Origin of the sequence: Ruegeria sp. AU67, from assembly GCF_900312795.1 — a bacterium.
GTDB lineage: Bacteria > Pseudomonadota > Alphaproteobacteria > Rhodobacterales > Rhodobacteraceae > Ruegeria > Ruegeria atlantica.
Genome location: NZ_OMPH01000029.1, coordinates 1 through 57,671, shown reverse-complemented (window position 1 = coordinate 57,671; position 57,671 = coordinate 1). Strand labels below are relative to the sequence as shown.

Genomic DNA, 57,671 nt, shown 5'->3' with positions numbered 1-57,671 from the left:
CTGAATTGCCGATCATCGAAGGATTGGTCGAGGGCGACGACGATGTCTGCCAGATCGCGCTGGTTGAACGGCACCAGGCGACGGGCGGCGTGACGAACGCTTTCGTTTCCGGATTCGGATATCAGGGCAAAATGGCCATGGCCTCGACCGTGGCACATGACAGTCATCACATGATCGTAGTCGGCACGGATCGCGAACAGATGGCACTGGCCGCAAATCGGCTGGCCGAGGTGGGTGGTGGCATAACCATCTTCCGCGATAGCGAAGAACTGGCGCTGGTCGAATTGCCCATTGCGGGCCTGATGTCTGACAGCGCTGCATCACAGGTTGCTGCCAAGGCCGACGACATGGTTGCCGCGATGGTGGCCTGCGGCTGCACCCTCAACAACGCATATATGCAGCACTCATTGCTGGCGCTGGTCGTGATTCCGGAATTGCGGATATCGGATCTGGGCCTGGTGGATGTGCGCACCTTTGAAAAGATTGATCTTCTGGAACCACTTGCATGACAATAATAAAAACACCCGACGCACCTAAACCGGAACAATTCACCGACCCCAAAGCAGCGGTCGCTCGGTTGGAAGCGCTGTATGAACAAGCAACCCGCTTTCTGTGCGACAGTTTCTCGGCAGCCATTGAGCATGGCGCACCAACGGCCCGGTTCAGAGCCTATTACCCGGAAATTCGCATCAGAACGTCGTCCTATGCGCATGTCGACAGCCGCCTGAGTTTTGGCCACGTCTCAGAACCCGGCATTCATGCCACGACCGTTACGCGACCAGATTTGTTTCGGTCTTATTTGACCCAGCAGATCGCGTTGCTGATCAAGAACCACGACCAGCCGGTTACGATTGGGCCGTCCGACACACCAATCCCGGTGCATTTCGCGGTTGCCAACAATCCCGATCTGCACGTCCCGCAACAAGGCGCGGCCGGGTTCACGTTGCGCGATGTCTTTGACGTTCCCGACCTGACCACGACCAACGATGATATCGTCAACGGGGTTTACGACAACGAGGATGAAGCCGGTCCGCTGGCCTTGTTTACTGCCCAACGCGTCGACTATTCGCTGGCCCGACTTGCGCATTATACCGCGACGGATCCCAGCCATTTCCAGAACCATGTCCTGTTCACGAACTACCAGTTCTACGTCTCTGAGTTCGAGAATTACGCGCGCGCGCAATTGGCCGACCCGGACAGCGGTTACACCAGCTTCGTCTCGACCGGGAATGTCGAGATCAAGGGCTCCGAGGAAGAGTTGGTCCAACCACTGAAGCTGCCGCAAATGCCAACCTATCACCTGAAACGCGAGGACGGGTCCGGAATCACGCTGGTCAATATCGGCGTTGGGCCTTCGAACGCTAAAACGGCCACTGACCATATCGCCGTTCTGCGGCCCCACGCCTGGCTGATGGTCGGCCACTGTGCCGGGCTGCGCAACACGCAGGCGCTGGGGGATTTCGTTCTGGCCCACGCCTACCTGCGTGAAGACAAGGTGCTGGACGATGACCTGCCGGTCTGGGTTCCGATCCCGCCGCTGGCCGAGGTTCAGGTCGCGTTGGAAAGCGCCGTGGCCGAGGTCACCGAGTTGGAAGGATACGAGCTTAAGCGGATCATGCGCACAGGCACCGTCGCCTCGGTCGACAACCGCAACTGGGAACTGCGCGACCAATCCGGCCCTGTGCAAAGGCTCAGCCAATCCCGCGCCATTGCACTGGATATGGAAAGCGCAACCATCGCCGCAAATGGCTATCGGTTCCGGGTTCCCTACGGCACATTGTTGTGTGTTTCTGACAAACCGCTGCACGGCGAATTAAAGCTTCCGGGCATGGCATCTGCCTTTTATACCACCCAGGTCAGTCGCCATCTTGCAATCGGAATTCGGGCGATGGAACACCTGCGCGGCATGCCGTTAGAGCGTCTGCACAGCCGGAAATTGCGTTCATTCGACGAAACAGCCTTTCTCTGACGCAAAAAAGCAACGATTTCCCCATATTTTTAGGGTTTTCAACGCTACTATTCGTTGTGTTCGACCACAATATCCCGTTACAGTTACGCGGTGAGGCCCTATGTATCGGGCACGTTAAGGAGACCAAGAAATGGCAAAGCCTATGACAAAGACTCAGCTGGTGGCTGCTCTCGCTGAGGAAATGGGAACCGACAAGAAAGCTGCAAACGCAGCGTTGGAGGCCATGACCGGCCTGATCACCCGCGAAGTTTCAGCCGGCGGCGCAGTGACCCTGCCTGGCGTTGGCAAAATCTACTGCCGCGAGCGCCCCGAGCGCATGGTGCGCAACCCCGCCACCGGAGAGCAGTTCAAGAAAGAAGCCGACAAGGTGGTCAAAATGACCATTGCGAAAGCTCTGAAGGACAGCGTGAACGGCTGATCTCAGCTTTCACTGCAAACGATAGAGGGTCGCCTTCGGGGGGCCCTTTTTTCACTTCTTGGATTCTTTGTTTTGCGTATTTCCGCTTTGAGCCCTTCTACGACATAGGTTTACCGGGGCAAGTGAATCGCTGTGCTTGAATCTTTAGCATGGGTTTTCTACTTTGAGCGGATGCGGAATGTAATCCTCCGGACCATCTCGATAGTCGTCGGCATACTCGCTGTGGTAGCCGCCACGTCCCGATCAACCGCTGAAATCTACGACGCGTCTACATTCGAGCCATCGCCGTTCATTTGCCCTTCGGATCACTCGACCAATCTAACTGTTTTTCTTGAATTGCAGCCTGGCGCAGAGAGAGTTCGTCTTAGCATTCCACGCGGTTATTTCGATCCTCGACTCAAGTTACGGGACAACACGACGCGGGAAGGCCAGGTTCTGCGGATTCACGGCGAGAGCTTCACGCTCTGGCCACCTGAGCTTTTGCCAAAACGTCAGGAGGGGCCCTATGTCGGCATGTTGTTGACCGACTATAGGCCGATGGACACTATCGCTGAGCATTTCGCTACTCAAGTTCGAGGCTACACCGTCGCTGATGTACCCGATTTTTATGCGGTCGAATCTATACTTGGACTGGAAACGTTAGTGTCTGATGCACCACCCTTCCGAGATCCAGAAACCAGCGCCTACAGCGATACTGAGCTGTATATTTCTCGCAACTCCAGCGGTCAAATCACCGACGTGATAACCTGCAAAAAGCCCGGTTCAGTCCCGTATCCGGGCTGTCGGCATTACATCGAGTCGCCGCTGGTCGACTTCGACATCGACTATTCCCTGAAGCTTCTACCCCATTGGCAGCACATGTCTCGCAATGCGCGAGCGTTTGTGTCCTGCATAACCTCAAATTCCTCGTAGAAGCCTTCCTTTAAAGGTCCGTTTTTCCGCATAGCCGATAACTGCGATGAGTAGCACAAAAAAAGGGCGCCAAATGCAGCGCCCTTTTAAAGTTCTGCTACTAATTGATCAGTGAACCGTCTCAACCTTGTGGAAGTCCAGATCACGACCTTCTGGCATTGAATCGATGCTCAGCACCTCTTTGCGCTTGGTGATCAGAATATAGACCACGCAGGCCAAGTACAGACCGACGACCACGGCTCCGATCCACTGGATCTGCAGCCACTGGCTCTGGAACAGCAGGGTGAGGACAAACAACAAAGCGACGTTGCCTGCGACGTAGATCGCCTTGCCGAACCGCTCGACAGTCAGGTTCAGGTTGTCGGTATAGAGGCGGATCAGGGAGTCCAGCGAGTTGATCACAAAGGTCACGCCCACAATCACCATCGCGATGTTGGTGATGCCCGCAGTGCTGATGCCGTTCAGGTGATAGTAATAGAGAACGGTGAACCAGATCGCCAACGGGATCGACGGGAAGATCAGCAGCGCGGCCAGCAATTGCCAGGTTTTCAGCCCACCAACAAAGCGCGAGGTGAACTGGCCAATCATGATCGACCACGCAAACCACCAGAACAGGTAGAAGGCGTGATAATCAGTCAGCGGCAACACGAACTTGTGCAGATTGGCGAAATAGGCACCGATATTGCTGCCGGTTTCAACAACTCCGGTCATGCCCATGCCCGCGGCAATCCACATTCCAAGGATCAGCGTCAGGAACAGGATAGTCGAACCTACAGACAGGATACGGACGTATTTCAGGTCGGTTGACGAATAAGCCGCCGCCAGAATGACCACAAATACGATGACATAGAAAGTGGTGACCACGGATTCGCCGTCTCCGACCTCGGGCAGATAGCCGGGCAGGTAGATCAGGAACAGGCTGGCGGTGAAGGCGCAGGTGCCAATGATGACTACGTTGTTGATCAGCTTGACCAGCGGGATCTCAAAGAACTTCACGCGGGGTTCGATGACGCAGAAATAGAACGCTGTCAGGAAGTAGAAGGCCCAGATCAGGAAACCCCAGAAGCCGAACTCGATGGCCAGCGGGTTCGCAAAGGCATAGGCCGGTTCCTCGGCATAGCCGCCAAACTCGGTCAGCGGGAACATGATCAGGCCGACATCCAGACCGGACGTGAACAGGATCGCAATGAAGGTGAACAGATGCACAGGCGTGACGCCCACACAACGCAGGTTCCACCATTTCACGACGAAGAAAGCGACCAGGCCCAATGCCAGCAGGACGCCGAAAGACAGAATATACTCCAAAAGCACCAACATTCCTCCCTTGGTTAGTCAAAGTGCGGATCGTATAGCTTTAATTGACTGGTCAATCAACAAAACTGCCAATGCTGAATGCAACAGGCGAAACCTGTGTTTATTTTGACGCGCGGCGCTTGCGCGTTTCAGGAATTTCGGAAACAGTCGCGGCATTTGGGAAAGGGTCACCATGGATTTGCGCGCCATAGCCATGGGGCTGGCATTTGCCTTCATCTGGTCGTCAGCCTTTACCTCGGCGCGGATCATCGTCGCCGATGCCTCGCCCCTGTTCTCACTGGCGCTGCGATTTCTGATTTCGGGGTTGCTGGGGGTCGCGATTGCGCGGGCCATGGGCCAAAGCTGGCGCCTGACTCGCGCGCAGTGGTACGCAACCATCCTGTTCGGAATATGCCAAAATGCCCTGTATTTGGGTCTGAATTTCTACGCAATGCAAACCGTACAGGCATCTGTTGCGGCGATTATTGCATCAACAATGCCCCTGATCGTCGCGCTGGCCAGCTGGACCCTTTTCCACGAAAAACTTCGACCGCTGGGCGTGTTCGGGTTGTTGGCCGGTTTCGCGGGCGTCGCGTTGATCATGAGCAGCCGGATAAGCGCGGGCGCAGACCTGTTTGGCGTCATGTTGTGCGGGCTTGGGGCACTGGCGCTCAGCTTTGCGACCTTGGCTGTGCGCGGGGCAACGTCCGGCGGCAATTTCATGATGGTGGTCGGGCTGCAGATGCTTGTGGGCGCGGCAATTCTGTTCCTCGCGGCCCCCGTATTCGAGACAATTTACATCCATCCCAACGGTCCCTGGTTGCTGGCGTTTGCCTACACAACGCTGTTCCCCGGCCTGCTGGCGACGCTAATTTGGTTCATGCTGTTGAACCGTATCGGCGCAATCCGGGCCGCGACTTTTCACTTTCTGAACCCGGTGTTTGGTGTGGCCGTCGCCGCAGTTTTCCTGGGCGAAAAACTTGGGCCCATGGATGCAGTAGGTGTCGGTATCACGACGCTGGGTATTCTGGCGGTGCAGTTGTCCCGGCAAACCGATCAGCGGAGCAAGGCCTCAACCTGACGCAACAATTTCGGTGAATCCGGTTTCACGTTCGACCCATAGGTCGCAATCACTTCACCTGCTGGATCAATCAGGATCTTGTTGAAATTCCACTTGGGTACGAATCCCGTCTGCTGAGCAACCGCACGGTAGAACGGATGGGCCGCGGCGCCTTTAACCGACGTGATGTCGGTCATGGGCAAGGTCAAGCCATAGTTCATCTCGCAGAACTGTTTGACCTCTGCCGCCGTGCCCAATTCCTGATTGAACGAATCCGAAGGGACGGCCAAAACCACGAGACCTCGATCAGCATAGGTGTCATGAATCTTTTGCAAGCCAGCATATTGCCCTGTGAATCCGCAATGGGATGCCGTGTTCACAACCAATACCGGCTTGCCACGCCAATCCTCAAGGGACAAAGTGCCACCGTCGATCGAGACAAATTCACCGGTCAAAGGTGCTGCTTGAACCACGCGGGCCAACAGCAATAGGGCGAATAACAGATGCAGTCTGAACATGGCGTCACCTCCTTTATTATGAATTACGCACGCGTCTGGCATTCGGATCACCTGCACGAGAACGCGAACCGGCTGAAATATGATTTTGATTTCCGCGCCACTGTGCCCAAATAGAAACCCAGATCGCATCAACACCGGAGAAGCCATGACCCGCTACACCAAAGACCCCGAGGCCATTGCCGCTCTCTCACCCGAAGAATACCACGTCACCCAACGAAGCGGTACAGAACGCCCCGGCACCGGAAAATTGCTGAATAACAAGGAACCGGGTATCTACGTCGATATCGTCTCGGGCGAACCGCTGTTTGCCTCGGCCCACAAATACGAATCCGGGTGCGGTTGGCCCAGCTTTACCAAACCCATCGTGCACGAGCATGTCGAAGAAATCGAAGATCGCACGCTTGGCATGATCCGGACCGAGGTCCGCTCGAAACATGGGGACAGTCACCTGGGCCATGTGTTTCCCGACGGCCCGCGCGAACACGGCGGGCTGCGTTACTGCATCAACTCTGCCTCATTGCGGTTCATTCATCGCGATGAGATGGAGGCCGAAGGGTATGGCGAATACCTGACCCATGTGGAGGACATCCAATGACCACTGAACGCGCTGTTCTTGCCGGAGGTTGCTTTTGGGGCATGCAGGACCTGATCCGCAAGCTACCCGGTGTGTCTGGCACCCGCGTCGGCTATACCGGCGGCGACGTGCCCAACGCCACCTACCGTAACCACGGCACTCATGCCGAAGGGATCGAAATCATTTTCGACCCCTCGCGGATCACATATCGCGACCTGCTCGAGTTCTTCTTTCAGATCCACGACCCGACAACAGTGAATCGTCAGGGCAATGACCGCGGGATGAGCTATCGCTCGGCCATTTACTATGTGAATGCCACGCAAAAACAGATGGCGGAAGACACGATTGCCGATGTGAATGCCAGCGGCATTTGGCCGGGCAAAGTCGTCACCGAGGTCGAACCCTTAGGCGATTTCTGGGAAGCCGAACCTGAACATCAGGATTACCTTGAACGTATCCCCAACGGCTATACCTGCCACTTCCCACGCCCCGATTGGGTTCTGCCCAAACGCGACGCAGCTGAGTAACCGGTTGGCCCCCTTCCTATCGGGGGCCTAACCAGACGCCATCCTTGGGCGCCCGCTGGCTTCGACCGTGATCATCGCTTCGACAAACACGTCCTGCGCTTCGATGCGCGCAGTGCGGATGTCGCGATCGACAACCACCCGGATATCTGCTGCTCCGGCCTGTCGCACTGCGCCCTCGGCCTGATCCCTCAGAACCGTTTCCAGCAACGCCAAGGCCTTGTCGGATTCCGTGAAATCCTGCGGCCCTTCTTCCAGATGAACCCGGTAGCGCCCTTCGGACGGAGACGTCACCGTTCCCGATCTGCGCAGTGTAAGCCGGCCAACAACCGCCCCGATCGCGTTGGCCACGCCTGCGTGTTCCGGCAGGATCATCGCGCAATGCAAACGATCCCCGACAGCCGGGTAGTAACTTGGAGCCGAAGCGCCAAGACCTACCACATCCACGTTCAGCGATGCGTCCAGCGCCAGCAAACCGCGATGCCGCGCCAGCCCTTTCTGCATCAGGACATGCCGAGCCAGGTCAAAAGGTGGTAGATCAAATCCTTCGGATTTTTCCGCAAAAGCGGTCTCTAACAAGGTCAAAGATGTCTGTTCGGTCAGTTGATCCACGATCATCTGCGCCAACTGTTCCGGGGTGGCGGCCAACCTGTCGCCAGTCCCCACCCGCTTGCGCGCAACCAGCTCCAACGCCTTGTGGGCTGCGTCCGCATCCCAGGCATCCAATCGGCCCAAAACATGGCTGGCATCCGATGGCGTCACACCCGAAACCTGAACGACACCGCGATCCACCAGACGCGACAAAGCTCCGTTCTCCATACGGGTGCGCAGCAGGTCACTTAGGGGCATGACGTTCTCGCCCAGCCTCTCCAACAGCGACTCTTCGCGCGCACCCAACCCGTCGGCGTTGATGCCGGGAACACGGCGGGCGAACCGTGTGTCATGCTCACCCACAGTCGTCGCCCTTAGTTGGGTATCCAGAACGGCGTGAACGACCTCAGGTGCCTCGGCGGCAATCAGGGAAACCGGCAGCACCCGTCGCGGCCCCAAAAACACACCGCCACTCAGCCCTTCGGTGACCACATGCACCTGGCTGTCTCCACCCAATCCGTGGGTGCGCATGGCAACCGCCTCAACCATCGTGCGAAACCCGCCGACCTGCGCGCCCGCTGGGTCAATCGCGGGTTTGCCATCCCGAATCAGCGCAACATCCGTCGTGGTGCCGCCAATGTCGGACACCAGCGCGTTTTGAACCCCAGTCAGCCAGCTTGCACCGACGATCGAGGCCGCAGGACCACTAAGGATGGTTTCAATCGGCCGCTCCCGCGCCTGTTCTGCGCTCATCAGCGCGCCGTCACCACGCACAACCATCATCGGGGCCGTGATCCCCAGATCAATCAACCGATCCTGCGCCCGCCCGATCAGACGGTCGATCATGCCGATCAAACGCGCGTTCAAAACCGCCGTGACCGCGCGCTTCGGACCGTTCAGTTTGGCCGACAACTGATGAGAGCACGTTACCGGAGCCCCGGTTTTCTCGGCAATGACACGCGCGGCATGCAATTCATGCGCCGGGTTCCGCGTTGCGAACTGCGCGGCAACCGCAAACCCAGAAACATCTTTGTGCGACGCTAAAAATGCTTCCAACGCATCGACATCCAATGGAGCAGCCTCACCCCCGGCGTGGCTATGCCCACCGCCAATCACCAGCGCTGGATCACCCTTCAGCGCATCCCGCAGCCCATGTTTCTCAAGGTCTGCTTCCTTAAACCCGATGTAAATCAGCGCGACTCGACCACCTTGCCCTTCGACCAAGGCGTTCGTCGCCAATGTTGTCGACAAGGACGCCATCGAGATCTGGTCCGGCGAAACCTGCGCCTGATCCAACACGGCCGAGATCGCCCTGCCGACGCCAATTGCAAGATCGGCGCGTGTGGTCAGGGATTTGGCCGAGGCGATCACCTCTTTCTCGTCCCGGATCAGCACCGCATCCGTATAGGTTCCACCCGTATCCACCCCCAAAGCCAACGCCATCGGGATCTCCTTCCTGTTCGCTGTTCACGGGTGTAGCGGTTTGGACCGACACGTCCAGCCTGTTTGCGTCACTTACGACAATCGTTTCACCGCCCAGCGCGCGGCATCCGCCACAGTCGGATCGGGGTCATCGACCAGCGACTGGGCCACAGTCATCAGATCAGTCTGGTGCGAGTTTCCAATTGCATACAAAACATTGCGCACAAACCGATCCCGCCCGATCCGCTTGATCGGCGAGCCCGAGAACTTGGCCCGAAACGCCGCATCATCCAACACAGCAAGCTCGGACAGCGGTGGTGCTTTCAGATCATCACGCGCGGCGTATCGCACATCGCTCGCGGCAACCGCAAATTTGTTCCACGGACACGCGGCCAAACAATCGTCGCATCCATAAATCCGGTTTCCCAGCTTTTGGCGCAGCTCTTCGTCGACCGGCCCTTTATGTTCGATCGTCAGATATGAAATGCATCGCCGCGCATCCAACTGATACGGGGCGGGAAACGCCTCCGTCGGACAGGCGCTCAAACAAGCTCGACAATTACCGCAATGGTCAGTTTCAGACATGTCTGCAGGCAGGTCCAACGTCGTAAAAACAGAGCCTATAAAGGCCCAATTTCCCCAGTCGCGGCTTACGAGATTGGTGTGTTTTCCCTGCCAGCCCAGCCCTGCCGCATGGCCCAAAGCCTTCTCCGGCACAGGCGCGGTATCAACAAAGACTTTTACCTCTCCACCAGCTTCCGCAATCAGCCAGCGCGCCAACCGCTTCAGCCGCTTCTTGACCAGATCGTGGTAATCCTTGCTCTGCGCATAAACAGAAATCGCCGCCTTGTCCGGATGCTGCAGCACTTCGGTCGGATCATGGTCAGGCGAATAGCTCTCGGCCAGCATGATGACCGACCGCGCCTCGGGCCACAATGCGGCCGGATCGCCGCGCCAATGGGTCCGCTCGGCCATCCACCCCATCTGCCCGTGATACCCGGCATCCAAAAATGCCTGCAAGCGCGACGGCACTTCAGGCACGTCCCAAGGTCGGCAAACACGGCAAGAAACAAATCCCTCGCTCAACGCCTGCGCCACCAGCTTTTCTTTTAGACCTGATCCACTCTTCATCTGGCTGCAAATTTCCTCGGGGGTGAATTGGCACACCGGGCCAAGAGGGGGCAGACAGCCCCCTGAACCCTCACCCTATCAGAAATCCAGATCGGCGTAATGCGGCGGTGGCCGGAACCCTGGCACCTGATCCGCCAAAATCGATCGGAACGCGGGTCGCGACTTGATCTTGGCGTACCAGTCTTTGACCGCCTGAGAACGGTTCCAATCTACATCCGAAATATAATCCAGTGATGACAGATGCGCGGCAGCGGCAAAATCGGCCAGTGTCATCTGATCACCTGCCAGCCAGCGACGGTGATCCAGCAGCCATGCCATATAATCCAGATGATACTTGATCGCCTTCGCGCCTGCCTTGACGTTTTTGCTGTCGGGATAACCCTCGCCCGTCACCTTCTTGTTCACCCGCTCATATAGCAGTCGAGATGTGACCTCGTGATGGAACTTGTCATCGAACCAGCCAACCAAACGCCGCACCTCGTACCGCGCTTCGGGTTTTTTGGGCATCAGCGGAGGTTCAGGGCGGGTTTCTTCGATATACTCACAAATGGCGGCGCTTTCCGCCATGACCTGCCCATCAAGACGCAATACCGGGACTTTTCCGGCAGGGTTGCGGCGCAGGAAATCCGGGTCTTGTTCCCAGTATCGTTCCTCGACCAGCTCAACCTCGATTTTCTTTTCCGCAAGCGACAGGCGCACCTTGCGGCAATACGGGGACAGGGGAACATGAAACAGACGCGCCATAATCTTCCAATCGAACCAGTGAATACCCCCCAGCTTTAGCCTTGAGGGGCATAGGGTTTCAATCCTCGAAACAATCCGCGCGACCATCTGCGCGGATGGTGGCCGCCCCATCCCGGATGGATGCCGCACGTCTGCGAGTTCGAACCGACGGATCTGTGACGGATCTGTTGCGCGGGGACGGCAGGATCGCCGCCAGCCGTGCCGCCTGTACTGGGGACATCTTGGCCGCACTTGTTCCGTAATATCGCTGTGCCGCGGCCTCGACCCCGAATACCCCCTGTCCGGTCTCGGCAACGTTCAGATAGACCTCCAGAATCCGCTGTTTGCTCCAGAAGATTTCGACGACGGGCGTAATCGACGTTTCAAGCGCCTTGCGCACCCAACTGCGCCCCTGCCACAGGAACACGTTCTTCACGACCTGCTGGGTAATGGTCGAGGCCCCCCGGCTGCCGCCATCTTCCAGCGCATCGCGGATTGCTTCAACGTCAAAGCCCCAATGCAGGCAGAAATTCGCGTCCTCGGCGGCGACCGCAGATCTGCCCATAACCGGGGCAATTTCCTCTATCGGCACCCAATCACGCTCAACCTTTCCCAATCGTCGCCATTCTGACCAGATCGTATGAGTCACCGGCGGATTGACCACCGAGTACAGCAGGACCAACCCAACGATGAAGGCCACGACACCCAAAGCGGCGCGTGTGACCCAACGACGAATCCGCGGGATCAGTGGCCTTTTTGACTTTGACGCCTTGCTTTTCTTTTTGCTCGACTTGCGCGCTGCTGTTCTTGCCATTTTGTTGCTATACGACGCTGTGGCCGGGTTTGGAACGGTTTATCTTGCCTGATCTGAGCGTTGCGCGGGTATGCAATCTTAAGCAAGGCCGGTCCGTAAATTGAAAACCCCGCGTGTCCTTGGTGACACGCGGGGTTCTGATTTAGTCTCACTATTTCCGCTTACTCGGCGGGAACAGCAGTTGCCTCGGTTGTCAGAGGATGGCTGAGCTTGTTCAGCATCTCTTTCGGGCAAACCTGAAGGAAGTTGGTCTTTTCGACCTCCCAATGCTGCAGAATGTCGGCGGCCTTGCGGCTGTTGGTTTCAGCCTGATGTGTTTCGATCAGCGATTTCAACTGATCTTCCCAATGGTCGACGGTCACCGGACAGGTCACCAGCGTTTCCATGTTCATCAGCTGCTCGGCCTTTCCTTCGGGGTCGTACAGATAAGCCATACCGCCCGTCATGCCTGCGCCAAAGTTGGCACCGATGCCACCCAGGATCACCGCGATACCACCGGTCATGTATTCACAGCCGTTCGAGCCACAGCCCTCGATCACCACAGTGGCGCCCGAGTTCCGAACCGCGAACCGCTCACCCGCGCGGCCAGCCGCAAACAGGTGTCCATCGGTTGCGCCGTAAAGAACGGTGTTGCCGATAATGGTGTTCTCGTCCGCTTTCAGGGGGCTGACCTGCGGCGGACGCACGACGATTGTGCCCCCGGACAGGCCTTTACCGACATAGTCGTTGGCATCACCCGACACCTCGAGCTTTAGACCCGGGGCCGCGAAGGCCCCCAGCGACTGACCGGCCGAGCCTTGCAGTTTCACGTGCAAATGGTCCGGCTGGAACGTGTTCCGCATCCCGAAATTCTGCACGATATGGCTGGACACTCGCGTGCCCACGGTCCGATGCGTGTTCTGAACCGCATAAGACAGCTGCATTTTCTCGCCGTCTTTCAGGAAACGGGCGGCATCGCGCACGATTTCAGCATCCAGCGTATCAGGCACCGCGTTCCGGTCTCTGTCGCGGTTGTAGACGATGTTATGGGCACCATCGACGGTGATCAGCAGCGGATTGAGGTCCAGATCATCCAGATGTGCCGAACCACGGCTGACCTGCGCCAGCAGATCTGCCCGTCCGATGATGTCGTCAATCGACCGCGCACCGAGGCTGGCCAGCAGCTCGCGCACTTCCTGTGCGTAGAAGGTGATCAGGTTGACGACCTTATCGGCATTACCGGTGAACTTTGCCCGCAGGGATTCGTCCTGCGTACACACACCGACCGGGCAGGTGTTCGACTGGCACTGACGCACCATGATACAGCCCATCGCGATCAGAGCAGCGGTGCCGATACCGTATTCCTCGGCTCCCATCATCGCGGCCATGACGATGTCACGACCGGTGCGCAAGCCACCATCGGTCCGCAGGGTCACGCGATCGCGCAGGTTGTTCATCGCCAGAACCTGATGCGCCTCGGTCAGGCCCATCTCCCACGGGAGACCGGCGTATTTGATGCTGGTCGCCGGAGATGCCCCGGTGCCGCCATTGTGCCCCGAGATCAGGATCACGTCCGCTTTGGCCTTGGCCACACCGGCGGCAATCGTGCCAACGCCCGAGGACGCCACCAGTTTTACCGTCACTTTGCAGCGCGGGTTGATCTGTTTCAGGTCATAGATCAGCTGCGCCAGATCCTCGATCGAGTAGATATCGTGGTGCGGTGGTGGCGAGATCAGGGTCACGCCCTTGGTCGAATGACGAAGACGCGCAATCAGGTCGGTGACCTTCATGCCCGGCAGCTGACCGCCTTCACCGGGTTTTGCACCCTGGGCGACCTTGATCTCAAGCTCTTCACACTGGTTTAGGTATTCGGCAGTCACACCGAACCGGCCCGAGGCCACCTGTTTGATCTTGGCCGACGGGTTGTCGCCATTGGGCTCCGGCACGAAATGCGCCGGGTCTTCGCCACCCTCGCCGGAGTCGGATTTCGCACCGATCCGGTTCATCGCAACGTTCAGCGTCTTATGCGCCTCGGGCGACAGCGCACCCAGCGACATGCCTGGCGTGACAAAGCGTTTACGGATCGAAGTGATCGATTCCACTTCTTCAATCGGGATTGGTTTGCCCAGCGGTTTGAAATCCATCAGGTCACGCAGATGGATCGGCGGGTTCGACTGCATTTTGGCCGAGTACTGCTTCCACAGCTCATAGGACGCCCGGTTACAGGCCATCTGCATCATATGCATCGAGGTCGCTTCCCACGCGTGGGTCTCACCCGATTTCCGCGCCTTGTAGAACCCACCGATGGGCAGCACGTCCAGACCATTGACCCATGCCTTGGCGTGGATTTCCTCGGCCTTGGTCTGAATACCGGTAACCCCGATGCCGGAAATCCGGCTGGTCATTCCAGGGAAGTATTCGGCCACCATCGCTCGGCTCAGGCCAACGGCCTCAAAGTTCAGGCCGCCGCGATAGGACGAGATTACCGAGATTCCCATCTTGGCCATGATCTTCAACAGGCCCTGATCGATCGCTTCGCGGAAGCGGGCGACATTTTCGGTCAGGCTCCCGTCCAAAAGGCCGCGATCAATACGGTCGGCCAGCGAATCCTCGGCCAGATAGGCGTTCACCACTGTCGCACCACAACCGATCAGAACGGCAAAGTAATGCGGGTCGACACATTCCGCCGAGCGTACGTTCAACGAACAGAACGTCCGCAGGCCCTGACGGGTCAGGTGCGAGTGCACCGCACTTGTGGCAAGGATCATGGGCATCGCCACACGACCTTCGCCCGAGTTCATGTCGGACAGAACCAGATGCCCAGCGCCAGATCGGACGGCCTCTTCTGCTTCGGCTCTAACACGGGCTAATGCGTCGCTTAGTGCGCCTTGGCCGGGCTCAAAGCTACAATCGATCTCGGCCAGCGGTGCATCAAAGCTTTCAACCAGCTTGTCCCATTGCGCGTTGCCGACAAAGGGGCTTTCCAGAACCACAATCTCGGTCTGACTACTGTCTTCATCCAGCACGTTCTTGAGGTTCGCAAACCGCGTTTTCAACGACATCACGCGGTATTCACGCAAAGAGTCGATCGGCGGGTTGGTCACCTGGCTAAAATTCTGCCTGAAGAAATGGCTGAGCGGGCGGTATTGCTTGGACAGAACCGCCGAGGGCGTATCGTCACCCATCGAGGCCAGCGCCTCTTTTCCATCTTCCGCCATCGGGGCGAGGATCTGCTCCAGCTCTTCAACCGAATAACCAGCCGCGATCTGACGCTTGCGCAGTTCCTCTCCCGAGAAAATCGGGGTTTCGGTCACACCTGCCAGAGTGGCATCCAGATCGTGAATCTTGCCGACCCATTCGCCAAATGGCAGCGCACGGGCCAGTTTGTTCTTGATCTGCGTGTCGCGGAACAACTTGCCCTTCTTCATGTCGACGGCCAGCATTTGACCCGGGCCAAGGGCGCCTTTTTCGGTCACGGTGGCCTCGTCAATCGGCACCATCCCGGCCTCGGACCCTGCAATGACCAGACCATCGCCAGTTACGACGTAACGCATCGGGCGCAGCCCGTTCCGGTCCAGACCCGCACAGACCCAACGACCATCCGTCATCGCCAGTGCGGCAGGGCCGTCCCACGGCTCCATCACCGAGTTGCAGTAGGAATACATGTCGCGCCACGCCTGCGGTAGCTCGACCGCCTGTTTGGACCAGCTTTCCGGCACCAGCATGGTTTTCGCCATTGGTGCCGAACGACCCGCGCGCACAAGAACTTCAAAAACAGAGTCCAGAGCCGCCGAATCCGACGAACCACCTGCGATGATCGGCTTAATGTCCTCGGCATAGTCACCAAAGGTGCCGCTGGCCATGCGGATCTCATGGCTTTTCATCCAGTTGATGTTGCCCTTCAGCGTGTTGATCTCGCCGTTATGGGCCAGCATGCGGAAGGGCTGCGCCAGCCACCACTGCGGGAATGTATTGGTCGAATACCGCTGGTGGTAGATGGCAAAGGCACTTTCAAAGCGCTCGTCCATCAAATCGGGGTAGAACACCGCGACCTGCTCGGCCAGCATCATGCCCTTATAGATGATCGACCGGCAGCTGAGCGAGGCCAGATACAGATCTGAAATCCCGGCGGCCAGTGCCGCCTTTTCGATGCGGCGACGGATCACATAAAGCTCACGCTCGAACGTGTCTTCATCCACACCTTTTGAGTTCGAGATCAGGATCTGCTCGATCTCAGGGCGGGTGGCGTTGGCTTTTTCACCCAAGCAGGTCACATCGACCGGCACATGACGCCAACCATAAATGTAATAGCCCATGCGCAGGACTTCGGTTTCCACGATGGTCCGGCACTGCTCCTGCGCACCGAAATCGGTGCGCGGCAAAAAGACCTGACCAACCGCAATCAGTTGATCCAGTCGCGGCTCATGCCCGGTGCGGCGGATCTGGTCATAAAAAAACGGAACCGGGATCTGCACGTGGATACCCGCGCCATCACCCGTTTTGCCGTCTGCGTCCACCGCGCCGCGGTGCCAGATTGCCTTGAGCGCGTCGATCCCGGCATCCACCACCTTACGCGACGCTTTGCCGTCAATCGAAACCACAAGACCTACGCCGCATGAAGAATGCTCTTCATCCTCGGAATAGAGACCATTTTCGGCCATCCATTTGCGCTTGGCTTCTTCCGCCCGCACCCAATCGGCATCATATTTGGTCATTGGCTGTCTCCTTCTTCCGGCAGGGCATACATGGCTTCGACCTCGGCTTTGGTCATCTGCCGGCGCTCTCCTGCGAACGCGTAGCCCTCGGGCTTTTTATCTATGTAAAGTTCAAGTTTCAGCGGGTTGCCGGTGTCGTCGAAAAGACCGGCAGCCATTTGGGTTTGTCCGTGCATCTCGCCCGGCAAAGTGATCCGGTACCACAACGCCGAACCACAGTCCGAGCAAAACGCCCGCTCGGCCCATTCCGACGAGGTGTAGGTCTTGACCGGTCCCAAGGCGGCATAGCCGGGCTCGGCCGCGAAGGTTACCAGCATCGAACTGGTCCAGCGACGGCATTGATCACAATGGCAGGCTCCCAGCGAATCCCGCGCCGGGGTTGCGGTCACCGTGACCGCGCCGCACATGCATTGACCTTGCAATTCGGGCATCAGACCCTCCTGTCGCTGGGCTAGGGTTATTCGGCTGCGATGGCAGCCTTGGCGTTGAAGCGATCAATAATCGCATCGGCGCAGTCGCGACCATCACGAATGGCCCAGACCACCAAAGAGGCACCGCGCACGATGTCACCAATGGCATAGACGCCGTCCATCTCGGTCGCGCCAGTCTCGAACGCTGCCTTGACGGTGCCCCAACGGGTGACGGGCAGGTCGGGCTGGCCGAACAGGGTGGGCAGATCCTCGGGCTCAAAGCCCAGCGCCTTAATCACCAGATCGGCATCTTCGACATAATCCGCGCCTTCGATCACCTCTGGTGCCTGACGGCCGGTCGCATCGGGCTGACCCAGACGCATCTTCTGCACCATCACGCCTGCAACGGTGTCGTCGCCGGTAAAGCCCTTGGGCGCGCTTAGCCATTCGAACACCACGCCTTCTTCCTCGGCGTTTTGGGTTTCGCGCTGCGAACCCGGCATGTTCGCCCGGTCACGGCGATAGAGGCATTTGACCGACGTGGCACCTTGCCGGATCGAGGTCCGCACACAATCCATCGCGGTATCACCGCCACCAATAACGACCACCTTCTTGCCTTCGGCATTCAAGCGGCCATTGTCGAAATCTTCGACGTCATCACCAAAACTTTTGCGATTCGAGGCAGTCAGGAAATCGATGGCTTTTTCGATTCCAGCCAGACCGCTGCCGGGCATAGACAGATCGCGCGATTTGTACACACCTGTCGCAATAATCACCGCATCATGCTTGGAGCGGATTTCTTCGAACTTGGCGGCGTCCACATCGCAGTTCAGCACAAACTCGACTCCGCCATCGGCCAGCAGGTCATTGCGGCGCTGCACGATGTCTTTTTCCAGCTTGAACCCCGGAATGCCGTACATCAGCAGACCACCTGCGCGATCATAACGATCATAGACGGTGACCTGAATGCCCGCCCGGCGCAGCATGTCCGCGGCGGCCAGGCCGCCGGGGCCGCCACCGATGATGCCAACGCTTTCGCTGCGCTCGGCACCCGGAGCGGTGGGTTTCACCCAGCCTTTGTCCCAGGCGGTGTCGGTAATGTACTTCTCAATCGTGCCAATAGTGACCGTGCCGTGGCCCGATTGCTCGATCACGCAGTTGCCTTCGCACAGACGGTCCTGCGGGCAGATTCGGCCACAGATCTCGGGGAATGTGTTGGTGGCTTGGCTGGTTTGATAGGCCTCTTCCAGACGCCCTGTCGCGGTCAGGTGCAGCCAGTCAGGGATATTGTTGTGCAGCGGGCAATGCGACTGGCAGTATGGAACACCACACTGACTGCATCGGCTGGCTTGTTCCTTGGCTTTTTCTGCTGCAAATTCGGCGTAGATTTCATCAAAATCTTCTCTGCGGTCATCGGCAGCACGCTTTTCGGGCATGACACGGTCGATCTGCACAAATTTCAGCATCGGTTGTTTGGCCACGGGTCAAACTCCATGAATTGGCTTGGTCACGTCTCTTTAAAAGATGCGAGATCGGATGAAAAGTCAGCAATTCTGACCTAATTTCGAAAACTGGAGAGAAATTTAGTGGTCGTTTGAATTTAAATGCGGTTTTTAGTTCCGATTCGGACCTATATGCATGCTTTCCTTTTCCACAGCGCACTTATACCCATTGAGCAAACAAGGACGTGACCACAACACGGCAGGGCAGATGGTTCTTTTTCAATTGATTCTCGCGGCGATTATTCAGGGTATCACTGAGTTTTTGCCGATCTCTTCATCTGGTCATTTGATACTGCTACCCAGCCTGACCGGGTTGGACGATCAAGGTCTGGCCATCGACGTGGCCGTGCATGTGGGCACTTTGGGCGCCGTGATCCTGTATTTCTGGTCCGATGTGAAACAGGCCGTCTCCGGTCTTCCCCGGGCGTTGACCGGCCGGGTCGACACACCACAGGCGCAGCTGGCCATGGGTCTGATCATCTCCACGATTCCCTCCGTGATTGCCGGGGTTATCCTGTTCAAAAGCGGCCTGATCGAGGCGTTCCGGTCAATGGCGGTCATCGGCTGGACCATGCTGGTTTTTGGCCTCGCTCTGTATTGGGCCGATCAAAAAGGACCGCAGACCAAAGAAGCAAGCGAATGGGGTCTGCGCGATGCGTTGATCATGGGGCTGTGGCAGGTTCTTGCCTTGATACCCGGAACATCCCGATCAGGCATTACCATCACCGGCGCGCGACAACTGGGCTATACTCGCGAGGATGGCGCGCGGATTGCGATGTTGATGTCGATCCCGACCATTCTGGCCTCCGGCGTATTACTGTCGGTAGACGTGATCCGCGAAGCAGATACGCAATTGGCCCGCGACGGGGCAATCGCGGCATTCTTTGCTTTTATCTCAGCTCTGATGGCCCTGATGCTGATGATGCGCCTGCTGCGCAGTGTCAGCTTTACACCTTATGTCATCTACCGCGTGATCCTGGGCGCCATCCTGGTTGTAATCGCCTATAGCTGATCAGGTCCGCAGATTGTTGGCCGAGTTCTGGATGTCGTCGTACTGACCCGAAGGGCGGAACTTCCACAGGTAATCCGGCAGCACGGATTCCAGCGTCGCTGGCTCAATCCCAAGATCCTCGAACCCTTTAGCCCCGTCGGACGCAACATTGTCGCGGCGGAGGTTCTTCAGCTGATCGCGGGTCAAGATATGGTTCGGGAACAGTTGGAAGCTGACGAACTTCAAGATGTCCAACACGCCCGTCATGATCCGGGCCAAAAAGAAGGGCATTTCGATGATCACTCGGCGTCGGTAAATTACATCAAGCATCTGCTGCATCAACGCACGGAAAGTTTTCACCTCTGGCCCGCCCAGCTCATACACACCGGCTTCAGCTTGGCCCAAGACGCCCTGAACAGCGGCCTTGGCCACATCATCCACATAGACCGGCTGGAATTTGGTTTCGGCTCCGACCAGCGGCAGGAACGGTCCCATCCGGGTCATCCCGGCAAAACGATTAAAGAACTGATCTTCGGTTCCGAAAATCACAGACGGCCGCAGAATAATTGCATCTGCGATATGGGTCATCACACCGGCCTCACCATGCGCCTTGGTTCGCGAATATTCGCTGTCGGACTCGGCGTCCGCTCCGATGGCTGAGATATGAACCATTCGAGAGATGCCCTGTTCGGCCGCCAAACGCGCGATCCGCTCGGCCCCCTCGGCCTGCACGGCGTCAAAGGCGTTCTTCCCCAGCTCGTTCAGCACGCCTACGCAATTCACCACCGCGTCTGCCCCGTGCATTGCAGCAGCGACCGAAGCATCATCACGGATGTTGCACAAAATGGGTTCGACCTGGCCGACCACCCCGTAGGGTCTGACGAATATGGCCTCATTCGGACGCCGAACAGCGACCCGGACACGCCACCCTTCATTTGCCATGCGTCGCGTAATATACCGACCGACAAATCCCGATCCGCCATAAATCGTGACCATTTTCGACATGAGAGGGCTCCTGCTTGTGGGTCCTCTTTCGATGTAGACCTCTGAGCCTTTTCAAACAAGGCGCAATAACGCCGCGCGTCGACGAAAAAACCAACCATTACAAGCTGAATTTGTAAGTGAGGAAAAAACTTTCAAAAATCTTCCCGAATCCGGTTGACCCTTCCAGCCAGTGGGCTTAAACGCCCCTCCACGACACCTGCCCAGGTGGCGGAATTGGTAGACGCGCTAGCTTCAGGTGCTAGTGTCCGTATGGACGTGGAGGTTCGAGTCCTCTCCTGGGCACCATATTTATCCAAGAAATCATTATATTACAGAGTGATAGAGGTTTAGCGCCTCAGTCAGCCCCCCAATTCGCCCCCCAAAGTGTTCGCGGTCATTCGGGCTTGTCGAGTAATCGTTGCATCATGTTCGCCAGCTTGCGGGCGGCTATCGTCTCTCTAGAGCGGGCACCGTGAAGATACATGCCGTGAGCCTCGCCTTGCGGCGCACCACCGCCAGCACCGTGAAATCTGCACACAGTCCATCCTCGCACCGCTGGGCCTCTGCATCGGTTGCCGGTCCTCTTGGATGTAGCGGTACACCTGGGGGCGGCATGGGCCTTGCTCATGGGGTTAGTGTCAAGTTTTGCCATTGCCCGCCCCCTCAGGCGCCGAAGATTTGAGATGGCTGAGTTTAGATCGCCTGTCATGAAAACCAAAAAAACAATAAAGCAGACATTCGCTGCGCTGCTCACGAACGACTGCTTTGCGGACAAACCCGCCACTCAGGTTTTGGTCGCCGACCGGTGTTGTCGGCCCATACCAGCCATTCGCTCGTTGATCGGTATGCTGCGCTGCGGCCCGTCATTTAGGACACTCGCTGCGATGGCAAAAACAGCAAGCGGGCGAATTCACACACTGCGGACGAAACTGTCGTTCATTCGGCAACAACGGCGACCGCTGCGTCGGGTTCATTCTTCCGCGTTCATCACTCGATACCTTCCCGGCGTGGTACCGGTCCAACGCTTGAACGCACGCGAGAAGCCAGACGGATCAGGAAAACCGACGTGCGGGCCAATTTTCGAGGCCGGCAAGTTAGAACTCTTTAACAGCGCTACTGCCCGATTTCGGCGGTGCGCGTCCAACTCTGTGAGAAACGTGGTTTTGTGCATTGCGAAGCGGCGTTTGAGTGCGTTGGGTGTGCTTGACGCGATCTTCGCGAACTTCGCCAGTGTCAGCGATGGGTCATTAAGATGCAGCTCGATCACCAAGCTCACGGAAGTCCTAAAATCCGTTTGCCTGATATGCCCTTCAATTGGCTCTTGATTGGTTTGGCCTTGGTTCGCCATCAACAACCACCTTGCCGGAAATTTGAAACTTACCCCTTTTGAGCTAACTTGCTTCACACGGGCGATAGAGCGCATTTCCCTAGGGATGGTGGACGGATCGCAAATACTCATATCAAGGCTGCTTGCGTCCCATTGCGAGCCACAACAGAACTGCATCAATTGCACTAAGAATCCTGCAAAATAGCCGTCTGCCTGCGCCGGTCTGAACGACGGTCTAAACGTGCGCTCTGAGCAAAGCTCGGCATGCTTTCCACGTATAGATAGCTGATAGTCGGCTAGCGAGGTTAAACTTTCCGCCTCAATTACCATGGACGATAGCAGATTACCCAGCGTGGCATCATTGGTTCTTAGGTTTCTCAAATTCGGCAGGTTTTCGAACGCAACTTTAGACCCCACGTGAAATCCCATGAATGGGTCTTCAATCACTTCGGCGAGACTCTGGATGAAGTCATACCATTTCTGGCCGGACATGAGGGCTTCGCCGAGCTGTATTTCCTTCAGGCTCAAACCGGTTGGTTCCAACAACGCGTCAATATCAGCACCGTTTTGCAATGCTATGGCAGCAAAAGGCTGCGCCATTGCGCTGGTGACGACCGGAACAATGACAGTCTTCTCAGCCGTCTTTTCCAATTTTACCCCGCTCAACTGTTCAATTTGGATTAATTATTTGCAGCCGAGGCCCAAAATGGCAATGCAATTCCTAGTGTTTTCCACAAAGATGAAGACCAAGGGCATCGCGCGGGTACCGAGAAGTATCGGCGTGGCGCTCAGAAAACAATAAGGGAGACGAAGGCATGAAATTCCTGCAGAGCTTTTTGCTTTTCGGTTTTATTACGGGGGCGGCAATCGCTCAGGACGAGACTTTCCCTATTCTCTTCACCAACGTTCATGTCTTCGATGGTGTTAACGAACAACGGATCGAGAACGCCAACGTGTTGGTGGTGGGTAATCTGATTGCGGAAGTGTCTGCTGAGCCTCTAGCAGTCGCAAATGCGCGGGTCATAGATGGTGGTGGTCGGACGCTCATGCCGGGTCTCATCGATGCACACGTTCATATGACGATCACTGAACCGCTTGCCGATCTAAGAGACAATTTCGATTGGATGTACTGGGGGGCGGTCTCCACGATCGAAGCCGAAAAGATGTTACTTCGTGGCTTCACCACAGTGCGTGATGCCGGTGGCCCTGCAATTGGGTTGCACAAAGCCATCGAACGCGGAAAAGCGATGGGTCCGCGGATTTATGCTTCTGGACCAGTGATTTCTCAGACCTCCGGACATGGAGAGCACCGCCTCTACACTGAACCGCATCCGAACTTCATGGGCGCGCAATCTTCCTTCTTTAATAAGCACGTTGAGTTTTTGGCGGACGGGGTGCCTGAAACGCTGCGTGCAACACGTGAAGCCCTGCGCCTTGGCGCTGTTCAAATCAAAGTTATGGCAGGTGGTGGTGTTTCCTCCAGCGTCGATCCCTTGCACACGGTTCAAGGTTTGCCCGAAGAGTTGGAAGCGTCCGTGCGCGCTGCGGCTGATTGGGGAACCTATGTGATGGTGCACGCCTACACAGACGCATCCATCGTTCGCTCCATAGAGGCTGGCGTCATTAGCATCGAACATGGGCAGCTAATGACTGAAGTTGGCGCTCAGGCTATCAAAGATGCGGATGCATGGATCGTGCCGTTTTATTCACTCTTGGGCTTGGACGAACAGGCGGTCGTAACGGCTTTGGGGCCGAGTGCTGGAGCAAAGTTCCTGAGCGTTCAGGCCGGTGCGCGCAACCAGATGCAGTTGATCAAAGACTTCGGGATCGAGAATGTTGCGTTCTCAACCGACATTATTGGTGACCCTATCGCGCTGACGAAGCAAAACGACGAGTTCAAGTATCGCCTTGAAGTCTGGAGCAGCTACGAAATTCTGCAGCAGGCCACGTCGAAAACAGCCGAGCTTCTGGCACTATCTGGCCCGCTCAATCCCTATCAGGACGGACCTTTGGGGGTCATTGCCGAAGGCGCTTACGCAGATGTATTGCTGGTGGAGGGCAATCCCGTTGAAGACGTTGAGTTGCTCGTCGATTACGAAAACAACATCGATCTCATCATGAAGGATGGCGTGATATACAAGAATGCGCTCGATTAACTGTATCTCAAAAAACGCGAAGGAGCGCAGGTTATGCGCAGAATTACCAGTGCTTTAACCGTTGCGGTTTCACTCATGGCGACGCTAGCCCACGCCGAAGCCCCGTCCCTAGACTGGTCCAACTTGATCGATCCAAGCGTTCAGTCCTTCGAGGACCCCTTTCGTGATCTAACCTACAAGCAAATTGATGCGCTCCGACGCATTGTCCAGCTTGGCGCGGAACTCGAAGGCTCGACCGCAGACGAAGTCAGTCAATCCAAACTGATCTTGGATATTGAACAGGTTAAATCCGATCTGTCCGAAATGGGTGTCGACGCGGACGGGTTGATTTCACAGCGTTGGGCGGTTGCAGAACGGCGCGAATTGGCCTCAACCGCGGGCAATCCCGAACTGGACGGTCAACAGGTCGCGATTGGCGGATTTGTTATCCCGGCACCACGCGCTGAGGATGGTTCGGCGATGGCTTATCTGGTGCCGGAACCGGGCATGTGCAGCCATGTTCCACCGCCGCCGCCCAATCAAATGGTGCAGCTTCGGATACATGGTGAGTGGGAGCCCATGAACATTTACACGCCAATTGTTGTTTCGGGGCGTTTGGAAATCGACCCCTCAGAGAGACAAATGGTGGTTGTCGATGGCTCCGTTAACATGAAGGCTTCCTTCACAATGGATGTCACCGACGTTCGGACGCCCGGTTTTGGCGGCTCACCACCCCCGTCATCTAACGCATGGGCGGCAGGCCTTGCCGAAAAGTTGAAAAAGTCATCCGGCGACTAGGCCAAGCTTTGATCCAAACCAAAAATGCACCTCGGACGTTGACAGTTAGGAGAACCAGCCATGTATCGTTTCATTATTTCCGCCGCCTTTTTTTTTGCGACGCCCGTGTTGTCGCAAGAGGTAACGGTAATGTCGGGAGGTAACATCCTGACCATGGATGAGAATTTCACCATTGCCGAGGCACTAGCGTTTAGCGGTAATGAGATTATTGCCGTCGGAAGCGATGAAGAAGTGATGGAAGCCGCGGGCGCCGGAACTCAGGTCGTCGACCTCGCTGGCAAAACCGTCATGCCGGGATTTATCGATGCGCATACACATCCGATCGGAGGTGGGGGCTCTTCTGTTTTTGAAAACGTAGGCATTGACCGGTTTTCGACAATCGAAGAGGCGCTGGCATACATGAAAACTGCCGCCGAGGGGAAGACAGCAGACGACTGGGTTTTGTTCGTTAACCTTGATCTGTCGACACAAGCATTCTCAGAGCCGGCTCTGACACGCGAGCATCTCGACGAGGTTGCACCTGATGCGCCAGCAGTTGTCTGGCAGGCGGGCGGTCACAAGATGACGGTCAATTCCAAGATGCTGGAAGTGATGGGGGTAGCGGACGATACTCCAGATCCGGACGGTGCAGAATATGGCAGATTTGAAGATGGTCGGCCCGACGGAAACCTGTCGGGTGGCGCATTGTTGATGAAGGCCGTAGCAGAAATCGAACCCTACCAGAATTACGATCGGGTTAGTGGAACGATTGCCATAGCCAAGGATTGGGCGTCCAAAGGTGTGACCGCCGTTGGTGTCGCGGGCGTGTCCAGTGTCGCAGACTGGGAAACTTTCGTATCTCTCGCAGCAGATGACGGCTTCCCAATCCGCACCAGAAACTATCTCAGGTGGGAGAATCTCGAGGCCTGGGACGATGCTGAAGTGTCCCCGGGAACTGGCGATAACATGGCGCGCGTAATCGGATGGAAAATATCTGCTGATGGTTCAAACCAAGCTTTCACTGGCCTTCAACGCGAACCTTATCTTAACTCAGACAATCTCGGGCTTGCGTATATGATCCAGAACGACATTAACTTTGCGGTGGCTGACGGCACGGTTCGTGGCGGACAAATGGCAATGCACGGTAACGGCAACGCGTCTATCGACAACATTATCGCCGCTGTAGAGAAGGCGCGATCTGAAGGCATCGAAGTAGTGCGGCCAAGGATTGAACACTGCTCAATTACAGAGGACGACCAAATCGCAAAGCTGAAGGAGCTAGACATTACCTGTTCTTTCCTAATCGCTCACGTACTCTACTGGGGCGAGGCTTTCCGAGACACTGTGTTTGGTGAAGAGAAAGCTCTTAAACTGGATCGAACGGGCAGCTTCGAACGCGCCGGTGTTGCATACTCGTTGCACACCGATTACTCCGTCTCAGTCCTGTCTCCGCTGCAAATGGTTGAGGCGGCTGTAACGCGCACACTGTTCACCGACCCGGATTACGTTTTGGGCGCGAATGAACGTGCCTCTATTGAAATGGCCTTGCGAGCGATTACGAGTGTTCCGGCATTCCAACTTCTGTCTGATGAAGAAATTGGTAGCCTGGAAGTTGGCAAACTCGCCGACATCGTGATTTTGTCTGATGATCCAAGGTCGGTGCGTGCCGACGCGATAAGTGAAATATCCATTTTGGAAACGTGGATGGACGGGGAGCGCACGTACTAAGACTGCGATTTCGGCCGCCGTTTGTCTGTCCACTTTGGGCTCGAAGCGGACCTTCGTTGCAACTTGCTTGAACGTCCGAGTTGCGGACTTTCTTGCCGTTCGCTGTCGCTGCCCCAATTTCTGCTTGCCGATCAGGTTGGTTTGCTGACGGAGAAACTAAATCGGCCAGTCGAGAAGAAATGCTCCCCCTTGGCATTAAGTGCCGCTTGCTCCTCTGCCCATGCCTGCAGTTCATCATCTGGAACAGTTTTTTGTCCCTTCACGTAAGCCACAATGAAGGGCACCACCATTTCCCCATAGCAACCATCGTACCTGTCCGTATTTATGATAGAGAAATAGCTCACCTCATTAACGACCAGACCCGCGTTTCGAAGACGCGCACCAAGCGTTCGCGGAAGTTTGCTGTCGGCGCAATGCGGTGCAAAAGCCTTGAGCACCATGTCCATTCGATCCGGATGTTCGCTATGCCAACAGACCCCCTCCCAATCCGTCGCAAGGATCAGAGCACGTCCGCCGGGTTTGAGAACACGAGAAACCTCGCTGCAAAACTTCGCCACATCAGGCACATATTCAGCAACTTGGGTGCTAACGACCACATCGAAGAAACTGTCTTCAAACGGGAGTTCGGTCGCGTCGGCGCAACGATAGCTCAGCCAGTAATGCTCACTTCGTTTCGTTGCGCGTTCTACCATCTGTTCCGAAATGTCGATGCCTATGACTTCACCATCGGGCCCTGTTTGATCCGCTATTTGCGCTGCGAGAAAGCCGGGGCCGCTTCCAATGTCCAAGACCCGCTCGCCCTTTTGAACTGAAATCCTTCGAAGGGTGTCCTCTCTTTGTGAAACGACGTCCGGCCCAAGGTAAACCGCCTCTAATCGCTCCGCTGCGGCCTCGTCGTATTCCATACCCATAGAGTGATCCCCTCAGTTTCTGGCAGTCACGCTAGCATTGCGTCTGCTGGTCGGGAAGTGGGGCGGCATTGCTGAGCGTGACCGATACGAAGGCAATTCAGACATTGGGGCTCTCTGCAGCATTGGGGCATAAGGGCTCGAAGCGGTCATTCGCTGCAACTTGCTTGAACGTCAGCTTTTCTCAATTCTACCCACGATCGCCTGACCGCCTTCATTCACGGTGACATGCTCAACCGTCACCTTTGACTGTCCTCTGTTGCGGTGTTTGCGCAAGGTTTCAGACTGTGCCGTGAAGGTGCGGGCCAAACGGTTGAATGATCGTTCGTAAACCTCGTGCTGTTGAAGAGTTCGGGCGTCATTCATCTTCGTGGAGATGGCCATAAGGCTCGTATGTGTGGCGGCCATCTGCACCGACAAAAGCCGTTCTGTGGCGTCCTGGGGGGCGAAGTCGCTGATGATTGCGATGATGATTTCACAACCCTGTTGAAGCCGTTTGAAGTCGCTAGTACCGCTCACCCCGGCGGCCTGTAACAACAGACCGTGCGCTAGGTCTGTGTTATCCGTTCCAAACAGGTCGAGAAGGGTTGTCAGGTCTGGAACATCAACCCTGATTTGATCGTCCTTGCGCTCGAAGCCAATCTTTTTATTCTCCGCCTTCGCGGGAACCTTCTTCTTGCTCATGCCTGAGCCCTTTCCATCTTCGCCATCAGAGCGGCCTTCACTTCCCCGGTCGATACGCCGTGAAATGTGGCGGCCTCGATCAGTGCCACCGCCTCGGCCTGTAGGCGGTTCTGACCGCCATCATACTCACGGATAGCCGCCCGTTCCTCAAAGTGATCAATGGCATCTGCCAGCCGATCGGCACCAGCCGGTGTTTTTTCAGTTTCACCGGTAACCGTTCCTAATCTTCCTAATCTTGCTAATCCTGACCCCTCGTCGCCGCTCCGATTAGGAGGAATAGGAAGATTAGGAAGGGGTCGGGCCTTGCGAAAACTTTTCAGGCTGGCCTTCGGATCGAAGTTCAACAGGCTCATGACCGAACCACTTTCCACGCTTCCTTGCGCTTCTTGCCGTCCACCTCTGCCCCATTGGCCGCAACTAGATAGCCGTGATCTTCGAGAAGCTTCAGAGCCTTCCTGGTTCGCTCCGTCAGCTTGAACGGGCCGCGCTGAGCCGCGATACCGGCCGATATGAAGTCCTCTTGCCACGATGTCAGAAGCCATCGCTTCATTCGCTCAGCATCCTGAACATGGGCTGGTACAACGGCGGCGTTTTGAAGTCTCACCGCTTCGTCGGCATAGAACATCGCCAGCGTCACCGCCCGCGCCATCGTCTCGCCAGTGATGGTCATCGCCTCTGGGTCGTAAACGATTGTCAGCACGCCCGCAATCCTTGCGGCATGTTCCGCCGTTTTGCTGGCGAAGGCTCTGGCGTCCTCGTATACGCCGCCTTGCGCCTGAGCCTTTTCTACCGCTCGGGCAAAGTCGGTCAGCACCGCTCGGGCGTCAGGATCGAGCGTCAGAACCGGCGGGGCGAGTTCGTTCCTGCGTCCATCGGCCAGCGCCATCGGCCGGGATAATAAGCCCTCGATCTGCACCGCGAAGGCCTCAACCTTTTTCATGGCGTCTGCATCATGTGTGAGCCTGAGCCGGTGTCCGATGTTGCTAGTGGGTCGGCATGTCAGGAACCTTGCAAGAAGCCCCTGACCATACGCTAGATCGTCAGACAGGAAGTCCTCGGCCGCGCTGGGTTGGATCAGGATATGAGACGAAAACCGGCGGCCTGCATAGCTTGCCACACCATCGCCAGCCCGCCACCGATCGAGCGATGAGCCGTCCCACATGGCCGCCAATGTCGCCAGTGTATTGAGCCGGTTCTCAGACTTCATGGAGTGACCACCGAGAAGCAATCCACCTTCATCGGTCATGATCCCCAGCGAAGCCCGCAACACCGGTAGGTGCTTGATGATCCCTTCCATTGTTGCTGAACCGATCACAATCGACGGGCGAAGTGGTGCCTCAGGCTCAGGTCCAAGTTCGAGAAGATCGGCGCGTGTCGCGGCGGGGTCGCCATCAGCACCGCGAAGAATTGCGGTCTTTCGCTTATCCCAGATTGCATGGTCCCGATCGTAACCGTCACGGGCTACGTAATAGTCCGGTCGAAGGCTCCCCTCGAAGTCGCGCACACCTTTCATCGCCAGCTTGTCGGCCGTGCTTTTACGTTCTCCACTCTCTGCCACCGTCAACAGGAACAAAGAAACAGGGCGGGTTCCTCCGAGCGTTTCAACATCTCTTAGCCCCTGAGCGGCCAGTGCGGCCGCCGCAAGCACCGATCCCGCACATAGGGCGGGCGGTGCCTCTGTGATGCTGGCAATGGCCTCTGTGGCGCTCCTGAGCGGTCCCAGTGCGTCTATCGGATAGGGCTCTGCATCCGGCATTTCTCGGATCAACGGTTGTGGTGCTTCGAGCACGAAGGGTTCGGGTTCGGGCGCGTTCATACCCTCGTCTCCATCCGAAGAATATCGTTCCAATCCCGGCCATCTGGCGGGTTCAGCATGTCTACCTTCCAGCCCAGCGCGGCTGCGCGTTCAGCCAGTGCCAGGGCGGCGGTTCGGCCTGCATTGTCACCATCTGGTGCAATAGTCAGGTGCCGCGGTCGCTTCGGCAGTTTCAGCCCTGCCATGCCGCTTGTCGAAAGGGTCGCCCAGACGCTCGCAGGAGCGCGGAGAAGCCCACAAGACAGGCTCAGGGCTGTCTCTATGCCTTCTGCTATGGCCAACCGTAAATGGCCGTCAGAGAGCCGTACAGCGCCACCTCTGGCGGGGCCGAGCATCAGCTTTTTATCTTTCAGATCGGCATTTCCTGATCCATCTTGCAACAGGTAGGTGCGATGCACCGCGAAGGTGTTGATCCCGTCGATCCGCGCGACCATCGCCGGGAACCTTTTGGCAGTCGGACCATGCCAGCAACCGGGATGAAATCGGAGGGTTGGCGGCAACGGGCAGGTGATCGCCCTACCGCGAAGATAGGTTTTGGCAGGTGTCCCTTCGATCGGTTCCGTTTCTTCCCAACATCGCTGGGCTTGATCGGCCTTCCGCTTATCCTGTCGCTTTTGTTCTTCCCGGCGCTGAGCCATCACAACCGGATCGGGCGGGCGATAGTCACCACGCGATACACCGGCGGCGGCCAGAATATCCGTGAAGGCACAACCGAGTTTCTTGCAATGCAGGAGAAGACGACCGTCAGTGCCATCCTTGAGCGTCAGGGCATCCTGATCTCGGCGGCCCTCGGTCTGGCAGACGGGGCATGGCCCGACACCGTAGAAGCCGTGCCAGTGTCCGCTAAGGTGTTGTGTCAGGTCACAGGCATTCACGACTGCACCTCCTGCATCAACAGGATGCGGCGCACGGCGTTGCCGAGTGAAACCCACCCGCAACATGCACTTGTGCAGTGTGCCGGTGATTGTTGTATTAGGGATGTGTCAGCTACTCCAAACGACAATTCCCGCCCCGTGCCGCTATCCCAAGCGGCCGGGGTGTTCATGTTTTGGACCATGGATCACGCCGCCTCGCTGTCGCGCTGGGCTTTGAGCTGGTCAACGGCGGCCTGAACATCGCTTTCCGGCCAGCGAGACGCATGGCCCAGCTTGACGGGCTTGGGCAGAGAACCTTTTGCGGCGTGACGCCAAACGGTCGCTTTTGAAACGCCAAGAAAGGAGGCAACCTCGGCATCGGTGAGAAGTCTATCGGTCATGTGTTTCCCCATGAATGTTGAAGTCATGGGGTGAGTTTGCTGGCAATTACGGCTTCATGTCTCCGACAACAATTCGGCTAGTTTTGCTCTTTTTCTGGCGGGTGGCCTGCGTCACTATCTATTCGGGCCATCAACTTTCGATACTCGGCCATACATCGCTCAATATCTCTTGGGCTTCGAGACTTACTCAGTTTCTTCCCCTCGATTGCGGCCTTTCCGTCTGTAAATCTCAAGACCATCTCAGGGAAAGTTCTTGTGGGGCGACCTCTACGCTTTCTTGGTTTCGGCGGCGGCTCGGCTTGCAGGCATCGCACCGCCACGTGAAGCGCAACCTCGGCCGGAATACTCACGCCTAGTTCGGAAAGTTCTTCCAACATCGCCAATGCGGCATTGGCGTCGCGGTTTCCTAGTTGGACAAGTTCGAAATTGCGTCGCTGTCCCCATACCGTCATGACCGCGCCTCGCTCAACTTTACTAAACTGGCGGCGGTTCGGCCTGTCACAAGATCAGCCCATGACGCCATCATGACCGCCCGCTTTTCGAGAAGATCAGAGCGTTGATAGGCGCGCTCTACCTGATTGCCGATCACATGGCCCAGCGCGGTTTCTGCCACCTCGAAGGGCTGGCCGGTATCTTCGGCCCATGTCCTGAGTGACGATCGGAAGCCATGCGGGCGGGCAGTCATGCCCCGATCCTTCATGTGCTTGCTCATGGTCATGTCGGAAATCGGCTTGCCTCTGACACCGGGAAACAGAACATCTCCACCGTGGCGCATTGCTTCCTGAACTACATTCACGGCTTCATCGCTGAGCGGCACTCTGAAATCAGCGGTCGATCCCTTCCGGCCTTTCATGTGGGCGGCCGGGATCGTCCAGGTGCGGGCGTCCAGGTCGAATTGTTCCGGTGTCGCGAAACGGATCGGTGCGGATCTTACGCCGGTCAGGATCAGGAGCCGCAATGCCAGTGCGGTGACACCATTGCCGAGCGAGCCATAGAAGGTTGGCACGTCCTGCCATGCCATCGCGTCGATCTTCTTGGGTTCGTGTCTCTGTTTGCCGAGAAGCGCGCGGGCTTTCTCCACGGCTTGCACGTCTACATCCAGACCTAGCGCGGCACCGTGCTTCAATACGATGTTGAGCCGGTTGGCCGCCTTGCGGGCAGTCTCGGCCTTCTCGTGCCAGATCGGTGACAATGCGTCTCTGAAGGCTATCTGATCCAGTTCAGATAGCGGCACCTTTCCCAGCTTCGGCAGTATGTGCAGTTCGATCGGTGAGAACCACCGCCCCGCCTTGCCCTCACCTTTGAGTTCGGCCTGTCGTGCAGCGAAGCAATCGCGGGCAACATCTTCGAGAAGGTGAAGGTTGCGCTCGGCGTCACGGCGTTCTTTTTCGCGCTGGCCGATCGGATCAATCCCGCGCTTCGTCAACTGTCTCGCCGCGGCCGCCATATCGCGAGCGGCCTTCAAGGATACATCCGGCCACGGTCCAAGTCCCATTTCACGACGGCGGCCATGCAGCGAGAAACGATAAATCCACGCCGCCGATCCATCCGTGCGACGGACGAAACGCAGACCGCCACCGTCCTCGTGCTTGCCAGCCGGTAGAGCCTTCAGCGTTACCGCCGTCAGCTTGTGTAATCCTCGTGTCAAATCTCAGCCCCCCATTCAGCCCCCCAACACATATTGTGGTGGTGTGACATGGCCTGAGACAAGATGCAATCTCATTACATAGCGAAAACAATGCGTTTCAAATACATACGCAATTCGGTGATGCTACATGATGTTGTCCGAAATCAATGTTATGTGCTTCTCCTGGGCACCAAATTTCTCCATAAGATACTGAAATGTAATTGGTTCGCAAGAATCGCAATCTGCATCCCCTGATTTATCCCCCGAGTTTTCGTTAATAGGTCCGGTCATATCAGTTGGGTTTCGAACCTACCCAGCGCCCATATACGCCACTGTAAAATGGTTGCCTGAATGTCATTTCCGGTCCCGCTATTCCTTGCGCTGCATTTCCCTAAGTTTTTGGGCAGCTTTCGCTGCTCTATCTGCGGCGCCGAACATATCGGCCTCGCTCGGCAGGCCGCGCAAATCCCTGAATTCTTGTCGTGTTCGTGCCTTTGGCGGCGCCTTGCACTTTTCAACCAGGTCCCCGAGTTAGTTTTCATCCAGCCGGATTGCCCTGCCAATGCGGACCAAGAAACCGTGTCCTAATGCGGCGCTGCGCAGTGAGCCCTTTGGAACGTTCAGCAGTTTACTGGCTTGCTCAATCGTTAAAAGCTTGACCATTTGTCTAATCCCCCAAATCACGACTAGTTTGCCAAATGCTCCGACCTTTGGACTGAACCCAACTCCGACCGCATTAGATTTTCGTCAATCTTCTAGACCTGGAAATCGATTTTGATAGGGTCTTGTTGCAAGATGCATCAACTCACAGAACGCTTTGCAAGTCTCATTGACAGCTATTGGCTACTCATACTGTTCCCTACGATTTTCTTTGAGACGTTCGGGCTGCCTCTGCCGGGAGAAAGCGCATTGGTCGCCACGTCGGCGCTTGCGGCAAAAGGGTCTCTAAATATTGTCGCAGTGGCAGCAACCGCCAGTCTTGCAGCTATAGCGGGCGACAATGTTGCCCATCTGATTGGACGTAGGTATGGCCGTGCCATCATTATTGCCTACGGCACACGTTTTTGGCGTCACAGAAGAAAAGTATGAGGCTGCAGAACGTGCAACTAACAAGTTCGGTGCCTGCGACGTAGTCTGCGCGCGATTTTTTGTGCTGTTGCTGCAGCTTAATGGCTTGGTTGCCGGATCAGCAAATATGCCCTGGATGAAGTTCTTTATTGCGAACGTTGTAGGCTCAGTGCTTTGGGTTCTGTTCTGGACAATACTTGCATACCAGTTCGGGCAGCACGTTTCATTGCTGGCCAAGGGTCTGCATCACGTTTCGGTTATAGTTGCAATACTGATTCCAGTAGCCTTGATATTAGTGTTCGTGTTTGGTCGTTGGGCGCTGCAAAGACGCGGTACGTTTACCAAAAATACGCGCCCATAGAACCCCAGCGCACTCCTTGTTGCCACAAAGCACGAGCAACGGTTGAACTACCAATGCCCGGTTTCCCCCCTGTCGGCTTCAAATCCCTCCGGTGATGCCGCGCGACCACAGGTCAAGCATATAACGCTGGAATGAAAGTCACGTACTAACCCTGATAACTGAGTTTGAGCAAATCCATGCCGCCTCCACAGCAAGTTTTCGCCACATAAACTTGCCTAGGCTATCCATCTCAAGAAGTCTGGTCTATTGCAAAAAAAACCATTTTGATGGGGGTCAAAATGAAGCTTAGCGCAATTGAAATTTGCTGCATACTATTGGCCAGCGCAGTGGCCGGGGCCGGTTTTGTCGCAGCCGCAAGCGTACTGATTTCGGCAATCTGAACTTACCACGCGCGTTATGATAGGGGAATAATTGCTACCTCAAATCTGGGTCCGAAAAAGAGAAAGCCCCCTTCCGAGCGCAATCGGTGCAGGGCTAGCTCTTAGTAAACTTTACCATCCCGCAAAGCGTTGCGCTGTTCGCGTCTCATCCGTGCCGCCCGCTTCCTACACCCCTCAGAGCAAAACTGTGCATCTGTCCTTCGATAGTCGGGAAGGTAGTCGGCACACCCACGTGCCCTGTCTTACACGGCGCAGCATGACCTTTGCCCGCTCAATCCGGTTACCTAGGTTTCCGGTCCAGAAATAGCACTCCGCCATTGCAACAAAGGCGCCTTTCTGTTCCTCTATCCGAACTGATCTCGGTTCTGGCCCAGGCATTTTGCACCTCATTATTTCCGCACCCATAGCCGGGTTAAGATGTTGAATTCTTGAGTCTGCTGCAAGCTAACTAACCCCTTGGGCGTTGCAGCGCATATGATGTTGTCCATCTTTGGGACATGACAGTCGCCGACCTTTCCATTTTTGAACTGTAATGAGTCGCTGCAGCCCCTGCGCGCCTGTTTGGATTTATCTGCCGGTCGCTGCGCATTGTTGTAACTGACCAAAGCTGGAAGGTAGCAACTTCTTCTGGACCTTCCTTGCCTTGATAACGAGAAGTTTGCCACATACCGGCAAAAGCGAACGGTGGGCGGCTTTCGTCACCGTTTGGTGCGAACCAATGGTACGTGGCCGGATTGCGACCCTTCGCCTCGCAAAACGAGCTGGCAGGGACAAGGCAACGCCTTTCCTGGAAGCTTCCTTTCCATAACCCACTTGAACGCACCTTGTCGTCTCGCGCGATGTTCCATGCTGCTGGCTGAATAATTGCCCCGGTCTTTTTGGACTTCTTAGTGGTGCGGAAACCCCAGCTCAAAGGAATCAACTCGCGCGCACCTTCCTCATTTTTTCTTACTACCGGAGCCAAGTGCTTTGGGTAAATAGCGGGCAGAGGTTCAGCGTTTCCCAACCTGTTTCGTTCGGCCTCAACGTCGAACAGATGGCGCATGGCTTCCGCAGGAATCGTGTTGGAGTACAGATTGCACATAATTTGGACGGTAAGCAGCAATATCTGTTTGGACATGCCCATTTTGTTCTATATTTGTTCTCAATGATTGTTTGGCCTAACCGAATCCCATTTGACCTTCACGCGGACTTGGAGTCCCACGCCGTGGGCGAATGTGAAACTGTTCTTTGCGTCTGGGCGAAGCGTCATGGCCTTTAACTTAAGATTCAGTGGTATCTGCCATTGCAACAAACGATTGAGGATCTGCACTCACGTAGGTATGTCGCCAAACCTCAGGATCATTGGGCAGCCATAAAGGAATGGTTAGAGAGACATGACGTTACTGCGCCATGCGGGCTAGCTGGATGGCCAGAACAAGAGCAGAAGTTGGCAGATGGGGCCGGGGCGGATGGCCTCCCCAAAAATGGCGAGTGTACCTGAATTGGTTAACGGGATGAAATTGCGGAAAGCTGACGGCAGTCTGCCTCTATCGATTCAAGACGGTCTTCCCAACCGCGCCCAAGACAATGCGCTCCGCCTTGCTTAAAGCCGTAAATGGCCTCTTCCAGACTTATCGACTGATCTGGATTCGGAGATGAACCAATTGGGTTCTCCGGGTCTGTGCGCATGATTCAGGATTGCATTTGATGAAAGCCGTTGGGCTGTGGAATCAGGGCAGAGGCCCAGTCGCTTTCAAATACGCAATTCTTTCTGCGACGATAGAGTGAGCCAAAGAATTCTGTTGTTGCCAAAGTGTCGCAAATTACGAGTCCACAAATCCAAATTTGCAGGGCTCAAGCATTTGTTATTATTTATTTAAATGCATTGATCAGAGCCTCTCCAGGACACCAACTCCCGAATTTTGTAACGCTTAGATCTCTCGTAAGCTGTTGTTGTATCTAACTATCCTAACTGCTTGATGAGTATTGGTGTTTTTTACTCATCCGATACACACCTGCCCGCCTGCAACCACTGGCGGTAAGTGGTTGCAGGCGGGCTGGTTTCTTGCGGTTTTCCGCCCAATAATACTTAAGTTATAGCAAATACCCGCTGTTATTGTCTGATATCTTTTACAGGATTTTTCGCGTCACAGTTCTGCCGCTATCCAGACCGACAATGAAAAGAAGTGAACTACTGAAGGCAAGTCGATGTCACAGGCGGACTCATTAGAATGGCATATGCTGGGACTGATTAACGCGGAGCGAGAGAAAGTTGGCGCGCCTCCACTTGCTCTGGAGCTCAATCTCAACGAAGCCTCCGAAGACCACAGTAAGTGGATGATCGCAACAGACATCTTCTCACACACCGGCGTGAACAGCTCGAGCGCCGGTAAACGAATGGCTGACGCAGGATTTGATTTCAGCGGCGGTTTCGGCTGGGCCGAAAACATTGCCGCAAGATCAATTCGAGCTCCTGACGGTTTCGATGACGAGGTCATCGGGCTTCACAATCAGCTAATGAACAGCGCTGGCCACCGGGCCAACCTTTTGAATCCTGATTATGACTATATTGGAATTGGTATCGAGATCGGAGAGTATCAGGGGAATACTTGGGCATTTGTAACCCAAAATTTTGCCCGCACCGGAGGTTCAGTTTCTTTGGACACTGGAAGCGACGGAGGGACACCCCTATCAAATCAACCATCTGCCGCACTGCCTGACAATCCACGCGATCTCTCTGACCGTACAGAAGCCCTAGAGTATATTGCTTCCTATGACGATTTGATTGCAGCATTCGGTGCAAACGCAGAAGCTGGTTTGCGTCACTACACGGATCATGGATATTTGGAGCAACGCCAAGTCACCTTTGACGGATTAGAGTACATTGCATCGCACAATGATCTTATCCGAGCTTTCAGGGCCGATGCCGAGGCAGGAGCTAATCACTTTATTTTCCACGGCCGCACAGAAGGGCGCGAAAGTACATTTGACGGGTTGGAGTACATTGCTTCCCACGTAGATTTGATCAACGCATTTGGAGCTAATTCTGAAGCGGGGTCGACGCATTACATTACGCATGGTCTACGGGAGGGACGAAGCAAAGACACATTTGACGCCGAGACTTACCTAGATAATTACACTGACCTTCAGGCTGCATTTGGAAACGATCTTGAATCTGCAACCGAGCACTTCATCGCCTACGGTTATTCTGAAGGCCGTTCAGACGATTTCCTGTTCTAGACGCAACTAATCAAACTCAAGTAGCGGTCAGAAGGGTTGGTAGTGGTCCCAGTGAACACCGATCGACACAGCGCATTATTAAATTTGAATAAAAATTAATCGCCAATCATAGTGAACGCAGAAAAGCGCGACCGGAAACGTATTCCCGTCGCGAACACTTCGACTAATTTTGTTCTTGCACCAATCAGATTACCGATTCGGGATCCGGCCTCAAGTGACGGATTGTTCGGAAACAACTTCGCCAAAACGTGTAAAGAACTTGCCCGACAGCTTTTTTGCCGTTCCAGCGATCAGGCGGCTACCCAGTTGGGCGATTTTTCCACCAACCTCGACCTTGGCTGTATAAGCCAGAACGGTTTCGTCCCCATCTTCGGTCAGCGTCACGTCGGCACCACCCTTGGCAAATCCGGCGGCGCCGCCCTTGCCTTCGCCGGTCAAGGAAAACCCGTCCGGTGCATTGGCGGTGTCCAGCGTCACAGCGCCCGCAAACCGGGCTTTGACGGGGCCGATCTTCAAGACCACCTTGGCTTCCAGATCTTCGGGTGAATTCTGGATCAGCTCTTCGCACCCTGGGATGCATTCCTGCAGGATTTCGGGGTTATTCAGAGCCTTGTAAACCACATCCCGCGGCGCAGAGATGCGGACTTCGTCACTCAGTTCCATTCAACTTTCCTTTGTTCAACAGCATCTTGGATAAACCAGAAGCGCGGTCTCTGTCGCCTCTTCCGGAGTTTGTTCGGGACGCGCGGGCCACAGGGACCTCAGGCGTTTAAGCACGTTTCTCATCATGGGACTCCGTTTTGGATTTGTCACTGTTTCGCCAAAGCACAATTTCAGCAAGGATCGACACGGCGATCTCATGCGGGTCGATCGCGTGGATGTTCAGACCTGCCGGTGACTTCAGTCGCGCAGCTCGTATCGGGTCCAAACCTTGCGCTATCAGCTTAGCCACCAGCGTTTCGGTCTTACGGTGGCTGGCCACCATCGACACCCGCTTGGCGTCCGTTTGCAGGGCGGCGGCCAGGGCCGCGGCATCCCCCTGACCTTGCGAAGCCACGACAACGAAATCCCGCGGCTCGACCCCTAGGTCCTGGACGGAATCCAGAGTGAACCGTTGAAAGTCACCTTCTGTCTCTGACGCGTCGCTGAGGCACACGCGAAACCCGGCCAGTGCCCCATGGGCTGCCAGTGCCACTGCAATCAGAGACTCGCCAAAAATCACCAATCGCGGTGCGTGCTGATACGGTTCGACAAGCAGATCGACCGTGCCACCGGACGGACAACCGCTTTTGAACGTCTGAATGCCATCATGATCGGCCATGTTCACCACCTTTTCCGAAGGTTTGACCCGGATCATTTGCGGCGTTCCACTGGCCAACGCCTGCTGGGCCGAGGATCGAACCGCACGTTGAACGCAGCCCCCGCCCAAATGGCCCAGGATCCGTCCATCTTTTGTAATCGCAGCCTTGCCCCCGGCTTTCGCCGAAGTTGCATCCGCAGTCCGCAACACCGTGGCCACGCAAAAGGCTTCATCAGTTTTGCGCAGCTGCTCAATCGTGTCGAATATGTCGAAGCTTGCCATGTGGGCTCCTTTCACAGCTTACGGAATTGCGGTTCCAGCGTCGCCAGCGCCTCAAGCGTATTTGCGGGCAGGTGCGCGTCCAGATACGGCTCAGCTGCCTGCATTGCGGCGGCAATGGGCTGGTAGTCGTGCCAGCCCTTCAGCGGGTTCAGCCAGACGATCCGCCGGGCCTTGCGTCGAATCCGGGCCAATACAACGCCCAGCGCTTGCGGGTCCGAGCTGCAATACCCGTCAGACAGAATCAGTACGATGGTCCGACCGTTCAGTGCGCGCGCGCCATACCCATTCAGAAAATGCTCAAGACTGCCCGAGATATCCGTGCCCCCGCCAAACCCTTCGGCCATCAGCGACAATCGCCCTGCTGCGCGCAGCGAATCGTGGTCGCGCAACGCATCCGTGACGCGCATCAAGCGCGTATGGAACAGATATGCGTCCGCTTCGGTTCCAGTGCCAATCAAGCCTTTCAGGAAAGCCAGAAAGACGCGCGAATATACCGTCATCGAACCGCTTACATCGCACAGTGCAACGATCCGCATCGGACGCGGTGGGCGGGCGCGACGATACAGGTCCATCGGTTCGCCGCCTCGTGCAAGGCTGGCGCGCTGTATACGGCGCATGTCCAGAGCAGGCCCCCTTAGCGCTTTTTTCCGTCGGCGCGAGCGGCGGTCGCGGATGGCGCGCGCCAGCGCTGTCGCCGCTTGTTCGGCCTGCTTCAGTGCGTCTTCATCCACCAGTTCACGCAAATCCCGACGCGACAGGTTGGCCGTACGGGTCGCAATCAGCTTACCGTCTCTCCCCACGGCCTCCCCGTCGCCCGGATCAGGGGTTGCGTCCTGATCCGAATCGGAACTGGTCTCCTGAATGTCTTGGCTTTCTTGCTGCCAGATCATCGGCTTGGCGGATTGCACCCGAACATGCGCGGTTTGCGCCACTCCGGTCCGTTGTTTCCCGGCATTTAGCCAATATGCATCGAAAAGATCGTCAAACCGTCGCCAGTCCTCTGCGTCACCGGCCAGCAATACACACAGCGCCTGTCTGGCCTGCGGCAAATCCATCGCCTCAACCGCCGCCAGAACCGCCAACGCATCCCCGGTCTCTGCCGGTCCGACGCGCATCCCGTTCATCCGCAAATGTGCAATGAAGCCAGACATGCGATCCGCCAGACCAGAGGCGCGAGAAGGGAACCGGGTGACCTGCATCACGCCACCTTTCCAATCAGGCGGTCCATCACTTCAGGCGGGGCCGCGTCATAATCGGTTGCGGTTTTCAGAAGACAGACAAGAGTCGCCTGAACCTCTTCGCGGGACTGCGCCATGTCGTTAACACCCAATCCTGAAAGGGCTGCCGCCCAGTCCAGCATCTCGGCAATGCCCGGAGTCTTCTCCAAGTCTTCTTTGCGCAAAGCCTGCACGACGCCAACAATCTGGCGTGCCAACTGCCCTTCAACTTGGGGCATGCGGGCTTTCAAGATTGCCATTTCGGTTTCACGCGATGGGTAGTCGAGGAAACTGTACAGACACCGGCGGCGCAATGCATCGGACAAGTCCCGCGTGCCATTCGCCGTCAGAATAACGGTCGGCTTTGTACGCGCCGGGATCGTGCCCAGTTCGGGAATTGTGATTTGAAAATCCGAGAGGATTTCCAACAGATACGCTTCGAATTCTTCGTCGGCCCGGTCAATTTCATCAATTAGCAGAACCGGAGGGGCATCTTGCGAAATGGCCTCTAACAAGGGACGTTTCAGCAGATATTCATCTGAGAAAAGCCGTGCTTCGCTCGTTCCACCCTGCGCCTCGCTCGCTCGGATCGCCAGAAGCTGACGCTGATAGTTCCATTCATAAATGGCATGACTGGCATCGAGCCCTTCATAACATTGCAGCCGGATCAGCCGGGCGTCCTGCCACGCGGCCAGGGCCTTTGCCACTTCGGTCTTTCCAACGCCAGCAGGTCCTTCCAACAACAATGGCCGCCCTAATTGCTGTGCCAAATGCAGCGCCATCGCCAACCGGTCATCGGAAACATAGCCCTGCGCGGCCAATCCGTTCTGAACATCACTCAAAGTCAAAACCAGGATCCAATCTTCATCTGGCCAAAAATATCCCGGGGGAGGTTCGGAGGGGGTTCTACCCCCTCCGTTCGGTCGGACCGACAACAGCCGGTTCGAAACCGTTTACCCGTGCATCCCCAACCCGTTGGCGATCTTCCAGATCCGCCAATGATCATGCGGCATATGACTTTGCACCAACCCAAAGGGCCGGAACGCATCATGTACCGCGTTCGAGAACGCAGGCACACCGCCGACATTCGGGCTCTCGCCCACGCCCTTGGCACCGATCGGGTGGTGCGGAGATGGCGTGACCGTGTGATCGGTGGTGTAGTTCGGCGTCTCCCATGCCGTAGGCAGGAAGAAGTCCATCAGCGTCGCGGTCTTGACGTTGCCCATCTCGTCATAGGCAATCTCCTGCCCCATCGCGATGGCCAGGGCTTCGGTCACACCGCCATGGACCTGCCCTTCGATGATCATCGGGTTGATCCGCGTGCCGCAATCGTCCAGCGCATAGAACTGCCGAACATCCCATTCCCCAGTATCCACGTCGATCTCCATGACACAGATATAGGCCCCGAAAGGGTAAGTCATATTTGGGGGGTCATAGTAGCTGACGGCCTCCAGACCGGGTTCCAGCCCCGGAATAGCCTGGTTGTAAGCGGCAAAAGCGATCTCTTTCATGGTCTTGAACCGCTCAGGCGCGCCTTTGACGGCAAACCGATCGACATCCCATTCGACATCATTGTCATGCACCTCGAGCAGATAGGCCGCGATCATCTGCGCCTTGGCGCGGATTTTGCGCGCGGCCATGGCTGTCGCAGCACCGGCAACCGGTGTGGACCGAGACCCGTAGGTCCCAAGGCCATAAGGCGCGGTGTCGGTGTCGCCTTCCTCCAGCGTGATGTCATCGGCTGGCAGGCCGATCTCACTGGCGATGATCTGGGCAAAGGTCGTGGCGTGGCCCTGACCCTGGCTGATTGTCCCCAGCCGCGCGATGGCGGAACCCGTCGGGTGAATCCGGATTTCGCACGAGTCGAACATGCCCAGCCCGAGGATATCACAGTTCTTCACCGGTCCGGCCCCGACGATTTCGGTGAAATGCGTCAGGCCGATGCCCAGCAGTTTGCGAGTCTTACCAGCCTTAAAATCCTCGATCCGGTGCGCCTGTTCCGCCCGCAGACCTTCATAGTCCACGGCCTTCAGCGCTTTGTCCCAAGCGGTGTGGTAATCGCCCGAGTCATACTCCCAGCCCAGCGCGGACTGATACGGGAACTGATCGGCCTTGATGAAGTTGATCCGGCGCAACTCGGCCGCGTCCATGTTCAGCTTGATGGCCAGTACCTCGATCATCCGTTCGATGAAATACGCAGCCTCGGTCACCCGGAACGAACAACGATAGGCAACACCGCCCGGTGCCTTGTTGGTGTAAACCCCATCCACAGCCAGATAAGCAGTTGGAATGTCATATGACCCAGTGCAGATGTTCATGAAACCAGCCGGAAATTTGGTCGGGTCGGCACAGGCGTCAAATCCACCATGATCCGCTGTGGTATGACACCACAAGCCGGTGATCTTGCCGTCTTTCGTGGCAGCTATCTTGCCTTGCATCCAGTAGTCGCGGGCAAACGCGGTGGACATCAGGTTTTCCATCCGGTTCTCAACCCATTTCACCGGTTGGCCGGTGACAATCGAGGCGACGACCGAGCAGACATAGCCTGCATAGGCGCCGACTTTATTGCCAAAGCCGCCGCCAATATCGGGGCTGATAACCCGGATATTGTGCTCTGCCAGACCCGAGATCAGCGATACAACGGTGCGGATCGCGTGCGGGGCCTGGAAAGTGCCATAAAGCGTCAGCTTGCCGGTCACCTTATCCATCGAGGCAACACAGCCGCATGTCTCCAGCGGGCATGGGTGGGTCCGATGGTAATAAACCATCTCTTCGGCCACGACATCTGCCTCACCCAGAACAGCCTCGGTCGCGTCCTTGTCGCCCTGTTCCCACGTGAAGATGTGATTGTGATGTTTACGCGGACCGTGGGCACCCTCTGTCTGACCCGCAAGGTCTTCGCGCAGGACGACATCTGATTTTAGCGCTTCGAACGGGTCGGTCAGAACGGGCAGCTCTTCATAGTCAACCTCGACCAACTCGGCCGCATCCGCAGCGATATACCGATTTTCAGCGACGACGTAAGCAACTTCCTGGCCCTGGAACAGAACCTTGCCATCGGCCAGCACCATTTGCTTGTCGCCCGCCAACGTCGGCATCCAATGCAACCCCAATGGCGCAAGGTCTTCGGCAGTCAAAACAGCAACAACGCCAGGTATCGCCAGCGCAGCCTCTTTGTTCACGCTGACGACGCGGGCATGGGCATAGGGAGAGCGGACAAAGGCGCCAAACAGCATCCCGTCCATCTTGATGTCATCGACGTAGTTGCCCTTGCCTTGGGTAAAGCGCACATCTTCGACGCGCTTGCGCGAACTGCCCATCCCTTTGAGGTTGGCGACGCGTTCTTCGGGGGTCAGAGTCTGGTCGTTCATTCCGCAGCCTCCTTCTGAGCGTTTAGCATGTCGGCAGATGCCGCGATCGCCTTGACGATGTTCTGATATCCGGTGCAGCGGCACAGGTTGCCGGACATGCCAAAGCGGATGTCTTCCTCGGTCGGGTTCGGGTTTTCTTGCAGAAGACGATGCGCGCGGGTGATCATGCCCGGCGTGCAAAAGCCGCATTGCAGCCCGTGATGTTCGCGGAACATCTCTTGCAGAACCCCGAGGCTGCCATCGTCATTGGTCAGCCCTTCGACAGTAGTGATATCGGCCCCGTTCACCTGTGCCACAAAGGTCGTACAGGACTTGACGGACTTGCCGTCGATATCCACGGTACAGGCCCCGCAATGGCTGGTTTCGCATCCGATATGCGGGCCTGTGATTTTCAGATCTTCCCGCAGGAAATGGATCAACAGCGTGCGCGGCTCGGCCAGACCTTCGACCTGCTTGCCGTTCACGGTGAGTTTTACGTGCATTTTTGACATCGTTGTTCCTCCCCTCAATCCGCGCGGCTTTGCGCGCGTTCGATGGCGCGGCGCAGCATCACAGCGGCCACGTGTTTCTTGAATTCGACGGGACCACGATTGTCGGCCACCGGGTCGATGGCTTCGAGCATCGCGGCGACACAACCACTGACATCCCCATCCGCCAGCGCATTGCTTGCGCTTTCAGACCAGAGGGGTGTGTCCGCCAGATTGGTCATCGCGACCGAGGCCTGACCATTGCCAACCATCACGGCAGCTGCCGCTGTCGCATAATCACCGATCTTGCGTTTCTGCTTTTCATAGGCCTGACCCACACCGGCGCCCGGCACCGGGATCGAAATCCGGGTCAGGATTTCCTCATCGTCACGCGCAGTGAAGTAAGCGGCCTCATAAAACTCACGCGCGGCGACACTGCGGCGGCCATCGGGGCCAGACAGTTCAAACGTTGCGTTCAGGCATTGCATCAACCCCGGCATATCATTGCCCGGATCACCATTGGCGACATTCCCACCAACAGTTCCCACATATCTCACCTGAGGATCCGCAATCTGCAGCGCGGCCTCTCGGATCAACGGAATGGCTGTAGCCAAGCCGTCATGAGTGATCAGCTCATGCTGGGTCACCATTGCGCCAAGCGAAACCGTGTCGGCACCAACCTCGATGCCCTTCAGCTCCTCGATCGCTTGCAGATCGACTAGGTGGCCCATTTCGGCCATGCGCAGCTTCATCATCGGGATCAGGCTGTGCCCGCCCGCGATCACGCGTGCCTCATCTCCGTGTTCCTGCAAAATGCCAATGGCCGAGGCGATATCGCCTGGCCGGTGATACTCAAATCCGGCTGGTATCATGTTTTTCCTCCCTGGGTCCAAGCGGTATGCCTTGGGGGACCTGCCGTAAGGAAAGAACGCTGAAGCCATCCGTTCCAGCCAGTGGAAACGGAGAGCGCGGCTTATTTCACGAAATGCGAATGCGCTGCACGAGCTGCGATCAAAGGCCCAGCGCCTCGCGAATGTCCGTCAGGCGGGATCGGCTGACCGGCACCTTGGCTAGCGCATCGACTCCATCGAAATAGCAGGTGCCGTTATCCTTGTGCCTCTCGAACCGCGAGACCTGTTTAGGGTTCACCAGATAACTGCGATGAGCCCGCAAAAAACCGTCAGGCGCCAAGCGCGATTCAGCTTCGGTAATGGACCACGGGCAAAACAGTTTTTCGGCGTTTATATAGAGAACGGTGTAATGCCCTTCGGCCCGGATGGCTGCGATATTGGAAGGCTGGGCGAAAAAGGTTTGTCCTTCCCGCTCAAACGGTACCCCAGCCCGCAATGTGGGCTCTGGTTCCGGGGCAGGTTCCGGCGCGCTCGGCGATACCTCTGCTGCCGCAGGTTCGATGAAGGTGATGCCCGTTAGCAGGAATGCACCACAGATCAGGAACACGGAAACCGTGACCCCCATCGCCAGCACCTGATTGTTTAGCGCAGGTCCGGCGCGACCGGTGGTATCGCTTGCGACAAAGTCAGTCAGGCCGGTAGCGACGAAATGCATGGTGAAGACCGCCAACCCGAAACACACCGTTCCCAGCAGAATGTTGCGCTGCGTTCGGTTGTCATAGGCAACCCAGATTGCCAGCACCGACAAAACGACCGAGGCCAGGGTCGAAATCACCACGTCCCAAACATTGTAAACGGGGCGGCACAGCTCCATCCCGGCCATGCCGACGTAGTGCATGACAACAATCCCCAGACCCACGATCACGCCCGCACCAACCATTGTTCCCATCGTGCGGGGACGGAAATGCAGGATCAGCAGCGCAAGGCCAACCATCAGGATCGCGACCAGGGCTGAGATCAGGGTGATCAAAGCATCGTAGTAAAACAGGATCGGCAGTTGCAGGCCCAGCATGGCCACGAAATGCATCGACCAGATGCCACCGCCCAGAATGATCGCAGCCAACGCCACGACCAGTTTGCGTTTCTGATCGTCCAGTTTTGAGGCCCCATGCGTCAGATAAAGCCCTGTGAATCCAGCCATCATCGCAACAGCCAGAGACGCCGCCACAAGCCAAGCGTTATGAGAATAGTCCAACATTTGGATTTACACGCCCTCCCCGACGCGTGGGTGACGTTAGCAAACGGAATTGATTGCGACAATTGATGTTGGAAAGGAATTCCAACAGTACCGGCGCTGGTTTCGGTTTTTACCGACCCTTCGGGCTTAGGTGGCGGTCTTATTACTGAATAACGGCATCTTCCCATGCGGAAAGGAACTTTGTTCGTTTCAACCCGTCAAGAAAGGTCAGTAACGCAGGATCAAGGCCGATTGTCTCCCGCCCGTCAGAACCACCACTCGGCTGCAAAAGAGGAAGCGGGCTGGCCTCTTCGGCCACTGCTGGCCGCTCAGTTACGAGGTAACGCAGCAGCAACTCGGCTGCTTTGGGTTCTGGCGTGGCTTTCGAAACCATCGCTGTGCGCATCATAATTGTTTGAAAATCAGACGGTAATACGACCTCAAGGGCGTCTTTGCCCTCGGCTCGGACAGCGGCGTAACTGCCCAGAACATTGTAAGCAACCAGGATCGAGCCATCCGCTAGGTCATTGATCATTTCGCCCGAGCAGCAATAGAGCCGTACATCCAGGCCGCCCATAACCTCCATCAGGCGCCAATACGTCTCAGACGCGCGCGCATCCTGGGTTGCAAACAGATATCCCAGACCAGATTGGCGCACGTCATAGGTGCCAACTTTGCCCCGAAACTCTTCGGGTCGTTGGCGCAATGCCTCGATCAGGTTTTGCCGGGTCTGGGGGATGGGCTGCCCTTCAAACGCGGTTCGGTTTATCACGATTGTCGCGGGTTCCGAGGTGAATGCGAAAAGGCTGTGGTGCCATTGCGCCCAGTGCGGGACGGGGACATCGTCGATAGACAGGGCAAAGCCGTCATTTGCCAGTTTCAACTGCAGGTCCATCGCGCTCGAGATGATCACGTCGAAGGCATCGGGCGTTGCGCGGACACGACGGTTGATGTCGGCGGTTCCGGAAACGAGGTATTCGACACTAATCCGGGGGTTCTCCGCAACAAACCCCTCGATCACCGGCGCGAACAAAACAGTATCGGTGCTGGAAATCACCCGAAGGCGCGGACCTTCGGCGCTTTCATTAAAGACCAGACGGTCTTCCCAATCGTCGGCCCATCCGAGGCAGGGAACAGCCAACAAAACTAGAGCGATAAGATAACGCATGCGCCCCCCTTTGACCGGTTCTTTAGGATCAATGCGCCCCCATGCGCCGTTGCCACATCCTGCGCGATCGTCAACCCCAGCCCGGACCCGATGGTCCCAACGGCGTTCTGTCCGCGTTCAAACCGGCGCGTCAGCGTGTCGATTTCATCAGGCGGAAAGCCAGGACCCGAGTCGCGCACCTGAATCTGGGGGTCGGGATGTGCAATGATCGTGATCTCAACAGCGCTGTCAGATGGCGCGTATTTCATCGCGTTATCGACCATATTTCGAACAGCATTCTGGATCAGGATCGAGTCGCCCGAGTAAGGAACCGACGGCTCACCCGACAATGAAAGCGTCAGCTCTTTCATTTCGGCAATCGGGATCAGGCGCTGCACCAGATCGCGGATCAGAACGACCAGATCAATCTCTTCTCGTTCCAGATGATCCGCTCGGAAGGTGATCATCGCGTGATCCAGCAACTGCCCTGCCGCGCGCGAGCTTTCGTCGATGGCACGTACCATGGCCTTCAAGGCCTCACGGTTGTCTTCCCGTTCCACGCGGTGAAGGGTTGCCTCGGCATAAGACCTGACGGTGGCAAGCGGTGTTCGCACCCGGTGCGCGGCTTCGGCGATAAAGTCCTCGGATTGGCTAAGCGATTGGTCCAGACGGCCCATGAGCGAATTCAGCGACGTCACCAGCGGTGCCATCTCTTTTGGCACGGGTTTCTTGAACGGGCTTAGATCCTGCGGACCTCTGCGTGTGACCGAGGTCGTCAGTTTGTTCAACTGGCCGATCGTTGATGATGTCACCCAGAATGATAGCGCGGCGGTCAGCAGAAAGAACCCGATCCCCAAATACGCTGCGTTGCGTGAAATCTGATCCAGCGTGTCGGATAACGCGTCCTGCGTTTGCCCCAACGCGACCTCAATTTCGGTCTGGCGGCCCAAACCGACCAGCGTTCGGCTGGCGCTGACCTGACGGACACGCTCGCCGCGGACCTGACCGGTTTGAAAAGCCCATCTGCCTTCAATCGGGCCGTCTGCAAGGCTCAGATCATCGTAGCCTGACAAAAATTCTCCATCCTGATAAATGGCATAGAACACCCGGTCATCCGACGGCGTGCTGAGCATGGAAAACGCGGCATAAGGGATGTCCACCTCTAGCTGACCATCCCTAAGCGCTGCGGCATCAAGGATCGACGAGACGGACGCCCCCAATATATCGTCCTGTCCCTGTTGGGCGACTTTTGCGGCATAACTGCGCACCGTCAGGAACAATAGGATCGCCAGGACCGCCGCTCCGCCGATCAGCGTCAACACCAGTCGATTTCTTAGTGATCCCGAAACGGTTGCGCTAGTCGTCATGATCCAGCCTGTACCCCAGTCCACGCAAAGTCGTGATTTTCATGCGGGATTTTTCAAGATGCTTGCGCAGGCGTCCGACGTAGACCTCAATCGCGTTGTCCGACACGTTGTCATCATAAGAAAACAACCTGTCCGCCAGCTTCTGCTTGGAAAACACCTGACCCGGCGCGTTTATGAACAGCTCGATCATTCTCAGCTCGCGATTGCGAAGCGAGAGCGTGACACCATCGACGGTCAAATGACCAGCAACCGGATCAAAGATAATTCCGCCAACTTCAATCGTCGACTTTGAGCTTCCGGACTTCCGACGCAGAACGGCGCGGCAGCGGGCCTCAAGTTCCGCATGATCGAAAGGCTTGGTGACGTAGTCGTCCGCCCCCAGATCAAGCGAACCGATTCGATCCGAAACCTGACTGCGCGCAGTCAGAACGATCACCGGCGTGTCCAAACGGCTTGCCCGGTGCTGCCTTAGGAACTCGCGGCCATCCCCATCGGGCAACATTATATCCAGCAGGATAAGGTCGTATTCCTCGGTCGCAACAAAGGCGCGCGCATCCTCTAAATTTGCTGCGTTATCAACAACATGACCATCCAGCTGCATGCGGGAACTGATCGCGTTCGCGAGGTCGAGATTGTCTTCGACAAGCAGAAATTTCATGGGCGAAAATCAGTTTCTTTTTGCATGACAGGTTGATGTCAGGTTGGCGTGTTTAGGTGCAGGATAATCTGTGCCGCTGAGCGGCCAGTTGTCAAATGGGAGGACATAATGACAACATTTAACCTGGGCCGTCGGGCCCTGATCGCAGCTGTTGCAGCAATTGGTCTGGTTGGACCTGCCGCATCCGAAGAAGTCGTCGACAGCATCCACTTTCTGATCCCCGGCGGCGCCGGCGGTGGCTGGGACGGTACCGCCCGCGGAACTGGCGAGGCCTTGACCAATGCTGGTCTGGTCGGCACAGCATCTTATGAGAACATGTCGGGCGGCGGCGGCGGTAAAGCCATCGGCTTCTTGATTGAAAACGCCGACAGCAACCACGGCACGCTGATGGTCAACTCGACGCCCATCGTGATCCGCTCGCTGACCGGTGTGTTCCCGCATAACTTCCGTGACCTGACACTGGTCTCGGGCACAATCGGCGACTACGCAGCGATTGTTGTAGGCAAAGATAGCCCGATCAACTCGATGGCGGACCTGCTGGCGGCTTATGACGCGGATCCGGGCGCAACCGCGATCGGTGGCGGCTCGGTTCCAGGCGGCATGGACCATCTGGTCGCCGCAATGGTCATGGAAGCTGCAGGCAAGGATGCGTTGGGCGTGAAGTACATCCCTTATGACGCGGGCGGAAAAGCTATGGCTGCCTTGCTGTCGGGTGAGATCGCCGCACTGTCGACCGGTTTCTCGGAAGCTGTCGATCTGGCGAACGCAGGTGAGGTTAAAATCATCGGTGTGACCGCAGAGGAACGCGTTGATGCAGCACCTGATGCACAGACCATGAAAGAACAGGGCATCGACACCACTTTCGTGAACTGGCGTGGGTTCTTTGCTGCCCCCGGCCTGCCCGAGGACAAGCTGGCCGCCTATCAGCAAGCCATCGCCAAGATGTACGATACGCCCGAATGGGAAGAGGTTCGTGCCCGTAACGGCTGGGTCAACATCCACAACTCGGGTGCCGATTTCGAAGCGTTTCTGGAAGGTCAGGAACAGCAGATCAGCGACCTGATGAAGAAGCTGGGCTTCCTCTGAGGCAATCTACGGCAGAGCGTTTGGTCGCTCTGCCGTCCCAAAAAACTAAGATACATGGGAGGGGACGTTATGGCGCTGGATCGCTGGATCGCGCTTATTTTATTGGGTGTTTGCCTAACGTATGGGTACACCGCCTGGTTCACGATGGACGGAAGTCTTCCTCCTTTCATGCAGAGAAATCCGATCTGGCCCAGCACATTTCCAAAGGTGCTGTCTATTCTAGGCGTGGTCGCGTGTTCGATCATCCTGCTTGGCTTTGAAAAGAGCGAGGTCAAAGAGGCCGATATCGATTACCGCAGACTTGGGGAATATCATCTGGGTCAGGCAATTTCTCTTCTGGTGCTCATGGTTGTCTATGCCCTGTGCCTGCGCCCGGTCGGTTTTCTGATCGCGACATCCAGCTTCCTGATCCTCGGGTCTTTCATTCTGGGTGAACGCAAGTGGCACATCATGCTGCCTGTCGCGTTCGTGGCAACCGGATCCGTCTGGTATCTGGTTCAGGAAGTTCTTGGAATTTATATGCGCCCCCTGCCGGGCGTGTTCGGAGGCTGACATGCTTGAAGGACTTCTGATCGGCCTGCAAACGGCATTCTCAATTCAAAACCTGCTGATGGTTGTCGCGGGCTGTCTGATCGGCACGTTTATCGGCATGCTTCCGGGTCTGGGCCCAATGTCGATCATCGCAATCATGATCCCAGTTGCTATTTCGATGGGCGATCCATCCGCCGCACTGATCCTGTTGGCAGGCGTTTACTATGGCGCGATCTTCGGCGGCTCGACGTCGTCCATTCTGCTGAATGCGCCGGGGGTCGCGGGCACCGTGGCCTCAAGCTTTGACGGTTACCCAATGGCCCGGCAGGGCAAGGCGGGCAAGGCCCTGACCATCGCAGCAATCGCCAGTTTCGCAGGCGGCACGATCGGTGCCATTTTGCTGATGGTCTTTGCTCCGGCACTGTCTTCGGTCGCTCTGCTGTTCCATTCCGCCGAATACTTCGCGCTGATGGTGGTAGGTCTTTCGGCCATCGCAGCCTTTGCCGGTTCGGGGCAAGTTGCAAAGGCCATCATCATGACGACCATGGGATTGATCATGGCCACCGTCGGAGAGGGGGCGCTGTTCAATCTTCCGCGTTTCACAATGGGCATCATGGACCTGCAATCCGGGTTTGGCTTCATCACTCTGGCCATGGCAATGTTCGCCTTGCCCGAAGCGTTGTTCCTGGTGCTTAAACCCAAAGACCTGAAAGGGGATGACGGCAAGATCAAGGATCTGCGCATAACCAAGGCCGAGGCAAAGGCAATCACCCCGGTCATCGGTCGCCAATCGGTGCAGGGCTTCTTTATTGGCGTCCTGCCCGGCGCGGGCGCGACAATTGCCAGTTTCCTCGGCTATGCGGTGGAACGGAACATTGCCCCCAAGGATGAGCAGGAGGAGTTCGGTAAAGGCTCGATCAAAGGTCTGGCCGCACCCGAATCGGCGAATAACGCGGCCTGTACCGGATCTTTTGTGCCGCTGCTGACACTGGGCATTCCCGGTTCCGGGACAACGGCGATCCTTCTGGGTGCCTTGATTGCCCTGAACGTCACCCCGGGCCCGCGTCTTATGCTGGATGAGCCTCAGATCTTCTGGGCGGTGATCATGTCGATGTTCATTGGCAACCTCGTCCTGCTGATCCTGAACCTGCCGCTGATCCCCTACATCGCCAAAGTGCTGGCAGTTCCGCGCAACTATTTGATCCCGTTCATTTTGTTCTTCACGCTGATGGGCGCCTATATCGGGCAGAACAATGCCACCGAATTGCTGATCCTGGTGGGTTTCGGCGTATGCGCAACGGCCCTGAAGTTCGCTGACTATCCGCTGGCACCCCTGCTGATCGGGTTCATCCTTGGCGGCATGATGGAGGATAACTTTTCGCGCTCGATGCAGCTTTATGATGGCATCGCGTTTATCTGGGAACGTCCGATGACCTTGGGACTGCTTGCCATTGCCGTCCTGCTGGTTCTGCTACCCAGCTACCGCGCACGTCGTGCACGGGCACGGGCCGCTGGTGTGGCTGATGGGGACTGAACCGCTTAGGGGTGTTCGGGTTCTTGATCTGACAAACGTGCTTGCTGGCCCGTATTGTTGTTACCAACTGGCCCTGATGGGGGCCGAGGTGATCAAGGTCGAACGCCCCAATAGCGGTGATCTGGCGCGTGTGCTTGGGGCTGATCCTGACCGGAACAAAGCCGGTATGGGGGTCAGCTTTCTGGCGCAGAACGCGCAGAAAAAATCGGTCACGCTGGATATGAAATCCAGTCGGGGCAAGGCTCTGCTAAAGCAGCTTGTGAAAACGGCGGATGTTCTGGTTGAAAATTTCCGGCCCGGCGTGATGGATCGGTTGGGTCTGGGGTATGACGTTCTGCGTACCGAAAACCCTGCCTTAATCTATTGCGCAATAAGCGGGTTCGGGCAGGACGGTCCGCGCCGCGACGACCCGGCCTATGACCAGATCGTTCAGGGCATCAGCGGGGTCATGTCGATCACCGGCGCGGCGAACACGGCACCCTACCGCGTTGGCTATCCGCTGGCTGATACGGTCGGGGGACTGACGGCCGCCTTTGCGGTAAGTGCCGCATTGAACGCAAATCCCCGTGGCGCGTTTCTGGATATTGCCATGTCCGAGGCCGTGATCTCGACCATGGGATGGGTTGTGTCCAACTACCTTGTCGGCGGTGTGATGCCCGGCGCGCATGGCAATGAAAACACAACCTCGGCACCGTCCGGTACCTTCGCCACATCCGACAGCCCGATCAACATCGCCGCCAATCGCGATGAGCAATGGCAAGCCCTCGCCCGGCATCTTGGCCGCGAGGACTTGCTGGATGACCCCGATTACGCGACGCGCGAAGATCGCAAACGAAACCGCCACGCTTTGCGGGATGAGTTGGAGAATTCCCTAAAATCGCGTCCCGCAAACGAGTGGGTCAGCGCGTTAAACGGCCTCGGCGTACCCACGGGGCAAGTTCTGACAGTCCCCGAGGCGTTGGCGGACGAACAACTCTCTGACCGGGGGTTAATTGGAACTCTGCACGTGCACGGAGAGGACATGCAGCTGGCTGGCAGCCCTGTGGTGATGGACGGGCACCGAAACATGCCACGGGCCGCGCCACCAAAACTGGGCGCAGACAATGCTGTGATCTGGTCCGAACTTGGCTTGTCTGCAGACGAGATCGAAGAACTGGCTAAGGATGGTGTAATATGAGCGATGTTTCCGACTGGTGGAGCACATCCATCATTGACATGGAACCCGGACGCATCGCCCTGCGCGGTGAACCCATCGAGGACCTGATCGGCAACCTCAGTTTCGCTGAAATGATCTGGTTTCTGGTTCGCGGCAACCGCCCGTTACCCGCGCAGGCAGATTTGTTCGAAGCGGCCCTGGTCGCCGCCGTGGATCACGGACCACAGGCACCTTCCATTGCGACGGCCCGGATGGCTGTAACTTGCGGTTTGCCTTTGAACAACGCAATGGCCAGCGCGGTGAACATGCTGGGCGACATCCACGGCGGCGCCGGTGAGCAGGCGGTTGAGCTGTATCACTTTGTCGGGTCGCATTCGGGCGGGATCGGTGCAGCGATTGACGACTGGATCGACGACCACGGAAAGATACTGCCGGGTTTCGGCCACCGGTTTCACACACCGACCGATCCACGCGCACCGCGGTTGATGGCCCTGGTCTCTGAGGCAGTAGAACGCGGCGCCTGTGACGGACGTTTCCGAAAAATCGCTTTGGATATCGAGGCAGAGCTTGCACGTCGCAAAGGCAAACCCGTCCCTATGAACATCGACGGGGCCACGGCTGTCATCTACGCAGAGCTTGGGTTCGAAGCACCGCTTGCGCGTGGTTTGTTTTGCCTCTCCCGGTCAGTCGGCATACTGGCACATGCGTGGGAGCAAATGCAGCAAGGTGGCCGCAACAAAGGCCCCACACCTCCGACATACCGCTGGACTTATGTCAGGAACTCCCCTGAGGAATAGCGCGTCAGGCCTGTTTTTCAACCACGGGCTCGACGTCAGGGCGGACCGGTTCCACATCCAATTCGATGATCTCGGGATCAACCGGTTCCTCGACGTCTTCCACTTCAACCTCGACCTCAGCTTCCGGCTCACTGCTGTCTTCCAATGCACCAACGATCAGAGGCAGCATATGGACACCAGTCGCGCTTGTGATTTCGGGCGTTTGCGGTGTTTGCCAGCTGAGCGTGTCAAAGCTGCTGCAGTTCTGACAGACCGGAGCCCACTCGGGCTGGATGTCATGACAATTGTCGCAGACCCATTGTGGCCCGCGCGGTGCAGTCAGCGCCTTGGCCAGCCAACCCTGTACTACTGCGTCCGAGGACCCCTCGCCCCGTTCAATAGCGGCCATCAACGTGTAACCGCGCGCATCCGCCTGCTTTTCGACCACATCGCCCAGCGCGCGACGCGCCTCGGGGAAGTCTTCAGCCACGATATTCAGCTCCGCCAAAATCAGACGGGTTTCCATATTCTCAGGGTGAATGCGGGTCAGCGCGGTAAAGCGTTTGATCCGCTGCTCTGGCGTTTCATCCGGCGCAATCTCGGCAAAGACATGGGCGAGGTCGGGGTGCGGCTGCACCTCCCACGCTTTTTTCACGATTTTGGTCGCATTGCGCGGTTTGCCTTTTTCGATGTAAGCACGCGCTGCCATTGCGGCCGCCGGCACCAGATCAGGAGACAGGCGGTTCGCCTCAATCGCGCGCTCTTGCTGCTCGACCGTGGCGTTCTCGTCCAGAATCCCCTTGGCCTCGGACAGGGCCAGCACAGCATCGCGGCGCTTGAACACGTCGCGCGGCAGGTGGCCGGATTTCAACTTGGCTGTCAGTGTCGACCGCGCGCCTGCCCAATCCTGCGCCTTGGTCTGCAGACCCAGCAGAATGTCCTGTGTTTCCAGATGGCGCGGCTTCATGGCCAAGGCTTTTTCGGCCAGTTTGCGGGCGGTTTCGTCATCCCCTTCGGCCAGTTTCTGTTTCATGATACCGCGCACACCGACAAAGCGGGTTGCATTGTCCGTCACCAACTTTTTGTAGGTGTCAGCCGCCTTTTGGGTGTCACCGTTCATCTCGGCAGCCTGAGCCACCAGCAGGTTGGTCAGCTCGGGTTTGTTCAAAAGCCGCTCCGCCTTGGTGGCCTTGTTCAAAGCCACGCGCCCTTCGCCCGATGCCAGCGCCATCAGACCATCGGACAACGCTTGATACCCGCGCTGCTCGCGGCTGCGGTCGAAATAGCGCGAGAGTGCCGTTTCGTCTCCGTTGAGGAACTTCAGCGTGGCGATCAACAGGGTCAGCAGCTTGAACAAAAGCCAAACTGCAAAAACCAGAACGCCCAGTGCGATGACCGATTGCAACGGCCCCAAAGTGTACTCCGTCCCGCCGGCTGTGATCTGTACACCACCGCTGGTTTCCATGAGGGAACCCGCACCCACGGCCAGAAGACCGATAATCGCAACAAAAACTAGAATCTTAAACAGTGACCACAGCATGGCAGGTCCTTCAGTTCGAGTTCACGCTAGGCTGAAGCGCATTGGCGGCATCCACCGCGGAAACCCGCGCCTGGGCTGCCTGCTCCCAATCAGCCATAGCTGCCTGCGCCGCTTCGGGCAGGGATTTAAGTTCGGTCAGGGCCGTTGAGACGTCGCCACTGGACAGAGCCGACTCGGCACGAGACAGGATCGCATCCGGACCATCGCCATCTTGTGGGGTGACCGAACGCGCCCCGGTCTGTCGCTGCAGGAACGCCACCAGACCAGTGGCTTTGTCCGCATCCCGTGCTTCCGCCAACGCGGTTCGCGCAGCGGGTGAGAACGATGCCCGCAAGGTCGACACGCTTGCAACACCCTTATCGGCGGGGCCGGATAGCGCCTCAGGCACATCAACGCCGCCTGCCTTCAGTTCGGCGACAAGGTCTGCGTAAGGCTGACCAGCATCCAGTTGACCATGCAGGCGCGACAGGATCGCCGCGTTGGTCGCTGCCAGAGCCTCTGCCGAGGCTTTCGCCTCAAGCGTTTGTGCGTCCGACACCATTTTTTCCACTTCGGCCCGCTGCGCCGCCAGTGAGTCCTGCAATTTTTTCAGTTCGGCCTCAAAGGCTGCCGACGTTTCGGGGGACGCGCCTTGGGTCAGAGCGTCGCTTTCAATTTTACTTAGGCGGCTGGCCAAAGGATCAATCTTGCCCGCCAGCTCATCGACACTGGATTTGAGCGTATCCAGGTCAGAGGTGATCGGTGTCACCTGATCGGTCAGCGCTGAAATCTTACTGTCGACGCCAGATTTGTCGGACAGGGATTTGGTCAGCGCCTCGATCTGAGTGGACTGATCGTTGAGCTTCGCCTCGAGCGTCGTAAGCGCATCTGTATCACCAGATCCGAACAAGCCCGCGCTGCCGGCTGCAAACCCGATTCCCGCCGCGATAACACCGCCGAGCAAAGCGGGGACGAATCCACTGCGTTTTTCTTCCTGCTGCGACTCTTCACGATGCGATTTTTCCGGCGGCGCGGAGTTCTCTTCCTGGGTCAGTTCCACAGCCGCTTCGGCTTCGGCTTCGGCTTCGGCTTCGGCTTCGGCTTCGGCTTCGGCTTCGGCTTCGGCTTCGGCTTCGGCTTCGGCTTCGGCTTCGGCTTCGGCTTCGGCTTCGGCTTCGGCTTCGGCTTCGGAAAGGGCCTTTTCTAGCGGCTCATCCGCGTCAACGACTGTCTCATCACGCTGCGAGGTGAATTCAACTGTTTCGTCCGACTTGGGGTCTTCCACCGGCTCGACTGCGAATGTTTTCTACACGGCACCCGCCCCGGACCCCTGCTCACACCCAATTTCATATGA

At 56.9% G+C, this 57,671-nt stretch carries 50 protein-coding genes and 1 tRNA gene (1 of these 51 running past the window's edge); 19 read left to right on the top strand and 32 right to left on the bottom strand.

From position 1 onward, the window contains the following. The 4 genes from ade to DK510_RS16750 all read left to right on the top strand — a co-directional run. A protein-coding gene (gene ade / locus DK510_RS16765) for an adenine deaminase (RefSeq protein WP_109313062.1) crosses the window boundary here: on the top strand, window positions 1-509 show its final stretch. 1,294 nt of this gene lie to the left of the window's left edge; 509 of the gene's 1,803 nt are visible here — the last part of the coding sequence; its start codon lies off the left edge, out of view; the stop codon is at window positions 507-509. Further along, window positions 506-1,969, top strand: a complete 1,464-nt coding sequence (locus DK510_RS16760) for an AMP nucleosidase (protein ID WP_109313061.1) — start codon at window positions 506-508, stop codon at window positions 1,967-1,969. Before ade ends, DK510_RS16760 begins: the two co-directional genes overlap by 4 nt. Window positions 1,970-2,099: 130 nt before the next feature. Then, the gene (locus DK510_RS16755) at window positions 2,100-2,387 is read left to right on the top strand and encodes an HU family DNA-binding protein (protein WP_039533371.1); all 288 of its coding nucleotides are present in this window, start codon (window positions 2,100-2,102) and stop codon (window positions 2,385-2,387) included. Between the two features lie 132 nt (window positions 2,388-2,519). Continuing rightward, window positions 2,520-3,299 carry a hypothetical protein gene (locus DK510_RS16750; RefSeq protein WP_109313060.1) on the top strand — a complete coding sequence of 260 codons (780 nt, stop codon included), beginning with the start codon at window positions 2,520-2,522 and terminating at the stop codon, window positions 3,297-3,299. A gap of 108 nt (window positions 3,300-3,407) precedes the next feature. Here DK510_RS16750 and DK510_RS16745 read toward each other — a convergent pair whose 3' ends face one another. Further along, window positions 3,408-4,616 carry a BCCT family transporter gene (locus tag DK510_RS16745; RefSeq protein WP_370246371.1) on the bottom strand — a complete coding sequence of 403 codons (1,209 nt, stop codon included), beginning with the start codon at window positions 4,614-4,616 and terminating at the stop codon, window positions 3,408-3,410. A gap of 169 nt (window positions 4,617-4,785) precedes the next feature. Here DK510_RS16745 and DK510_RS16740 point away from each other — a divergent pair, with 169 nt between their 5' ends. Beyond that, window positions 4,786-5,673: a DMT family transporter gene (locus DK510_RS16740; RefSeq protein WP_109313059.1), complete on the top strand. Its 888-nt coding sequence runs from the start codon at window positions 4,786-4,788 to the stop codon at window positions 5,671-5,673. Here the strand turns inward: DK510_RS16740 and DK510_RS16735 are convergent. Then, complete coding sequence (locus DK510_RS16735; RefSeq protein ID WP_109313074.1) at window positions 5,649-6,170, bottom strand: glutathione peroxidase; 522 nt, start codon at window positions 6,168-6,170, stop codon at window positions 5,649-5,651. The two genes, DK510_RS16740 and DK510_RS16735, sit on opposite strands and share 25 nt — an antisense overlap. A 145-nt stretch (window positions 6,171-6,315) precedes the next feature. Between DK510_RS16735 and msrB the strand changes: the two genes are divergently transcribed. Both msrB and msrA read left to right on the top strand, forming a co-directional pair. Further along, a complete protein-coding gene (gene msrB / locus DK510_RS16730; RefSeq protein WP_109313058.1) occupies window positions 6,316-6,765 on the top strand; it encodes a peptide-methionine (R)-S-oxide reductase MsrB in 450 nt (149 codons plus the stop codon). Then, window positions 6,762-7,271 carry a peptide-methionine (S)-S-oxide reductase MsrA gene (gene msrA, locus DK510_RS16725; RefSeq protein WP_109313057.1) on the top strand — a complete coding sequence of 170 codons (510 nt, stop codon included), beginning with the start codon at window positions 6,762-6,764 and terminating at the stop codon, window positions 7,269-7,271. The genes msrB and msrA overlap by 4 nt, the downstream gene beginning before the upstream one ends. A 27-nt stretch (window positions 7,272-7,298) precedes the next feature. On the opposite strand, the gene DK510_RS16720 is transcribed toward msrA, so the two are convergent. The 7 genes from DK510_RS16720 to DK510_RS16690 all read right to left on the bottom strand — a co-directional run bounded on the left by DK510_RS16720 (window position 7,299) and on the right by DK510_RS16690 (window position 18,534). Beyond that, window positions 7,299-9,302 (bottom strand): hydantoinase/oxoprolinase family protein, encoded by a 2,004-nt coding sequence (locus DK510_RS16720; RefSeq protein WP_109313056.1) that lies wholly within the window; start codon window positions 9,300-9,302, stop codon window positions 7,299-7,301. 72 nt (window positions 9,303-9,374) lie between these two features. Next, the gene (gene queG / locus DK510_RS16715) at window positions 9,375-10,412 is read right to left on the bottom strand and encodes a tRNA epoxyqueuosine(34) reductase QueG (protein ID WP_109313055.1); all 1,038 of its coding nucleotides are present in this window, start codon (window positions 10,410-10,412) and stop codon (window positions 9,375-9,377) included. A 78-nt stretch (window positions 10,413-10,490) separates the two neighbouring features. Then, complete coding sequence (locus tag DK510_RS16710; RefSeq protein ID WP_109313054.1) at window positions 10,491-11,156, bottom strand: glutathione S-transferase family protein; 666 nt, start codon at window positions 11,154-11,156, stop codon at window positions 10,491-10,493. A 58-nt stretch (window positions 11,157-11,214) separates the two neighbouring features. Further along, complete coding sequence (gene mtgA, locus DK510_RS16705) at window positions 11,215-11,949, bottom strand: monofunctional biosynthetic peptidoglycan transglycosylase (RefSeq protein ID WP_109313053.1); 735 nt, start codon at window positions 11,947-11,949, stop codon at window positions 11,215-11,217. Window positions 11,950-12,110: 161 nt separating this feature from the next. Further along, window positions 12,111-16,643, bottom strand: a complete 4,533-nt coding sequence (gene gltB, locus DK510_RS16700; protein WP_109313052.1) for a glutamate synthase large subunit — start codon at window positions 16,641-16,643, stop codon at window positions 12,111-12,113. Next, window positions 16,640-17,074 carry a GFA family protein gene (locus DK510_RS16695; RefSeq protein ID WP_109313051.1) on the bottom strand — a complete coding sequence of 145 codons (435 nt, stop codon included), beginning with the start codon at window positions 17,072-17,074 and terminating at the stop codon, window positions 16,640-16,642. Before DK510_RS16695 ends, gltB begins: the two co-directional genes overlap by 4 nt. A 26-nt stretch (window positions 17,075-17,100) precedes the next feature. After that, on the bottom strand, window positions 17,101-18,534 hold the full coding sequence (locus DK510_RS16690; protein WP_109313050.1) for an NAD(P)-dependent oxidoreductase: 1,434 nt from the start codon (window positions 18,532-18,534) through the stop codon (window positions 17,101-17,103). Window positions 18,535-18,763: 229 nt separating this feature from the next. On the opposite strand from DK510_RS16690, the gene DK510_RS16685 reads away from it, so the two are divergent. Beyond that, window positions 18,764-19,567 carry an undecaprenyl-diphosphate phosphatase gene (locus tag DK510_RS16685; protein WP_109313049.1) on the top strand — a complete coding sequence of 268 codons (804 nt, stop codon included), beginning with the start codon at window positions 18,764-18,766 and terminating at the stop codon, window positions 19,565-19,567. Here the strand turns inward: DK510_RS16685 and DK510_RS16680 are convergent, their stop codons facing one another. Continuing rightward, the gene (locus tag DK510_RS16680) at window positions 19,568-20,551 is read right to left on the bottom strand and encodes a complex I NDUFA9 subunit family protein (RefSeq protein WP_109313048.1); all 984 of its coding nucleotides are present in this window, start codon (window positions 20,549-20,551) and stop codon (window positions 19,568-19,570) included. A 198-nt stretch (window positions 20,552-20,749) separates the two neighbouring features. Between DK510_RS16680 and DK510_RS16675 the strand changes: the two genes are divergently transcribed. Then, a tRNA-Leu gene (locus DK510_RS16675) sits at window positions 20,750-20,836 on the top strand. 664 nt (window positions 20,837-21,500) lie between these two features. On the opposite strand, the gene DK510_RS16670 is transcribed toward DK510_RS16675, so the two are convergent. Continuing rightward, entirely contained in the window at window positions 21,501-22,508 is a 1,008-nt protein-coding gene (locus tag DK510_RS16670; RefSeq protein WP_160116554.1) for an AraC family transcriptional regulator, read from the bottom strand. Window positions 22,509-22,672: 164 nt separating this feature from the next. Between DK510_RS16670 and DK510_RS16660 the strand changes: the two genes are divergently transcribed. The 3 genes from DK510_RS16660 to DK510_RS16650 are packed head-to-tail and all read left to right on the top strand — an operon-like array spanning window position 22,673 to window position 26,497. Further along, window positions 22,673-24,013, top strand: a complete 1,341-nt coding sequence (locus tag DK510_RS16660; RefSeq protein WP_109313045.1) for an amidohydrolase family protein — start codon at window positions 22,673-22,675, stop codon at window positions 24,011-24,013. A 33-nt stretch (window positions 24,014-24,046) separates the two neighbouring features. Further along, window positions 24,047-24,790 carry a DUF3299 domain-containing protein gene (locus tag DK510_RS16655; protein WP_109313044.1) on the top strand — a complete coding sequence of 248 codons (744 nt, stop codon included), beginning with the start codon at window positions 24,047-24,049 and terminating at the stop codon, window positions 24,788-24,790. Window positions 24,791-24,850: 60 nt separating this feature from the next. Next, window positions 24,851-26,497: an amidohydrolase gene (locus DK510_RS16650; RefSeq protein ID WP_109313043.1), complete on the top strand. Its 1,647-nt coding sequence runs from the start codon at window positions 24,851-24,853 to the stop codon at window positions 26,495-26,497. A gap of 131 nt (window positions 26,498-26,628) precedes the next feature. Here the strand turns inward: DK510_RS16650 and DK510_RS16645 are convergent, their stop codons facing one another. From DK510_RS16645 to DK510_RS16610, 7 genes are all read right to left on the bottom strand, one after another. Then, window positions 26,629-27,408 (bottom strand): class I SAM-dependent methyltransferase, encoded by a 780-nt coding sequence (locus DK510_RS16645; RefSeq protein WP_109313042.1) that lies wholly within the window; start codon window positions 27,406-27,408, stop codon window positions 26,629-26,631. Between the two features lie 171 nt (window positions 27,409-27,579). After that, entirely contained in the window at window positions 27,580-28,089 is a 510-nt protein-coding gene (locus tag DK510_RS16640) for a hypothetical protein (protein WP_109313041.1), read from the bottom strand. Beyond that, a complete protein-coding gene (locus tag DK510_RS16635; RefSeq protein ID WP_109313040.1) occupies window positions 28,086-28,442 on the bottom strand; it encodes a hypothetical protein in 357 nt (118 codons plus the stop codon). The genes DK510_RS16640 and DK510_RS16635 overlap by 4 nt, the downstream gene beginning before the upstream one ends. Next, window positions 28,439-29,905, bottom strand: coding sequence for a YfjI family protein (locus tag DK510_RS16630; RefSeq protein ID WP_109313039.1), 1,467 nt, complete (start codon window positions 29,903-29,905; stop codon window positions 28,439-28,441). Before DK510_RS16630 ends, DK510_RS16635 begins: the two co-directional genes overlap by 4 nt. Then, window positions 29,902-30,780: a toprim domain-containing protein gene (locus DK510_RS16625; protein WP_234999115.1), complete on the bottom strand. Its 879-nt coding sequence runs from the start codon at window positions 30,778-30,780 to the stop codon at window positions 29,902-29,904. Before DK510_RS16625 ends, DK510_RS16630 begins: the two co-directional genes overlap by 4 nt. A gap of 185 nt (window positions 30,781-30,965) precedes the next feature. Beyond that, window positions 30,966-31,160: an AlpA family transcriptional regulator gene (locus DK510_RS16620; RefSeq protein WP_109313073.1), complete on the bottom strand. Its 195-nt coding sequence runs from the start codon at window positions 31,158-31,160 to the stop codon at window positions 30,966-30,968. 448 nt (window positions 31,161-31,608) lie between these two features. Beyond that, window positions 31,609-32,808 carry a site-specific integrase gene (locus tag DK510_RS16610; RefSeq protein WP_109313036.1) on the bottom strand — a complete coding sequence of 400 codons (1,200 nt, stop codon included), beginning with the start codon at window positions 32,806-32,808 and terminating at the stop codon, window positions 31,609-31,611. A gap of 1,006 nt (window positions 32,809-33,814) precedes the next feature. Between DK510_RS16610 and DK510_RS16605 the strand changes: the two genes are divergently transcribed. Next, window positions 33,815-34,216, top strand: coding sequence for a DedA family protein (locus DK510_RS16605; protein WP_109313035.1), 402 nt, complete (start codon window positions 33,815-33,817; stop codon window positions 34,214-34,216). Between the two features lie 828 nt (window positions 34,217-35,044). On the opposite strand, the gene DK510_RS16600 is transcribed toward DK510_RS16605, so the two are convergent. Next, window positions 35,045-35,716 carry an SOS response-associated peptidase family protein gene (locus DK510_RS16600; protein WP_234999114.1) on the bottom strand — a complete coding sequence of 224 codons (672 nt, stop codon included), beginning with the start codon at window positions 35,714-35,716 and terminating at the stop codon, window positions 35,045-35,047. A gap of 1,100 nt (window positions 35,717-36,816) precedes the next feature. Between DK510_RS16600 and DK510_RS16595 the strand changes: the two genes are divergently transcribed. Next, a complete protein-coding gene (locus DK510_RS16595) occupies window positions 36,817-37,818 on the top strand; it encodes a CAP domain-containing protein (RefSeq protein ID WP_200833254.1) in 1,002 nt (333 codons plus the stop codon). A gap of 210 nt (window positions 37,819-38,028) precedes the next feature. On the opposite strand, the gene DK510_RS16590 is transcribed toward DK510_RS16595, so the two are convergent. From DK510_RS16590 to DK510_RS16540, 11 genes are all read right to left on the bottom strand, one after another. Further along, window positions 38,029-38,481 (bottom strand): carbon monoxide dehydrogenase subunit G, encoded by a 453-nt coding sequence (locus tag DK510_RS16590; RefSeq protein ID WP_109313033.1) that lies wholly within the window; start codon window positions 38,479-38,481, stop codon window positions 38,029-38,031. Between the two features lie 106 nt (window positions 38,482-38,587). After that, entirely contained in the window at window positions 38,588-39,400 is an 813-nt protein-coding gene (locus DK510_RS16585; protein ID WP_109313032.1) for an XdhC family protein, read from the bottom strand. A gap of 11 nt (window positions 39,401-39,411) precedes the next feature. After that, a complete protein-coding gene (locus DK510_RS16580; RefSeq protein ID WP_109313031.1) occupies window positions 39,412-40,599 on the bottom strand; it encodes a VWA domain-containing protein in 1,188 nt (395 codons plus the stop codon). Further along, a complete protein-coding gene (locus tag DK510_RS16575) occupies window positions 40,599-41,465 on the bottom strand; it encodes a MoxR family ATPase (RefSeq protein WP_109313030.1) in 867 nt (288 codons plus the stop codon). Before DK510_RS16575 ends, DK510_RS16580 begins: the two co-directional genes overlap by 1 nt. Before the next feature lie 105 nt (window positions 41,466-41,570). Continuing rightward, on the bottom strand, window positions 41,571-43,988 hold the full coding sequence (locus tag DK510_RS16570; protein WP_109313029.1) for an aerobic carbon-monoxide dehydrogenase large subunit: 2,418 nt from the start codon (window positions 43,986-43,988) through the stop codon (window positions 41,571-41,573). Then, on the bottom strand, window positions 43,985-44,479 hold the full coding sequence (locus tag DK510_RS16565) for a (2Fe-2S)-binding protein (protein WP_109313028.1): 495 nt from the start codon (window positions 44,477-44,479) through the stop codon (window positions 43,985-43,987). The genes DK510_RS16570 and DK510_RS16565 overlap by 4 nt, the downstream gene beginning before the upstream one ends. Window positions 44,480-44,493: 14 nt before the next feature. Continuing rightward, window positions 44,494-45,327 carry a xanthine dehydrogenase family protein subunit M gene (locus DK510_RS16560; protein ID WP_109313027.1) on the bottom strand — a complete coding sequence of 278 codons (834 nt, stop codon included), beginning with the start codon at window positions 45,325-45,327 and terminating at the stop codon, window positions 44,494-44,496. 139 nt (window positions 45,328-45,466) lie between these two features. Further along, window positions 45,467-46,564, bottom strand: coding sequence for an MHYT domain-containing protein (locus DK510_RS16555; protein ID WP_109313026.1), 1,098 nt, complete (start codon window positions 46,562-46,564; stop codon window positions 45,467-45,469). A 142-nt stretch (window positions 46,565-46,706) separates the two neighbouring features. Further along, window positions 46,707-47,711: an ABC transporter substrate-binding protein gene (locus DK510_RS16550; protein ID WP_109313025.1), complete on the bottom strand. Its 1,005-nt coding sequence runs from the start codon at window positions 47,709-47,711 to the stop codon at window positions 46,707-46,709. Beyond that, window positions 47,690-49,057, bottom strand: a complete 1,368-nt coding sequence (locus DK510_RS16545) for a sensor histidine kinase (RefSeq protein WP_109313071.1) — start codon at window positions 49,055-49,057, stop codon at window positions 47,690-47,692. Before DK510_RS16545 ends, DK510_RS16550 begins: the two co-directional genes overlap by 22 nt. Next, entirely contained in the window at window positions 49,047-49,715 is a 669-nt protein-coding gene (locus DK510_RS16540) for a response regulator transcription factor (protein WP_109313024.1), read from the bottom strand. The genes DK510_RS16545 and DK510_RS16540 overlap by 11 nt, the downstream gene beginning before the upstream one ends. A gap of 108 nt (window positions 49,716-49,823) precedes the next feature. On the opposite strand from DK510_RS16540, the gene DK510_RS16535 reads away from it, so the two are divergent. From DK510_RS16535 to DK510_RS16515, 5 genes are all read left to right on the top strand, one after another. Beyond that, a complete protein-coding gene (locus DK510_RS16535; RefSeq protein ID WP_058275185.1) occupies window positions 49,824-50,801 on the top strand; it encodes a tripartite tricarboxylate transporter substrate binding protein in 978 nt (325 codons plus the stop codon). 69 nt (window positions 50,802-50,870) lie between these two features. Continuing rightward, a complete protein-coding gene (locus DK510_RS16530) occupies window positions 50,871-51,353 on the top strand; it encodes a tripartite tricarboxylate transporter TctB family protein (RefSeq protein ID WP_058275184.1) in 483 nt (160 codons plus the stop codon). Window position 51,354: 1 nt separating this feature from the next. Further along, on the top strand, window positions 51,355-52,866 hold the full coding sequence (locus tag DK510_RS16525; protein ID WP_058275183.1) for a tripartite tricarboxylate transporter permease: 1,512 nt from the start codon (window positions 51,355-51,357) through the stop codon (window positions 52,864-52,866). After that, the gene (locus DK510_RS16520; protein ID WP_109313023.1) at window positions 52,856-54,043 is read left to right on the top strand and encodes a CaiB/BaiF CoA-transferase family protein; all 1,188 of its coding nucleotides are present in this window, start codon (window positions 52,856-52,858) and stop codon (window positions 54,041-54,043) included. Before DK510_RS16525 ends, DK510_RS16520 begins: the two co-directional genes overlap by 11 nt. Next, the gene (locus DK510_RS16515) at window positions 54,040-54,819 is read left to right on the top strand and encodes a citryl-CoA lyase (RefSeq protein ID WP_109313022.1); all 780 of its coding nucleotides are present in this window, start codon (window positions 54,040-54,042) and stop codon (window positions 54,817-54,819) included. Before DK510_RS16520 ends, DK510_RS16515 begins: the two co-directional genes overlap by 4 nt. 4 nt (window positions 54,820-54,823) lie before the next feature. On the opposite strand, the gene DK510_RS16510 is transcribed toward DK510_RS16515, so the two are convergent. Then, window positions 54,824-56,338: a heme biosynthesis protein HemY gene (locus DK510_RS16510; protein ID WP_109313021.1), complete on the bottom strand. Its 1,515-nt coding sequence runs from the start codon at window positions 56,336-56,338 to the stop codon at window positions 54,824-54,826. Window positions 56,339-56,348: 10 nt separating this feature from the next. Then, on the bottom strand, window positions 56,349-57,602 hold the full coding sequence (locus DK510_RS16505; RefSeq protein ID WP_200833253.1) for a hypothetical protein: 1,254 nt from the start codon (window positions 57,600-57,602) through the stop codon (window positions 56,349-56,351). Between the last annotated feature and the right edge of the window lie 69 nt (window positions 57,603-57,671).

Bases quoted from the DNA above. Each gene is read 5' to 3' on its own strand.
- DK510_RS16760 (WP_109313061.1), top strand. From the start codon at position 506: ATGACAATAATAAAAACACCCGACGCACCTAAACCGGAACAATTCACC.
- DK510_RS16755 (WP_039533371.1), top strand. From the start codon at position 2,100: ATGGCAAAGCCTATGACAAAGACTCAGCTGGTGGCTGCTCTCGCTGAG.
- DK510_RS16745 (WP_370246371.1), bottom strand. From the start codon at position 4,616: ATGTTGGTGCTTTTGGAGTATATTCTGTCTTTCGGCGTCCTGCTGGCA.
- DK510_RS16740 (WP_109313059.1), top strand. From the start codon at position 4,786: ATGGATTTGCGCGCCATAGCCATGGGGCTGGCATTTGCCTTCATCTGG.
- DK510_RS16735 (WP_109313074.1), bottom strand. From the start codon at position 6,170: ATGTTCAGACTGCATCTGTTATTCGCCCTATTGCTGTTGGCCCGCGTG.
- msrB (WP_109313058.1), top strand. From the start codon at position 6,316: ATGACCCGCTACACCAAAGACCCCGAGGCCATTGCCGCTCTCTCACCC.
- msrA (WP_109313057.1), top strand. From the start codon at position 6,762: ATGACCACTGAACGCGCTGTTCTTGCCGGAGGTTGCTTTTGGGGCATG.
- DK510_RS16720 (WP_109313056.1), bottom strand. From the start codon at position 9,302: ATGGCGTTGGCTTTGGGGGTGGATACGGGTGGAACCTATACGGATGCG.
- queG (WP_109313055.1), bottom strand. From the start codon at position 10,412: ATGAAGAGTGGATCAGGTCTAAAAGAAAAGCTGGTGGCGCAGGCGTTG.
- DK510_RS16710 (WP_109313054.1), bottom strand. From the start codon at position 11,156: ATGGCGCGTCTGTTTCATGTTCCCCTGTCCCCGTATTGCCGCAAGGTG.
- mtgA (WP_109313053.1), bottom strand. From the start codon at position 11,949: ATGGCAAGAACAGCAGCGCGCAAGTCGAGCAAAAAGAAAAGCAAGGCG.
- gltB (WP_109313052.1), bottom strand. From the start codon at position 16,643: ATGACCAAATATGATGCCGATTGGGTGCGGGCGGAAGAAGCCAAGCGC.
- DK510_RS16695 (WP_109313051.1), bottom strand. From the start codon at position 17,074: ATGCCCGAATTGCAAGGTCAATGCATGTGCGGCGCGGTCACGGTGACC.
- DK510_RS16685 (WP_109313049.1), top strand. From the start codon at position 18,764: ATGGTTCTTTTTCAATTGATTCTCGCGGCGATTATTCAGGGTATCACT.
- DK510_RS16680 (WP_109313048.1), bottom strand. From the start codon at position 20,551: ATGTCGAAAATGGTCACGATTTATGGCGGATCGGGATTTGTCGGTCGG.
- DK510_RS16660 (WP_109313045.1), top strand. From the start codon at position 22,673: ATGAAATTCCTGCAGAGCTTTTTGCTTTTCGGTTTTATTACGGGGGCG.
- DK510_RS16655 (WP_109313044.1), top strand. From the start codon at position 24,047: ATGCGCAGAATTACCAGTGCTTTAACCGTTGCGGTTTCACTCATGGCG.
- DK510_RS16650 (WP_109313043.1), top strand. From the start codon at position 24,851: ATGTATCGTTTCATTATTTCCGCCGCCTTTTTTTTTGCGACGCCCGTG.
- DK510_RS16645 (WP_109313042.1), bottom strand. From the start codon at position 27,408: ATGGGTATGGAATACGACGAGGCCGCAGCGGAGCGATTAGAGGCGGTT.
- DK510_RS16640 (WP_109313041.1), bottom strand. From the start codon at position 28,089: ATGAGCAAGAAGAAGGTTCCCGCGAAGGCGGAGAATAAAAAGATTGGC.
- DK510_RS16635 (WP_109313040.1), bottom strand. From the start codon at position 28,442: ATGAGCCTGTTGAACTTCGATCCGAAGGCCAGCCTGAAAAGTTTTCGC.
- DK510_RS16630 (WP_109313039.1), bottom strand. From the start codon at position 29,905: ATGAACGCGCCCGAACCCGAACCCTTCGTGCTCGAAGCACCACAACCG.
- DK510_RS16620 (WP_109313073.1), bottom strand. From the start codon at position 31,160: ATGACCGATAGACTTCTCACCGATGCCGAGGTTGCCTCCTTTCTTGGC.
- DK510_RS16605 (WP_109313035.1), top strand. From the start codon at position 33,815: ATGGCCGTGCCATCATTATTGCCTACGGCACACGTTTTTGGCGTCACA.
- DK510_RS16600 (WP_234999114.1), bottom strand. From the start codon at position 35,716: ATGTCCAAACAGATATTGCTGCTTACCGTCCAAATTATGTGCAATCTG.
- DK510_RS16595 (WP_200833254.1), top strand. From the start codon at position 36,817: ATGCTGGGACTGATTAACGCGGAGCGAGAGAAAGTTGGCGCGCCTCCA.
- DK510_RS16590 (WP_109313033.1), bottom strand. From the start codon at position 38,481: ATGGAACTGAGTGACGAAGTCCGCATCTCTGCGCCGCGGGATGTGGTT.
- DK510_RS16585 (WP_109313032.1), bottom strand. From the start codon at position 39,400: ATGGCAAGCTTCGACATATTCGACACGATTGAGCAGCTGCGCAAAACT.
- DK510_RS16580 (WP_109313031.1), bottom strand. From the start codon at position 40,599: ATGCAGGTCACCCGGTTCCCTTCTCGCGCCTCTGGTCTGGCGGATCGC.
- DK510_RS16570 (WP_109313029.1), bottom strand. From the start codon at position 43,988: ATGAACGACCAGACTCTGACCCCCGAAGAACGCGTCGCCAACCTCAAA.
- DK510_RS16565 (WP_109313028.1), bottom strand. From the start codon at position 44,479: ATGTCAAAAATGCACGTAAAACTCACCGTGAACGGCAAGCAGGTCGAA.
- DK510_RS16560 (WP_109313027.1), bottom strand. From the start codon at position 45,327: ATGATACCAGCCGGATTTGAGTATCACCGGCCAGGCGATATCGCCTCG.
- DK510_RS16555 (WP_109313026.1), bottom strand. From the start codon at position 46,564: ATGTTGGACTATTCTCATAACGCTTGGCTTGTGGCGGCGTCTCTGGCT.
- DK510_RS16550 (WP_109313025.1), bottom strand. From the start codon at position 47,711: ATGCGTTATCTTATCGCTCTAGTTTTGTTGGCTGTTCCCTGCCTCGGA.
- DK510_RS16545 (WP_109313071.1), bottom strand. From the start codon at position 49,057: ATGACGACTAGCGCAACCGTTTCGGGATCACTAAGAAATCGACTGGTG.
- DK510_RS16540 (WP_109313024.1), bottom strand. From the start codon at position 49,715: ATGAAATTTCTGCTTGTCGAAGACAATCTCGACCTCGCGAACGCGATC.
- DK510_RS16535 (WP_058275185.1), top strand. From the start codon at position 49,824: ATGACAACATTTAACCTGGGCCGTCGGGCCCTGATCGCAGCTGTTGCA.
- DK510_RS16530 (WP_058275184.1), top strand. From the start codon at position 50,871: ATGGCGCTGGATCGCTGGATCGCGCTTATTTTATTGGGTGTTTGCCTA.
- DK510_RS16525 (WP_058275183.1), top strand. From the start codon at position 51,355: ATGCTTGAAGGACTTCTGATCGGCCTGCAAACGGCATTCTCAATTCAA.
- DK510_RS16520 (WP_109313023.1), top strand. From the start codon at position 52,856: ATGGGGACTGAACCGCTTAGGGGTGTTCGGGTTCTTGATCTGACAAAC.
- DK510_RS16515 (WP_109313022.1), top strand. From the start codon at position 54,040: ATGAGCGATGTTTCCGACTGGTGGAGCACATCCATCATTGACATGGAA.
- DK510_RS16510 (WP_109313021.1), bottom strand. From the start codon at position 56,338: ATGCTGTGGTCACTGTTTAAGATTCTAGTTTTTGTTGCGATTATCGGT.